Source organism: Clostridium sp. C8 (assembly GCF_001010885.1).
Lineage (GTDB): Bacteria > Bacillota > Clostridia > Clostridiales > Clostridiaceae > Clostridium > Clostridium sartagoforme.
This window is the reverse complement of sequence record NZ_LBMX01000049.1, coordinates 57,672-115,342: the sequence shown is the minus strand read 5'-3', so window position 1 is coordinate 115,342 and position 57,671 is coordinate 57,672. Positions and strand designations below refer to the sequence as shown.

Here is a 57,671-nt window from a genome sequence, read left to right as displayed (position 1 = left end):
CATCAGCTTCTGCTGTTATTTTTATCTTAAAGGCTTCTGCTTCAGATTGCTTTTTAACCTTATAAGCTTCTGCTTCAGAAAGATTTTGTATTTTTTCAGCATCTTGCTTAGCCTTCATAAGCTCTGCTTTACCTTGATTTTCTTGAATTCTAATATTAATATCTGATTCTGTTAAAGTAGTTTGTTGTTTTGCAATAGCTTCTGCTTCTCTAAGTTCCTTTTCTTTTTCTGCTGCTTTTTGTTGAGTTTCATAAGTTTCAAGCTGTTCCTTTGCAATTTGTCTACTTCTTAACTGAGTTAATATTGTTTCAATATTTGTATCTGCCTTAGAGCTTCCAGGAGTTCCTATTAATACTTCTTCTAGTTCTAAATTGTAGTGGTCGAACTTTCCTTTCATTTCTAATGAACTTTGTGCTTGAATTTCGTTTCTTTGTTGTATTAATTCTATTAATGTTTTAGTTTGTCCTATATTCTTAAAATATGCAGATACCATAGGATCTAATGTTTGATCCACTAGCATCTTTATATCTCCGAATCTTTGAATTACAAGAGGTGCTTTTCTATAATCTATATGAAATACTACTGATAGTGGTAATGTTGGTTCAAAAGCATCTTTAGTAATTAAATTTACTTCTTTAAGATTTTCATCATATTTATGACTACCATTTTGATTACTAATCCATTTCAATATTACATTAGTGGTTGGAACTTTAATTATATTACCTGCATAAGTGTTAAATGCATATTTACCTGGCATTAAGGCTTCATTCCAAACTCCTCTATAACCCTTTTTAACTAATTCCCCATGCTTGTAGTCAGTTCCTGAGAAATCTTCTCCCTTTGATCCTGTATATGAAACTACAACCCCTACAAATCCAACTGGGATAATAATTTTAGGAATATATTCTACTGTTGCAAATAATCTATTTATAAAGTAAGTACCATCAGCTAAAACTTGATATTGCCTACCCCTATATCCACCAGCTTTTAAAAATGCATCAATATTTTGAAAATTATTATGATAATTTTCATCGTTATGATTATCTCCAACTATAGGACATATTATATTTTCTGATCCTAATGATTGTCCATCATGTACTGTCACTATTCCTACTAAATCACTATTACCCTCAATTATGATAGGCTCAAATCCTCTTCTTTCAGAAATTAATCTAGACATAGTTAAAATAGTATCTAGCTCATGTTTATTTCCCATCTTTAAATAATAAGTTTTATTTTCTGTAATAATTACAAATTGCGCAAGATTAAATGCATAGGTACCTTCTCTTATTATTCCCCTTTGTGGGCCTTTTTGTCCTCCATTTTCTAAGAAGCTTCTTACATCTTGAAAGTTATTTCCCTCTCTGACTACTTTTCCTAAAGTTTGTGTTGCTTCTAAAGGTTTTCCATCTCTTGCAAAAACATAGGCAATTTTCCCTTGGGGTATTGTAACTAGAGGAACTATATGAACTTTATAAATAAATGGTGTTCTAAAATGAATTCCTCCTCTTAGTAATGCAGGTTGATATCCTGCTTCACCCTTCAATGCAATTATTTGTTCATTCAAAGACCCTTTAGTAGACCACCATTTTTCAACAATCCCTACCTTATCATTTGGAATTATTCTAAATCCTATAATCCATAATAATATTATTACTCCAAGGACTATAGATACTACTTTAATTCCAAGTAAAATCATTTCATTCATACTGCACCTCCAATATTTAATAATGTAATTATACCAAATATTGGTTAATAAATAGATATTCATTTTGGACAAAAAAGCTTGTATTTTCTTCGAAAAAAAGCAAAAGAAATAAACATTTCTGTATATTTCTTTTACTATCTATTTATTACATTAGTTTTTTAAATTCATCTTTCCTAAAAGATCTGCAAAAGGATTATTATTAAAGTCCTCTGCCTCTTTTTTCATTTTCTTCATCATATTATTTACTTCTCTTTTATCTACTTTGCCCTTTTTATCAAATCTCTTTTCAAATTGTGAAGCCTTTTCCCTAAAGTTACAGTTTGCACCTGTACAAACATATATCTTTCCGTCTCCTTGACCTCTAACTTCTAACTTTTTCTTACATTCTGGGCATCTAGCATTAGTAGTTCTACTTACACTTTCTCTATATCCACATTCTCTATCTTGGCATACATTCATAACTCCATTTTTACCTTTTACTTCTAAAAGATATTTTCCGCAATTAGGACATTTTTTGCCTGTTTTATTATCGTGAACAAATTTGCTATTATCAGTTTTAACAGCTTCTACTAAGGCTATTGCATAATTTCTCATTTCTTTAATAAAAGCATCTGGATTATCTTTTCCCTTACTAATTCCATCAAGTCTACTTTCCCACTTCGCAGTTAATAATGGAGATTTAAGTTCATTAGGTACTAAATCTATTAATTGCCTTCCTTTAGAAGTTGGAACTATTTCTTTTCCCTTTTTCTCAATAACAAAGGAATTAAATAATTTTTCAATTATATCTGCTCTTGTAGCAACTGTTCCAAGTCCACCTGTTTCATTTAATGTCTTCGCTGCTTCCTTATTTACATTTACATACTTTTGAGGATTTTCCATAGCTGATAAAAGTGTTCCCTCATTAAATCTTGCTGGCGGCTTGGTTTGGCCTTTATTTAAATCCACTGAATTTATTTTTAATAAATCTCCCTTGTTAAGCTCTGGAAGTACTTGGTTCTTTAAATCATCTTCATTTGAACTATCATCTATTATTTCTTTATCATACAAAGATTTCCATCCTTTTGATTTTATAACCTGCCCCTTTGCAATAAAACTTTCTCCATTTATATCAGCCTTTATATTTGTTTGGATATATTCAAATGGTGGCATTAAAATGCTTAAAAATCTTTTAACTACAAGATCATATATATGTTTTTCTTCTGAACTTAAATTGCTTAAGTTTGGCTTTTGTTCAGTAGGTATAATTGCATGGTGATCACTAACCTTGCTATTATCTACAAAGCTCTTATTTCCACTTATTTTACCTTTTAGTATTTCAGAAGCTGCCATTCTGTATTCACCAATAGATATTGCCTTCAACCTATCTGGAATGGTTGAAACAACATCTGTAGATATATATCTTGAATCAGTTCTTGGATATGTTAAGATCTTATGATTTTCATAAAGCCTCTGCATTATTGATAAAGTTTGCTTTGCTGAATATCCCCATATTTTATTGGCATCTCTTTGAAGCTCTGTTAAATCATATAAAGCTGGAGAAAATTTCTTTTTAGGAATTTCTGTTATTGATGTTATTTTAGCATCATGTCCTTTTGAATTATTTAAAATCTTATTTGCACATTCTTCATTAAAAATTCTTGTATTATTATCATTATTAATCCATTGAAGTACTATTCCATTTGCTTTTGCAGATATAGTATAAAAATCCTTTGGTTTAAAATTCTTTATTTCATCTTCTCTATCAACTATCATAGCTAAAGTTGGAGATTGTACTCTTCCTGCTGAAAGCTGTGCATTATATTTACATGTTAAGGCCCTGGTTGCATTAAGTCCAACTATCCAGTCAGCCTCAGCTCTACATACTGCTGCTTTATATAAGTTTTCATACTGACTTCCAGGCTTTAAGCTTTTAAAACCATCTAAAATTGCTTTATCAGTTTGAGATGATATCCAAAGCCTTTTTATAGGCTTCTTAGCTCCAGCTTTTTCTATAGTCCATCTTGCAACTAATTCTCCTTCTCTACCAGCATCAGTAGCTATTACTATTTCTTCAATATCACTTCTATTTAAAAGCTTTTTTACTTCATAAAATTGTTTAGATGTCTTTTTTAAAACTGTAAGCTTCATATACTTAGGCAGCATTGGAAGAGTTTCCATGCTCCAGGTTTTATATTTTTCATCATATCCTTCTGGATCTTGTAGTCCAACTAAATGACCTAATGCCCAAGTTATAACATACTTACTGCCTTCAATATATGCTCCTTTATTTTGATTACATTTTAAAACCCTTGCTATATCTCTACCAACAGAAGGTTTTTCTGCTAGTACTAATACTTTTCCCATATTTTAAGTCCTTTCTCTTTTAAGAGCTATAATTCTTACCTCTTAAACTATATATATTATTTTAACTAATTAAACTATATCTAATTTATAATATTCTGTAAACCTTCTTTAAATAAACAACTGAATAAATTGTTTAACAATTTATATCATTCCTCCATCGACTTTTATAATTTGTCCTGTTAAGTAACTACAGCTATCGTTGCATAAAAAGGCTACTAATTTCCCAATTTCAGTGGCTTCTCCAAATCTCCCCATTGGTATTTCTTCTTTTAACTCATTCTTTTCATCTTCACATAAAAATGAATTCATTTCTGTATTAATTACACCTGGAGCAACTGCATTAACTCTTACTCCCATTGGCGCAACTTCTTTTGCAAGGGATTTAGTGAATAAGTTTATTCCTCCTTTTGAAGTAGAGTATATTACTTCACAAGAAGCACCAACATCACCCCATATAGAAGAAATATTAATTATATTTCCAGTACCTTTAGATATCATATGTGGAAGTGCATGTTTACTTAAATACATAGCTCCACGAATATTTACTCCCATAACATTATCTATATCTTCTTTTGAGGAATCCATAAATAATCCTATAGTAGATATTCCTGCGTTATTTATTAGTATATCTATTTTTCCAAAGTATTCTATAACATAGTCTATCATTTTCTTACAGGTATTATAATCTGATATATTTCCCTTGTATAACTTAGCATAACTACCTAATGCAATTATTTCTGCTAATGTAGTTTCTGCTCCATCATCATCTTTAGAATAATTTATAATTACAGAAGCTCCTTCTTTCGCTAATTCAATTGCTATAGCTTTTCCAATACCACGTGATGCACCTGTAACTAAAGCTATTTTTCCTTGTAAGTTTTCCATACTTTTCTCCTAATTTCATTTATATTATAAGCATTCTTTTACTACTCTTTTTACATTTTTAAAGAATATCTTATCAATTTCTGAACTTATAAATTTTTCTTTTATTAGAGCATCTCTAAGCTTCTCTATTTCTCCAATATTTCTAATTTCCACTTCATTTTCTATACCATCAAAATCTGTTCCTAATGCAAGTACATCTATTCCTCCAATATTTTTTATATGTTTAATATGTGCTATCATAGATTCAATTGTAGGAATTCTTTCATTTCCTAAAAATGGTGCGCAAAAATTTAATCCCATAACTCCACCTTTATTAGCTAATTTAACTATCATATCATCAGTTAAATTTCTTGAATGATTAGTTATTTCTCTAGCATTAGAGTGTGTTGCAATAAAAGGCTTTTTACATATATCAACTAAATCATAAAAACCTCTATCTGATAAATGAGAGCAATCTGGTATTATTTTAAATTTTTCCATTTCACTTACTATTTCTTTTCCCTTATCTGTTAATCCATTATTCTTATATCTATATCCTACATTTGGATATCCTATACTATTTGGGAAATTCCAAGTTAATGTTATAAATCTTATTCCCATATCATAGACTTCTTTTACTCTTTCTATTTTTCCTTCTAATACTTCCCCTTCTTCTATTGATAAAAAAGCTCCGATTTTACCTTTATTATTAACTTCTTCTAATTCTTTTAAATTTGTTGCTATTTCAATATCATTATAATTTTCTTTTAATTCCTTCATTAAAACATCATTCATTTTTTTAAATTCTAAATATGGGTTATCTATTATATTTAATTCTATAAAGTGTGCAAAAACTTGTGCTAATGCTTTTGATTCTTTTAATTTCTTTATATCAACTTTACAAATACTTTCCTTAAGTTTTAAATTTTCATATAATAACCTGCTTGCTGTATCACAATGTAAATCTATTGAATTCATTAGAAAATCTCCTTTACTTTTTTGGTTTAATTTTTTGTTTTTTAGATTATTCTATAATTCTTATTCTTTTATCTCGCGCAAATAATAGATAATCTTTTATACTATTTGGTCCAACTATAACCTTCCTTCTTATCCAAAGTACTCCTGATTCTTGGGATTCAACACTCCATTTCACAAGCGATATACTTCCACTTTCAATTTCTATTGCGGTCATGGCATAAGGTAGAATACAACACCCATCATTAAAATATGGAGGATCAAATTTAGCAGGCATTCTACTATTATGAGTATGTCCACAAATTAGCATCTTACCATTAATTTCAGACCATTTTTCAAGTTTTCTGTCTACCTTACTTCCTTTCTTATTATTCTTAGCAGGACTTATAGGATCTTTAAAGCCTGCAAGACCATTTAAAAATTTCCATACATATCGCACTAAAAATCTTGATAATAGCCAGTAATCTGAATTTATTAAATCTACTTGATGACCATGAGTAACTAAAAACTTTTCATTAACTGGTGTAAATTTAAAATTTATTCCTTCATAGAATTCTATATCTTTGATAAAATCCAAAAAATTTTTGCCATAATCTGTTCCTATTTTTCTTAAAGCTCTGTATTGTATATGATAAAAACTTTCTCTGTTTTTTATTATATCATGATTTCCATAAATCATATAAATTCTATTTTCTTCTTTAAATTTATTAAACAATTTAAATATATCATTATAGCAATATGAAATATTATCATAATTTCTATTTTTCCAAAGCTCATCTCCATCTCCTACTTCTACATAAATAAACTCTCTTCTATAATAATAAGATAAAGCAGTTTTATAAATATTTATATTTGGAAGCATAGAGTCATAAAATGTTCCGTCACCTCTATGAACATCTGAAATAAAAACTATGTTAGTACCTTCATCAAATTTAATCTCCATAGAATTATCATAAAGATAATCTAACCTTTTCATTAATTTCTCCCTAATAATTTATAACATTTTATTATATGATTTATGTTACTTTTTTGCTAAAAACATCCACATAAAATGATTAAATGTTATATATAAATTTAACTATTTTTGTACAAACTACTTATATATTTTAAAGAAAAGAGGCGAAATTTGTGAAATTTAAACATAAATTTATTATCTTAGTTTTAATTGTTATATATGTTTTTAATATACTACCCTTTTCTATCTCCTTTGCTGAAGAATTTTATGAAGATAAAGAAACTTTAAACTTTTTAAATAATGAATCTTCTTTATCAGAAGAAATGAAGAAGGAATTTAAAGATTTACTTGAAAATTTATTTTCTCAAAGAAATGATGCTATAGTTTCTGGTGATTGTGATTTATTGAAAGGTTTTTATGATCTAAATATAAAAGTAAGTTTATGGGCATACGAAAGTGAAGCAAAAAAGACTCAATATTTAATTAATTGGTCTGAAAAACAAGCTGTAAAATTTAGGGATTTAAAATCTATAGTTAGAATAAGGAAAGTTGCGGAAAAAGAACCTGGGCTTTATGGTGTTATTTGTGATGTAGCAACAGATTTCAATTATTATTATATAGATTCTCCTGATATTATTAATCATTTTAGACTTGGAACAAATCATTATCTTAATTTGAAAAAAGAAAATGATAAATATATTATTACAAAAGAATGGTACACAGATCCTTTTGCAGATTCTTTAGATATTAAAAATATAAAATCTGAAGAAATCAGTAAGTATATATTAGAACATCAACCTCCTGAATTTATTCCAAATGAAAGACAATTAAAAGCAATAGAATATGCACATACCTATTGCGGAATATCTGAAGATGATAATTTTATTTTTAAATATAATTCAAAATATAAAAATCATAATCCAGATGGTGGAGACTGTGCAAATTTTGCCTCTCAAATTTTACATGAAGGTGGTGGTTTTAAAAAGAATCAATTATGGAATTACTCTGGAAAAGAAGGCACAAAAGCCTGGTTAAATGCGCAAGGTTTTAAAAATTACATGGTTGGAAGTGGTAGAGCATCTTATATAGCTAAAGGTACTTACCAACAAACTTATAAAGCTGCTTTTAATATGAAACCAGGAGATTTTGTAGCTTATGAGAAAAAGGGAAGAATAACCCATATATCAACTGTTACTGGATTTGATTCAAAAGGATATCCATTAGTTACTTGTCATAATACTGATAGACTTCTAGTTCCTTATGATTTAGGTTGGAGCAACGATAATATAAGATTCCATTTAATTCATGTGCACTATTAAAACTCAAAATTATATATTATTTTAAACTTTAAAAATTAGCCATATAAAAAGATTTACTATACTTATTTATATGGCTGTATTTTTTATTCTTTTCTTTTAATTATTTTTGCTATAAAGAATCCTTCCATATTTTCATTTGGAATTATTCTTATTGCTTTTGTTACTTCTGGATTATACATTCTTTCTTTATACTGTTTTATACCACTAATAACATTAGATAGTTGTAAATTTATTTTTTCTAATTTTAAATCTTCATATTTATTTAACGCATAATCTAATACTTCTTCATTTTCAAAGGGATTTAATGTACATGTAGAATATACCATAATCCCTCCTGGTTTTAATGCATTATATGCACTGTCAAATAATCTTTTTTGTAGTTTTGAGCATAAAGCAACTTTTTTTTCATTCCATATTTTATATGCTTTATTATTTTTTAAATGAATAGTACCTTCTCCTGAACAAGGTACATCTAATAAAATTCTATCGAAATACTTATTTAACCTTTTTCCTATGCTACATCCATCTGCACCTAAAACAATAATAGAATTTGCTCCTTGTTTTTCTATATTATAATTTAATCTTTCTCGTCTTATTTCATTAACATCATTAGCTAAAATAGTCGCTTTGTTGTTGATCAAGTCTGCCATATAAAGACTCTTTCCTCCTGGAGCTGCACACATATCTAATACAATTAATTCTTCTTTTAAATCTAAAAATAAGGGAGGCAACATTGAAGATAAGTTTTGTAGATATATTTCCCCATTTTTATAAACATCTAATCTTCTTAAACTGCTCTCCTTAACCCCCTTAACTATAAATGCATTCTTTAGAAGTGGATGGTTTACAGCTTTAATTCTATTTTTATTAAACTCATCCATCACCTCTTTTATATTTCCTTTTAAAGTATTAATTCTAAATGTTGTATTTCTTCCTCTATAAAAACTTTTATAAATTAGATCTAGTTGACCAGCTGTATATATACTTTCTAAAATTTCTATAAGTTCGTTTGGTAAGCTATTTTTAACTTCCTTAATTGACACTACATCACCCCTATAGTTTAGCTATAATATATATTTACTTTTCAATAATCTAATTTATGCTTTTAATTAATATAAAAATAGAAGCTGCCATAATGACAACTTCCTTTTTCTAAATATTAATTTTAATTTCAACTGGACAATGATCTGAGCCTAAGACCTCTGAGTGAATTTTAGCATCTTCTAACTTATCTTTAATTGAATCTGATACTAAGAAATAGTCAATTCTCCATCCTGCATTTTTAGCTCTTGCATTAAATCTATATGACCACCATGAATATGCTCCTACTTCATCAGGATAAAAATATCTAAATGTATCTACAAATCCTGAATTTAGTAATTCAGTAAATTTACTTCTTTCTTCTTCTGTAAATCCTGCATTCCTTAAATTAGTTTTTGGATTCTTTAAATCTATTTCTTTATGAGCAACATTTAAATCTCCACAAACTATGACTGGTTTCTTTTCATCTAATACCTTTAAATACTCCTTAAATGCATCTTCCCAAACCATTCTATAATCTAATCTTGCAAGTTCATTTTTTGAATTTGGAGTGTAAACTGTTATCATATAGAAATTTTCAAATTCTAATGTTATAACTCTTCCTTCTTTATCATGTTCCTCTATTCCTAAACCATAAGTTACATTTAATGGTTTTTCTTTTGTAAAAATAGCTGTACCCGAATATCCCTTCTTTTCGGCATAATTCCAATATTGATAGTATCCTTCTAATTCTAAATTTATTTGTCCTTCTTGTAATTTACTTTCTTGAATACAAAAAATATCTGCATCCATCTCATTAAAATATTCTAAAAAGCCTTTTGTAACACAAGCTCTTATTCCATTAACATTCCATGATATAAGTTTCATTGATATAGTTCTCCTTTTCTTAATATATCTATATTATAACACTTCTTTATTTAATATAATTCTGTGTATAAATATATTAGTGCTCTTTGATAATTTAAATAGTTCATATATTATTTCAGTTTATATAAAAAATAATAGAAATATACAATAAAATAAACTTTTGTACATTTCTATTATATTATAATTTTCTAACACCTATTTTTTACTAGATATTTTATCTATGTAATACTACATTAATTATATAGAGGATGCTTTTCACACAAAGATTTTACTCTGCTTCTTAGCAAATCTAAATTAGGATCTTTTTCAGAAATTGCATCATTAATAATAGATGCTACTTCCTTCATATCTTCTTCATTAAATCCCCTTGTTGTAACTGCTGGTGTACCTATTCTTATTCCAGATGTTATAAATGGACTTTTAGTTTCATTAGGTACAGTATTTTTATTTACTGTAATTCCAATACTATCTAAAAGTATTTCAGCATCTTTTCCTGTAACTTCCTTATTTGTTAAATCTACAAGTATTAAGTGATTGTCTGTTCCTCCTGAAACAATCTTAAAACCATAGTTTATTAACTCATTGGATAATACATTACAATTATTAATTACATTTTTTATATAATCTTTATAACTTGGATCTAATGCTTCTTTAAAACATACTGCTTTTGCTGCTATAGTATGTATAAGTGGTCCTCCTTGTATTCCTGGGAATATAGTCTTATCTAATTGCTTTGCATATTTTTCTTTACAAAGAATCAAGCCACCTCTTGGTCCTCTTAAAGTCTTATGTGTTGTTGATGTTACAAAATCAGCATATGGAACTGGTGATGGATGCTCTCCTGCTGCAACAAGTCCTGCAATATGAGCCATATCAACCATAAATAATGCCCCAACTTCATCACATATTTCTTTAAAAGCCTTAAAATCTATTGTTCTTGCATAGGCGCTTGCTCCTGCAACTATAAGCTTTGGCTTATTTTTAATAGCCATTTCTCTAACTATATCATAATCAATAGTTTCACTTTCAGCATCTACTCCATAAGAAACAAAATTGAATAACTTTCCTGAGAAATTCACTGGTGAACCATGTGTTAAATGGCCTCCATGACTTAAATTCATACCTAGAACAGTATCACCATGCTCAAGAACTGCTAAATATACTGCCATATTTGCTTGTGAACCTGAATGAGGTTGAACATTTGCATGTTCTGCACCAAATAGCTCTTTAGCTCTTTCTATAGCTATAGCTTCAATTTCATCTACTACATGGCAACCACCATAATATCTTTTGTTTGGATATCCTTCGGCATATTTATTAGTAAGGAATGATCCCATAGCTTCCATAACTGCTTTTGAAGCAAAATTTTCTGATGCAATTAATTCTATTCCATCCTGTTGTCTTTTTAATTCTTTTTCGATTAAATTATAAATTACTTTATCTTCTTTTGAAATATTTTCAAAATTCATATTTTCACCCCAAATCCTTTTTAATAAATTATAAATATATTTTATACAATAATCAATTAATATTTCTAAATTATTCTTATTTTTTTGTAAATCAATGAAATTCTCAATTAATAAATTTAGTTAGGAGTAGTATATTATTAATTCTGTAAAGTAGTATATACTATAATTAATATATTTATGTTATAATACTTATATTTTAAATAACTTTAGATTTAAGGAGATTTAGTTATGGATATGAATGAAATACTTCATGTTGCTACTTTTGCCGGCAAAATTATGCTTGAATGTGGCGGTGAAACTTATAGGGCTGAAGAAATTATTTGGAGAATTTGCAAAATCTATGGTATAGAAGAAGCTGAAAGCTTTGTTACTACAACAGGTATTATGGTTTCTGTGTGTAGTGATGGTAAGACTTATTCTTTAATAAGAAGAGTTTCGACTAGAACTATAGATTTAGATAAAGTAGATAAAGTAAATGACTTATCTAGAAATATTATAAGTAAGGGACTTTCAGTATCTGAACTTAAATCTCAACTTCAAATCATTAATAATGGAGAAAGATACAGTAATAAAACTGCTATATTAATTTCTGCCTTGGGTGCTTTTTGCTTTGTATTCCTCTTTGGTGGAAAATTAAGAGAAGCTATTGCTGCCTTTTTTATTGGCCTTATTATAAAATCACTATCTATAAAATTTTCTAACCTAGAGATAAATCAATTTTTCATTAATAGTATTCTGGCTGGAATTACTGCTATAATTGCTATACTTTTCTTAAATATAGGACTTATAAATGATATAGATAAAACCATAATTGGTTCAATAATGTTGTTAGTTCCTGGGCTTGCTATAACTAATGCAATTAGAGATACTATATCAGGCGATTTATTGGCTGGTCTTACAAGAGCTGCCGAGGCATTTTTAGTAGCTATATCAATTGCTATAGGTACTGGTGCAGTACTCAGCTTTTGGATTTCTACTTTTGGAGGGCTATAGTATGATGGTACAATCACTATTTGCATTTTTTTCAACCCTTGGATTTGGAATACTATTCAATATAAAAGGCAAAAAATTATTTTATGCTGCTTTAGGTGGAGGATTAAGTTGGTACATAAGTATATTTTGTGAAAATTTAGGTTTAACTACTACTTCGTCATTTTTTATTTCATCCATTATTTTTAGTATATATTCTGAAATTCTCGCGAGAATATTAAAAACTCCTGTTACCACCTTAATAATATGTGCATTAATTCCATTAGTTCCTGGGGGAGGCATGTACTATACAATGTACGAAGCAATAAATGGTAATATAATAAAATCTCTTGAACTTGGACTTAATACTCTTGCTAATGCTGGTTCTCTTTCCCTCGGGGTTATATTTGTATCAACAGTTACTAGACTTTTAATGTCTGCTAGAAAGAAGAAAGAATTTAAAGAACTAGAAAAACGTGCAAAAAGAAAATTTGCAAAATAAAGCCATACACATTGTGTGTATGGCTTTAAATATTATTCTTCTATTGAAATTGCACTTACTGGGCAACCTTCACAAGCTTCTCTTGTAGCATCTTCTAATTCATTTTCAATAATACCTTCTTTAGCAACTGAAACTCCTGTTTCTAAAGAAAATATTTCCGGACAGACTCCTTCACAAAGTCCACAAGATATACATGTATTTTCATCCACAAAGGCTTTCATATAATTTCCTCCTAATTATTTTACATTTAAACTTTATATTCAATAAAATTTAATGTGTCTTTACAATATATAATATAATTATATATTTAAATTTTTATTTGTCAATATTGTTAGGAGATAATTATTTGCATTTAATATTAATTATTCTTTATTATAGTAAGTTTATATTATATTCTCTACATATTTTTAAGTTCTTTTCATCCCAAACTGTTGCTTGAACTTCTCCTATATGAGCTTTATTTAAAAAATACATACAAATTCTAGACTGTCCTATTCCTCCACCTACTGTATATGGTAACTCTCCATTTAATAACATTCTATGAAAGTCTAATTTTCTTCTATAATCATTTCCTGAAACTTTAAGCTGATAATCAAGTGCTTTTTCATCTACTCTTATACCCATGGATGATAATTCTATTGCTCTATCTAAAAGAGGATACCAGAATAATATATCCCCATTTAAACTCCAATCATCATAATCGGGGCTTCTTCCATCATGTTTTTCTCCTGATTTAAGTAATCCTCCAATTTTCATTATAAATACTGCTTTATACTCCTTACATATTGCATCTTCTCTTTCTTTAGAAGTATATTTTGGGTACATATCTTCTAATTCTTGAGAGGTTATGAAGAATATATCTTCCGGTAATTTCTCCTCTCCCGATACTAAATTTTTGTGAACATATTTCTCAGTTTCCTTGAATACTTTATAAATATTTCTTACTATATCCTTTAATTTTTCTTCAGTCCTATCACTTTTATCTATGACTTTTTCCCAATCCCACTGATCTACATAAACAGAATGAAGATTATCTAATTCTTCGTCTCTTCTTATAGCATTCATATCAGTATATAGTCCTTCTGATACTTTAAATCCATATCTGTGAAGAGCTAATCTTTTCCATTTAGCTAGTGAATGAACTATTTCTACATCTTTTCCTGTTGCTAAAATATCAAATTTAACAGGTCTTTCTATACCATTTAAACTGTCATTTACTCCACTTTCTCCTTCTACAAATAGCGGTGCTGAGACTCTTGTTAAATTTAAGCTTTCTGCTAATGCTTTCTCAAAAAAATCTTTGATTCTTTTTATATGAACCTCTGTTTCTATTAATGTTGTGTTACTTTTGTAACCTTCTGGTATAATTATTCCTTCTACTTTCATTTTTAAGCTCCCCTTTTTAATAATATTAAATAATTAAATCTCCACTATTTTAACAATTTTATTGCATAAAAAAAGCTCTCATCCCTATATAAATATATAAAAGGATGAAAGCTATACTTCACGTTGCCACCTTAATTCTCTATTATCTCACAATAATAGACTCTTCAAGTACATAAGTAAATAAAATACTTAGATACTCTAGCACTATAACGGGCGCAACCCGGTTACTGCCTACTAGTTGTTATCTTTCGGAGTACGGCTCAGAGATGTTATTCAAATTAACTTTCTTATTCTACTTACAGCAAGTGTAGAACTCTCTGAAAAGATATGTTAAATCTACTTCTTCTCTTCATAGCCTCTAGTTCAATTATTTATGAGAAAATATTATCACTTTATAGATATTTTGTAAAGTAATATTTTTAATTTTTTACTTTACAAAGGTATTTATCGTCTTTATAAGCTGTTTCAAAGTCTCTTGCTCTGATGACCCTTCTTCAACTCCTAAGCAATTATTTGCATAATATTCTATTGTTAATCCACCAACTCTATTTATAGCTGATCTAATAGCTGATATTTGAACTAAAATATCAGGACAACATACGTTTTTTTCCATCATTCCTTGTATTCCTTTTACTTGCCCTTCAATTCTTTTTAGTCTATTTATTATATCTTTTCTTAACTTTTCATTTTCTTCTTCCATATCTTAATCCTCCATGTTACTATACCTCTATAGGGTATATTTATATTTTATCATTTATTTTAATATTTATATATACTTATTCAATTTTATTTTAAAATCTCTTACTTTTCTTTTGTAGTGTTATAATAAAATTAACCATAAAAAAAAATTATGTGCTGATAATATATACTATTTATGTTAGTTTGTAATTCAATTATACTGGAGGAATATTATGAAAGATATTTTAGATACATTTAATAACCAAAAAGAGCTTTTTTATTCAGCTAAAACAAAGGATATAAATTTCCGAATAAATAATTTAAAAAAGCTGAAAAAAGTTATAAAAGAAAATGAAGATAAAATATTAGATGCTTTATATAAAGATTTAAGAAAATCTAATTTTGAAGGATTTGCTACAGAAATAGGAATAATTTATAGCGAATTAAATCTTCATATTAAAAATTTAAGAAAATGGTCAAAGACAGAAAAAGTTAAAAACTCTATAATTAATTTTCCTTCTAAAAGTTATGTATATAAAGATCCTTATGGAGTTGTATTAATAATTGGTCCTTTTAATTATCCTTTTCAATTAGTTATCTCCCCTTTGATTGGGGCGATATCTGCTGGGAATTGTGCAATTATAAAACCTTCTGAAAATACTAAAAACACAGCATTATTACTTGAAAAGATAATTAATGAAAATTTTAATAAAAATTTTATAAAAGTTGTTAATCCTTTAGGTGGAAAAGATGTTGTTTCTTATTTATTAAATTTAAATTTTGATTATATATTCTTTACTGGAAGTGTAAAAGTAGGAAAAATAGTTATGGAAAAAGCATCAAAAAACCTTATTCCTCTAACTTTAGAGCTTGGTGGAAAAAGCCCTTGTATAATAGATAATTCTGCTAAGTTAACTCTAGCTGCTAAAAGAATTGTTTGGGGAAAATTTTTAAATGCTGGTCAAACTTGTGTTGCTCCAGACTATATATTTGTTCAAAAAGATATTAAAGATAAATTATTGGAAGAGTTAAAGAAAGAAATACTTATTCAATTTGGAAATAATTTAAAATCAAGTCCTGATTTTCCTAGAATAGTTAATCTTCAGTCTTTTTCAAGATTAAAAAATTATTTAAAAGATGGAGATATCTACTTTGGTGGAAATTCAGATGAAAATGATTTATATTTAGATCCAACACTTTTGATAAATATCAAACAAAATAGTTTGATTATGGAAGAAGAAATCTTCGGACCTATTCTTCCAATTTTAGAATACTCAAATTTAGATGAAGTTATTTCTTATGTTACAAAAAAAGATAAACCCCTTGCTTTATATTACTTTTCTGAAAATTCTTCTTCTATAGAAAGAATTCTAAATTTAACAACTTCTGGTGGAGTTACAATAAATGATACTATAATACATGTTGCTTCTTCATATTTGCCTTTTGGCGGTGTTGGCTCAAGTGGTATGGGATCATATCATGGTAAAGCTAGTTTTGATATATTTACACATAAGAAATCTGTTATTAAACGTGGTACTTTTGCAGAGTTTCCTCTTAGATTTGCACCATATAATAATAAAATAAACTTATTAAAAAAGATTATGAAATAATAACTCTATTTTCTATTTATTGAAATACTTCTATTATTGAAGTATTATATATTTATATTATAAAATATAAGGAGGGCCTTTATGAGAAACTTTAATTTTAAAAATGGGACTGAGATTATCTTTGGAAAAGATTCTGAATCACAAGTTGGGACTTTAATAAAGAAATATACAAATAAAATTTTACTTCATTATGGTGGAGGAAGTATAAAGAAAACTGGATTGTATGATAAAGTTATTAAATCTTTAAAAGATTCAAATATAGAATTTATTGAACTTTCAGGAGTTAAACCAAATCCTAGAGTTTCCCTAGTTCGTGAGGGAATTAAAATTTGTAGAGATAATAATATTGACTTTATTCTAGCTGTAGGTGGCGGGAGTGTTATAGATTCTTCTAAAGCTATTGCTGCTGGAGTTAATTATAACGGAGATGTTTGGGATTTATTTATAGATACACCTATTAATCATAAATGTATACAACTTGCAACTATTTTAACAATTCCTGCTGCTGGTAGTGAAACAAGTTCTGGCTGTGTTATAACTAACGAAGATGGATTATATAAAAGAAGTACAGGACATCCAACTTTAAGACCTGTGTTTTCAATAATGAATCCTGAACTTACTTATACTTTACCTAAATATCAAACTTCTTGTGGAATTGCTGATATGTTTGCTCATATACTTGAAAGATATTTTACAAATGAGCCTAATGTAGATTTAACAGATAGGTTGTGTGAAGGAACAATGAAAGCAATAATAGATAATGCATTGAGACTTAACATAAATCCTAATGATTATAATGCTAGAGCAGAGATTATGCTATCAGGTATGGTTGCTCATAATGGATCTTTAGATATGGGTAGACTTGGGGATTGGGCTAGTCATGATATTGAACATGAACTTAGTGGTGTATACGATATTGCTCATGGAGCTGGATTAGCTATTATATTCCCTGCTTGGATGAAATTTGTTTATAAACATGATATTAATAGATTTGCTCAATTTGCAAATAGAGTATTCGATATAGATATAAATTTAAATAACCTTGAAGAAACAGCTTTAAAAGGAATCAAAGCTTTAGAAGATTTCTTTACAGCTATAGAACTACCAACTCGTTTAAGTCATGTGGATATTGATGATTCTAATTTAGAAGAAATGTCTAATAAGCTAGTTGCTCACACAGATCATGTTGGAAATTTTGTGCAAATAAGAGCAAAAGAAGCATTAGAAATATTAAAATTAGCACTTTAAAAAAATTATAAAGTACTTTTGTTACTCTTTATCATCTTACTTCACCAAATATAATAATTATAAATTTAAATTACATTATTCCTAATTATTGCTTCTATTACTAATATTTAAAGCTAGAAGATTAGATTACTCTAATCTTCTAGCTATTTTTATTATTTCTCTCATTGTATATCCAATATTATAATCTATTCTTTTATTTGTTTTTTCATTATATACTTTTAAAAATTGACTATATAAGCTTAAATATAATTTATTTGCCGAGAAATTTATGATAAACTATAAAAAGTATATTCAAAACATTAATTAGGAGGAGATATTATGAAAAACTTAATGAAAAAATGGAATAAAATAAGTTTAGTTAAAAGAATTATCTTAGGTTTATCTATTGGAATTATTTTAGCATTAACTATTCCAGAAAAAGCAAAGTCAATTGTAATTTTAGGTTCCTTATTTGTAGGTGCTTTAAAAGCAATTGCTCCTATGCTTGTATTTTTTCTTGTTACATCTGCAATATGTCAACATAAAAGCGGACAAAAAACTAATATGAAGTCTATAATTATTCTTTATTTACTTGGAACTTTCACAGGTGGATTTGTTGGAGTTTTAACAAGTTTTATTTTTCCAGTAAAATTAACTCTGGTAGCAGGAGTAGAAAATCTTTCGCCTCCTGGTGGAATTACTGAAGTCTTAAGATCACTTTTAATGAATATTGTAGATAATCCAGTAAATGCATTAGTTACTGCCAATTATATAGGTATATTATCATGGGCTGTAATTCTTGGATTTGCCTTAAAAGGAGCAAATGATTCAACTAAAACAATGCTAGCTAATATTTCTGATGCTTTATCTAAAATGGTTGGATGGATAATTAATTTTGCACCAATTGGAATTATGGGACTTGTCTTTGATGCAATTGCAACTAATGGAATTCAAACATTTATAAGCTATGGAAAACTACTTTTAGTTTTAGTTGGATGTATGCTATTTGTAGCACTTATCGCCAATCCAATTATAGTATTTATAAATATTCGTCAAAATCCATATCCTCTTGTTCTAAAATGTTTAAAAGAAAGTGGTATTACAGCATTTTTTACTCGTAGTTCAGCTGCCAATATTCCTGTAAATATGGATTTATGTAAAAGATTAGGTTTAGATAAAGATACTTATTCAGTATCTATTCCTTTAGGTGCAACTGTAAATATGTCTGGTGCTTCTGTTACGATTTCTGTTTTAACATTAGCAGCTGCACATACTTTAAATATTCCTGTTGATATTCCGACTGCACTTATACTTAGTATACTAGCAACTATAAGTGCTTGTGGAACATCAGGTGTATCTGGAGGCTCTTTACTATTAATACCTTTAGCTTGTAGCTTATTTGGAATACCGACCGATGTTTCTATGCAAGTAGTTGGAGTTGGATTTATTATAGGTGTAATACAAGATTCTTGTGAAACAGCACTTAACTCATCATCTGACGTTTTATTTACAGCAACTGCAGAGTTTTATAAGAGACGTAAAGAAGGTAATTTAAATCTCTATCTAAAGAAATAGCTTAATAGATTTATATTAAGTAATATTTACACATTAAAATGATAATTGTTTTTATTTTCTAATTAGGTATTTTACGTTTTACATAAAAAAGGGGCTATCTATGACAGCCCCTTTTTGTTTATTATTTTATATTCCCTCTTTTCCAGAATCACTTATATCAAGTAATTCTTCTGGGTATGCAGACCATATAGTTTGATTCAAAAGATATTCTTCATTATATTTTATAGCATAAGTTTTTAAAATATTTAAAGGTACATCCATGTGAATCTTATCTTCCTTATATTTATTAAATATATCTAATACAAATTCCTTTTCATCCTTTGAAAGATAATCTGAAAAGTATCCAAATATATGCATAAATGTATTTATGTAATTACCTTTTCTAGGAATTTTAGAAAATGCTAAACCTAAATGATGCTCATAGTCATTTATAATTTCATTAAAATGTTTTTTTTCATCATTAGCAACTATTTGCCCTAAATGCTTTAACTGACTTCTATTATATGCCATAAGAAGATATTTATTATTTGAATGAAATTTAATTAACTCTTTAATAGAATTAGATTTTTCTACTTCCTTAAATTTAAAAAATATATACACCTTAATTAAAAAATGCTCTCTTATGGCATGATTAGTAAGACGTCCTTCTTCCTCAATAGGAAGATATGGATAGTTTTTAATAGCATAAGAAGCAAATAATCCTATACTCTTTTTTGATCCTATTGTCTTTTCTTTACCTAAATATAACTTTACATTTTTGGTTCCACAAGATGGTGACCTTCCCTTTAATATAAATCCATGCACTTCTTCTAAAGATTTAAAAAATTCATTTGAATATTCATCCATTTCCCTTGTATATACATTTCCACTATGCGGCTCATAAAGTTCTATTTTTTCTTTTTCTAATATTAATCTTATAGGCTTTCTAGGTGTCTCTAAACCGATATCTACCTCCGGACAAACAGTTATATAATTGACATACTTTTTTAATTTTTCAACAAACTTATCTGATATCATATCTCCATTATATCTACAATTACAAAATCCTAAACATCTGCTTACTACAATTGTGGGCTTCTTATCTTCTTTCAATTAATACCCTCCTTGAATACTTTACATTTAGCACTTAATAAACTTTTTCTTTTGATATAAATATTTTACATGTTTATTATTTTTTATAATACTCTTTCCCTAAAAGATATTATTATCTAATCAATTATTTTAAATACATCAGATTTAAATTTTTCTATACCTATTCTATCTATAAAAAATCCTAATTTTTCACCAGCTTCTGCATTTTCTTTGTAGTATTCAAAAATTATATCAACTAAATTTTCTGCAGCCTTTTCAGTCAAATCAATTGCAATAATATCTGACATTCTTGGATTATAGCCTCCTGATCCTCCTACGGTTACCATAAATCCAGTTTTATCAGCTATTATACCTACATCCTTACTATAAACACTCCCACATGCATTTCTACATCCAGCAACACCTATTTTGGTTCTACATGGCATTTCTGCCCAATGGTACCTTTTTGAAAGTCTCATTCCTATTCCAATAGTATTATGTTTTGCTCTCTTACAAAAACCTGCTGGACACATCTCTACATTTTTAACAGAATTTTGTGTTTTGACAGCTGGCATCATTCCAAGTTCTTCCCAAATTAATGGTAAATCACTTTCCTCCAAATTAGTAATTAATATTCTTTGTCCTGAAGTAATTTTTATAACTCCATTATATCTTTTTGCTACTATAGCTATTTTTTCAAGGTTCTCTGGTGTTATAAAACCTCCAGGTATATGAGGTGTTATCCCAAACTTTCTCTTGCCATCTATAACCTTTTGTAAATTACCGTAATTACTCATTTCATTCTCCTTATTCTCTATTTTTGTACTTCTTATATATTTTACAAAGCAATTTATAACACTAGTTAACTTTAATTATCATTTATCAATTTCTTATTTTTTAAAAATATTTCTTCTATTATTACTGCTCTTATAGCCTCATATTTTATATCACTTCTAAGAGTCTTTTTAATTTCTCCAATTTTTCTGTAGTCTTTAGACCTTACTTCTCTAAGAATCTCTTCTCTATCTTCTTTTAAATAATATTTTGATATATCAAACTTAATTTCTATATTCTCATTATTTTCAAGGGCTGTTGTCAAATATCCTAAAATTGTAGATATAGATATTTCTAATTTATCTGATAATTCTTCTGGAACCTCTCCTTTTTTTAATTCATCAATAGTTATTTCTTCATCTGTCCTAACGTCTCCATCTAAAGCAATTTTTCTTTTTTCCTTCTTTATGAAATTAACTTTAATATCTTTGTTATTAATATAATCGTTAACTATAATAATTATATCTTTTCCTATAATTTCTACTTTCTTTTTTCCAACTAAAGTTATATCCATTAATTCATCTAAGTTTTTAGGATATCTTCCACTTATTTCTTTCAAGCTTCTTAAAGATATTACTTTTGGTGGATACATACCTTCTTTTCTTGAAATTTCTTCTCTTCTATTCTTTAGTAATTCTAGTAATTCTTCATCTACTTTTATATCAATATAAGAATTTTCTTCATTATCCTCAATTATATGATTTACAATAATATTATTTTCTTCAATATAACTTTTAATTAAATTAATAAATCTTTCACCATATTTATTAAATTTAATTTCTCCTACTCCACTAATTAATCTCATATTTTCCTTAATTAATGGCATTTTGCTACTCATTTCTTTTAATGTAACATCACCAAAAATTATATAAGGAGGAACTCTTTCTTCCAGTGCTATTTCTCTTCTCAAATCTTTTAGTAATTCTAATAATTTATTATCTACATTTTCAATAGTATTAATATTATTTTCTTTAAATAGTACTTTATGCTCACCTTTTATTATTTCTATTGATTTCTTATTTAGACTTACTACAGGATAAGTTCCTTCAATATAATCTAAATATCCATGAGCTATTAACGTATTTATAAAACTTTTCAGATCTTCCGCCTTATAATCTTTCATAATTCCATAAGTAGATAAATTATTGAATCCTAAATTTACTAGTCTAATGTTTTTAGATCCCCTTAGAACATCTACTATCATTGAAATACCAAAGTTTTTTTTCATTCTATATACACATGATAATACTTTTTGAGCATCAATAGTTTTATCTACTACTTCTCCTTCATTTAAACAGTTACTACAATTATTACAGTTTTCTAAATTAGATTCACCAAAGTAATTTAGTATATATTTTCTATAACAATCATTATTATAAATAAAATCAGTCATTTGTTTTAGCTTCAAATATTGACTTTGTTTTCTATTTAAATTTTCTGAACTAGATTCTATTAAGAACTTTTGAGTTTGAATATCTCCTGGTGAAAATAATAATATGCACTCACTTTTTCCTCCATCTCTTCCTGCTCTACCAATTTCTTGATAATAACTTTCAATGTTCTGAGGCATATTAAAGTGAATTACATATCTTATATTAGGCTTATCAATTCCCATTCCAAAAGCATTTGTAGCTATCATTATGTTAACTTTATCCTTTATAAAATCTTCTTGATTTTCTTTTCTTATATCATCCCTAAGCCCTGCATGATATTTAGATACCTTATATTTTTTTTCACATAAGACCTCATATAATTTGTCTACTTCTTTTCTAGTAGCAGCATAAACTATTCCTGAAGCATCTTTATTAGCTTCTATATATTTAATTACATAGTCTTTTTTATTACTTCCTTTTACAATATTAATAAATAAATTTTCTCTATCAAAACCTGTTACATATACCTTAGGATTTTTAAGTCCAAGAAGGCTTATAATATCTCTTTTTACTTCTTCTGTTGCTGTTGCTGTAAAAGCTGTAATTATAGGTCGTTCTTTCAATATATCTATAAATGATTTTATTTTTCTGTAACTTACCCTAAAATCATGCCCCCACTGAGATACACAATGTGCTTCATCGATAGCAATTTGACTTATACTACATCTTGACATTTCCATTATGAAGTCATACGACTCAAGTCTTTCTGGCGCAACATAAACTATTTTATATTTGTTATTCTTTAGATTATTTATAGCTTCATTAAATTCACTAGTACTTAATGAACTATTTATATATGCGGCTTCAATCCCCATAGATCTTATATTATCAACTTGATCCTTCATTAAGGATATTAATGGTGAAATTACTATAGTTAAGCCATCTAAAATTAATGCTGGTATTTGATAACATAAAGATTTACCTCCGCCGGTTGGCATTATTGCTAGAATATCTTCTTTACTTAAAATATTTTTAATTATATCTTCTTGGCCCTTTCTAAAGCTTTTATATCCATAATATTTCTCTAAAACTTCTAAACTTATATCTTGCAAATTAAACACTCCTAAAATTATCTTTCTATTTACTTATTAAGATTATCAACACAAACATGCATTCTTAACACACTAAAATAATAGCTTTCCTCAAATAATATAAAATTCATTGATAATTAGTTAAGTTTAGAATGTTTATTATAACTTATGTAAATTGTCTTATAAACAATTATTGCAATAAGGGTAAATATTATTACCACTAATGCATACAACTTAAAAACTTCTTCTGGTAACACATTTATAATAGGATCTGTTTTTGAATCAAAAATCCAATATTCATTATTAAAAAATATTTTATGAAAAATTATAAAAGCTTTTGAGAAATCTATAAAAATTGATGTTAATAAAACTGTAATTATACTTATAAGAGCATTTGCTCCATAATTAAGTGATTTAATTAGCTTTATTTTTTTGTTGTTATATTTTTTTATTAGATATATAACAATAAATATCAATACAAAAATTAAAACTATTAAATATATGCTTAAAAATATCTTCTTAACTTCATAAAAATGAAATTCTCCGTTGCTACTCATTATAAAATTATTAAACTTCAACTTTTTTGCAAATGGATTTTGTAAATAATTTAATAATATATTATAATCTTCCATTAATTTTTCCTTTGAAAGTTGTCCTATTTTATCCAAGTCATACTTTTGAATTGAATACTTATATATACTTCTCAAATTTAAAGATGCAATAACACTTATACCAATAGTAAATAAAGCTATACTTATTCCTTGTAAAACTTTAAATATGCAATTAATCCATTTCTTCATTTTCTACCTCTTTCTAATATTTAGCATTTTATATAATCCTTATATACTAAATTGATTTAAAGACTATTACTACTTATATTTTTAATTAAATTTTAAACTCTTATAATAACTTATATATATAATAACATAATAGTCCTTATTTTGAATATAAAAAGAAGGGTTTACCCCCCCTTAACTTCTTAACTAACCTACTATCAAATCAATATTATCCTTATACTGAGAATATTGTTTGTTTTTATATAATATTGCATTTTTAGGACAACAACTCATGCATCTACAGCACAATATACAATTATCCCTAAACTTTATATAATCTCCTATATTCTCTATATTTCTAGTTGGACAAATTTTAACACATAAATTGCACTTATCACATTGCGAGCTTACTGAAAATTTATATGAATTTTTATATAAATCTTTTGTTCTGAATTTGTATAGTTTTTTCATAATTATTGATTTAAAATTATTAATTTCTTTTTTATTATAATTTTCAATCAAAAAATTTGCTATTTCATTTTTTATTTTTTGTAAGGATTTATTATATACTTCTTCTAAATCTATATTTTTAGTATCTAAATATTCTCTACTTAATATATTGCTATTTGGCATTTTAAAATTTGTAGTTAATATGACTTTAAAATTTTTTTCTATTAATATTTTCTCTAATTCATCAAAGTAAGTTTGAAGTTTATCTTTTCCTGTTGAAAATATCATTGTTTTTATTTCGCTTTCAGAATAATGTAGATTATCTTCTATAAATTCCATAAATATTTGAGGGATATATTCAAAATACTTAGGAAATCCAAGAATTAAATAATCAAATGATATCTTTTCTATATTAAATTCTTCTTCTATCGAATGTATTTCTATTTCACATTCATTTTTTATAAATTCTTCTCCCATCTTATTGGCAATAAATTTTGTATTTCCAGTGCCACTGAAGTATAAAATTAAACCTTTCATATAATCTCCCCCAATTAATATATATTTACATAATAAAATTACATATGTAAGAATATGTTAATAATTATACATCATTTGTAATTTTTTAGAAACGATTTTAATCTTTCAAATTTCCTTACTCTTTTTATATTTTCTACAAAATAAAAAAAGATAGAAATTTTTTCTATCTTTTTTTACTATAATTATATTTTTTGCTTATTGTATTTCCAAAACAGTACTGATGATACTAATATTATTCCACATATTATGATATATACAAAAAATAATGGATTTTTAATACTTCCAAATAAAATAATTAAAGATCCTAAGCTTGCAAAAATAGGATTAATTTTTCCCCTCCATAAGCCCTTAATTTCATTGTTTAAACCCATTTTAAATACTTTAAAGTACAACATTATATATAATAAATAATTAACAGTTATTGATATTTCTGATATATCACTATTAGGTAAATAATTATATCTTTGTGTTATATAATGTATAACTAAACAAATAGATGATATACAAAAAGCTACAACTGAAGATCTAATAGGCATCCCTACGCTTTCATTGACGACTTTTATTTTCTTAGAATTGGGAAACATTCCCCTTATTGCTAGAGAATATGGCATTCTAGTGTGGCCTATTATCAATCCATTTACAGTTCCTAATATAGATATAACAACAAATGTTAATATTATTTTAGCTCCCCAAGGTCCAAATAGTCTAGTAGCTGCTAAATTAACATGTTCATCTCCCATATTCATTATTGTTTCTGGTCCAACATACATACTTATTCCAATAAAATATAATACATATATTGCTAATATAAATAATGGAGCAACTACCAAAGCTCTTGGTAAATTTCTTTTAGAGTTTTTTATTTCATGACCTATAGATGTTGATATTATCCAACCATCAAAAGAAAATGCTATAGGTGCTATTGCTGCTATCCATGTAGCAGGTTCCATATGTACAATATCACTTATTATTATTTCAGTAGGATTTCCGAAAAAAAGTCCTGCTATTGCTATTACTAATAAAGGAATAATTTTAATTATCGTTGATGCATTTTGAAAGTATCCGCCTAATTTAGCAGACAATACATTCATAAAGTAAAATAAAATCATTATTATAAATCCTATCGTTGTTTGAGTAGTTAATCCACCATCTATTCCAAATAACATACATATATATATACCAGATACCCACGAAATTACAGCTACAAGTGTAGGATAATATAAGAATGTATGAAACCATCCAAAAGCACAAGCAACTGATTCATTATATGAATATTCAGCATATGTTATTATTCCCCCTGCTTTTGAATCTCTTGATGCTAATTCTGAAATAGTTAGGCTTCCAAAAATAATTCCCATTGCAGCAATACTAAATACAAGAACGCCTAAACTTATACTTCCATTAGTGGCTACTAATATATTATCACTTTTAAAAAATATTCCTGATCCTATTACAATTCCTACTATCATTCCTATGGCAGTAAATAAACCATATTCATTTTTTTTCATTATTTCACCTCTTTGTACAATATTTTATTAATAATTATAATTTCTCTGTCCAATATATCATATAAAGGTACAAATAAAAATATTAAATTTAATAATTCTCTAATAAAAATCAACTTTTATATACTGTTAATAAAATCATTTTTAATACTTACCGTACATTTATTTTAATATTTAAATATTCCAACAAAATATATTAAATAGCTATATTGTATTTTTTAACCCAATTTATTAATATACTTTTAAATTATTTCAATATAAAATATAATTTTAATAATTTTATCAGTTCTTTATTAATATTTTATTATTAATATTTTTTCAGAAAAATGGGGGTATTTATGAATAAAAAACTTTTTTGGTGTTATTTCATTAACATTAGGTTTATCACTTTTAAGCGGCTGCTCTAGTAATGCAGAAGATAATCAAGAAGATCATATATCTTCAATATAAGCCTTTAATAAACTTGTTGATAATGATAAAGTTGTTGCTATACTTGGTCTTGTAACTTCTGGAGCTACAACAGCAGCTATTTTATACATGCTGGCTAGGATTATTCAAATGGTATATCTGAGACATAAAAAAAGACTTTAAATCTAAAGGTGGACAGGTAACTGAATGTTTAAGTTATAATGATGGCGATACTGATTTTAATGCACAACTTACAAAGATAAAATCAACTAATCCCAATGTATTAGTTCTTCCTTATTATTATAATTTAGTTTTCATTATTGCTAACCAAGCCCGAGCAACAGGAATAACTTCTTAATTCTTAGGTGGAGATGGATGAAGATCTGAAGAACTTTATTCTAATGTAATTTTTACAACAACTTATAAATGGTTTAGACTTAGGTAGTGTTTATGCTCTTAAATGATTAATTGGATTAAAGATGAATTTCAAATTTCTGTTTTACTTACAGAACATGATATGAAACTAGTAATGGGAATTTGCGAAAAAATAATAGTATTAGATTATTGTAAAAAATAGCTGAAGGGACTCCTGATTAAATAAGAAATAACCCTAAAGCTATTGAAACATGCCCCGGAGAATGGTCTTAAACTATGCTTAAAATAGATAACATTGACTTATATTATGATGAGCCTTTAATAGTACTGGCCCCTATAGTTGTTAAAGAAATCTTTAATACTATAGTAGAAATAAACAAAGCAGTAACCACAATTTTATTAGTAGAATAAAATATAAATATTGCTTTATCTATAGCTCATAGAGCTTATGTTTTAAAAACCGCTAGAATCGTGTTAACTGGTGATTCTAGGACTCTTCTTAATGATTCTATAATTAAAAGCGCTTATCTAGGTAAATAAAAAATAGAGGAACATTTAATCCTCTATTTTTTCTTTTATTTCCCAATTAGACTATATAACTTTAGTGCAAAAATCCAAAATTGTTGTTTTATTAGTATTTCTATTGAATAGTTTTTCCTTTAAATGTAATATATGTATATAAATGCAATCGTTTGCTTTTATTTCATTAAAATATATTTATGGAGGGGTTAAGAATGAAAAAAATTTTAGCAACTGTTTTGACTGCATCATTATTGGCTGGAGTGTTTGTTGGATGTTCTTCTAATAATACTAATGGAAGTTCAGGTAAAAATACTGAAAATAAGGTAGTAAAAGTATTTCAATTAAAAGTTGAAATAAATGACGCTTTGCAACAACTTGCAAAAAAATATGAAGAGGAAACTGGAGTTAAAGTTGAAGTTACCTCAGTTGGTGGTGGGGCTGACTATGGTGCTGCTTTAAAAGCTGAATTTCAGAAAGGTACTGAGCCTGATATTTTTATGATTCAAGGTGCTGGTGACTTAGAAGTTTGGTCTCACAAGGTTGATGACTTATCATCTGAAAAATGGGTTTCTAATGCTGTTAAAGGTACTTTAGATACAGTAACTAAAGATAGTAAAATCTATGGTATGCCAGTTGCAACTGAAGGCTATGGACTAATATATAATAAAGAAATATTAGACAAGGCATCTATAGATCCAAAGTCAATCGACACTTTTGATAAATTAAAATCTGCTGTTGAAAAATTAGATTCTGAAAAAGCTGCCCTAGGATTAGATAACGTTATATCATATACAACAAAAGAATTTTGGGTAACTGGAAATCATACTTTTAATATTGGATTAGCCTCTCAAGAAAATCCTACACAATTTACTAAGGATTATATTGATGGTAAAGCTGATATTGTAAATAATCAAGAATTCAAAGATTGGATGAATCTTGTTGACTTACTTTGTAAATATGGTGGAGGTGCTGCTTTAGATACTATAGATTATAGTACTCAAGTTGGAAACTTTGCTTTAGAAAAAACTGCTTTCTTACATCAAGGTAACTGGGTTGCTGGCGATTTAGCTGGATTAGGTGCAAATTTTGATATGGGCTTTATTCCACTAGCAATTAATAACGATGATAAAATAAGTGGAAGTATTCCTGTTGGAGTTCCAATGTATTGGACAGTTAATAAAGATTCAGCTGTAAATGCTGAAGCTAAAGAATTCCTTGACTGGATTGTTACTAGTGAAACTGGTCAAAAGTCCTTAATAGAAGATATGAAGATGATACCTGCTTTTACTAACTTTAAAGTTGAAACTGATGATAAGTTAGCTAAATCAATAATTGAATATAATAATGCTGGAAAAACACTTCCTTGGGCATTTACTAATCTTCCTGATGGATTCAACAAGGAAAAATTAGCACCTATTTTCTCTAAATATGCAAAAGGTGAAATAGATCAAACTAAGATGCTTGAAGAAATCCAAGCAGCAACCAAGAAGTAAACCATAATATTTTCTTATATCCGCAGGGGATTATAGTCCCTTGTGGATACTTATATTATGGCCAAATTTTATAGGAGATGATAATATGAAGAAAAAACGTAAATCTAATAAGGGATTTTGGCTTTTTGTTGGTCCCTCTTTATTTGCACTAACTATGGTAGTAATAATTCCATTTTTGATAGGAATATATTATACCCTTACTAATTGGAATGGTGCCAATCCTAATTATGATTTTGTAGGTTTCTCTAACTATAGTAACCTTTTTAAGGATACTCAGTTTATTTATTCCTTCAAAATTACAATAGTTTATACTATTGCAAGTGTTATCTCTATAAATTTAATAGGATTTGGATTAGCTTATTTTGTTACTAGAAACTTAAAGACAAAAAATTTTCTTAGAACTGGCTTCTTTATGCCAAATTTAATTGGTGGACTTATTTTAGGATTCATATGGCAATTCTTATTTAACTCAGTTTTTACCTCTATAGGTACTAAATTAGGACCAGATTTTCTGGCAACCTCTCTTCTTCAAGAAAGAAATACTGCTATTTTAGCCATGCTTATAGTTTCAGCTTGGCAATATGCTGGCTATATAATGGTTATTTATGTAGCTGCCCTTGAAAACGTTCCTACTGATTTAATTGAAGCAAGTCATATTGATGGTGCTAATGGTTTGCAATCCTTTAAGCATATAACGCTTCCAATGGTAGCTCCATCAATAACAATATGTTTATTTTTAACACTTGCTAATTCTTTTAAGTTATTTGATTTAAATTTTTCTTTAACTCCTTTAAAAACTACTGAAATGCTATCTTTAAATATATATAACGAAGCATTTTCTTCTAATAATATGGGACTTGGGCAAGCTAAAGCAATAATATTCTTTATATTTGTTACAGCAATTTCTTTAACTCAAGTTTATTTTACAAAGAAAAGGGAGGTTGAATTGTAATGAGAATAAAAAAACATAGTAAATTAAAAACATTAAATAGTTATAATCATAAATTAAAATTTTTAGAATTTTCAGGTTGGATACTCCTTATTATTTATATGATTCCTTTTTATCTTATGTTTATAAATTCCTTTAAAACTAGAAGAGAAATATTTGCAAACACTATGGGATTCCCCCATGAATGGAATTTTAGTAATTATACTTCTGCAATTGAAAGAATGAATATGGGTAGTGCATTTATTAATTCACTAATAATAACTACTATAAGTATAATACTAATAGTTTTATTTTCTTCAATGGCTTCTTGGACTTTAGCTAGAAGCAAAACTAGAGCTAGTAAAGTTATATTTTATTTATTTGTTTCTGCAATGATAATTCCATTCCAAGCTGTAATGCTACCGTTAGTTAAATGGATGGGTATAATAAGTATAGATTCCATTAATTTCAATATGCTTGGAACACATTATGGACTTATTTTTATGTATCTAGGATTTGGGTCAAGTATGAGCATATTTTTATATCATGGCTTTATAAATAACATCCCTTTAGAAGTTGAAGAGGCTGCTATAATAGATGGCTGTAATAGATGGCAATTATATCATAAGATAGTATTCCCTCTTTTAAAGCCAATTACAGTAACTGTTATGGTTCTAAATGGTATATGGATATGGAATGATTTTTTGCTACCATTTCTTACTATAAACGGAAAAATAAATACTATTCCTCTTGCCATGAACAATTTCTTTGGTGCTTTTTCTAAACAATGGGAACTTGCTATGGCAGCTTTAATTTTAGCAGTAATTCCAATTATTATTTTCTACTTCTTTGTTCAAAAATATATAATTAAAGGAATAGTACAAGGATCAATTAAATAACTAAATTTTATTCCTATAGCAGATATTATAGTTTATAATCAAGTGTGTACTATAAAAACTGTAAAGGAGATTTTATGAAAGACGTTTTTACTTATTATATTATTTTTATTAATTTAATTTCTTTTTTAACCATTTATATTGATAAGAAAAAAGCAATAAAGAAAAAATGGCGAATAAAAGAATCCACATTAATTTTTCTTTCAATAATTGGCGGAAGTTTAGGTACTTATATAAGTATGTATACTTTCAAACATAAAATTAGACATTTAAAATTTAATCTAGGTATCCCTATAATAATACTCTTTCAACTTTCCATATACTTCTTATTAAAAAAATAGAATGGTACTTCTTACTATCCATTCTATTTTTTAAATTATATTAATTTATTTTTAATTTAATCAATTCTTAAATTTATAAAGTATTTAAATATATATTTAAAATCACTTATTTGAATATCCCAATTTTTAAAGTTTATAATATCACTACTTAAATTATTTATTTTTTTTATGATAAAATAATTTATAGGTGTACTATTTTCAAAGCCTAATTCTTCTAGTATTATATGTTCTCTGTTATAAACTGAACAACAAATATTTATAGATTTTATATTTTCCTCAGCAACATCTTTAAATATTTTACATAATAATATCTTATTATATTGTTTATCTACTGAATTTAATTCTACTATTTCTATCTTATCATTATATTTAGTCATTATAAGTGAAGCTAAGACAACTTTATTTCGGCTTATAACATAATTTTTGTATTCATATATTTTATTTTTCTTAAACATCCATTTTAAATAATTTAAATCTTTATAAACTTTTATTTTGCTATCCTTTTTATTTATTAATAGCGAATAGTCAAAAGTAAAATCATTATCTATATCTATTTTTTGAATATCACACCTATTTATATGATATATATCTTTATCCTTCACCACTAACTTTAAAGTTGGTATTTCATATATATTTTCAAATCCAAACTTCTTAACTAAATTATGATGATTTACTTCATCAGGAAACCCCAATATAAAATCATATTTTTTTCTTTTCAACTCCTCATAGACTTTTATTCCAATTTTAGTAGATAACCCTTTATTTTTAAACTCTGATTTAATAAGTAAAGGCATAGATATTCCTGATCTTATAATTTCATTATTTATCACTATATTTATAGGTATCACTGAATAGCACCCAATAATTTTATCATCTTCTGTTGCTAAGCAAAAAATGAAATCATCTATAGGATTATTTAAATATATCCACGAAAAATATTCTTCACTTATTTCTTTGTTAAAACAAACTTTATATAAGTCTTTTAACTCCTTAATTATTTTATTAAAATTTTGCTTATTTATAAACTCTAATTTCATTATTACACCTACTAATTTCCTTTTACTAAAATATATGAGTTAAAAATTAGTTAGGTTCTATTAAAAATCTAGCATATGAAACTTTTCTTATTTTATTAAATATCTTTTTTATCATATATATTTGAAGTAATAAAATATGATGCTAAAATTAATGTAAATATACAAAGGACAACTAATACTTTTACTACCAATATATCAAAATCTATATTAGGTAAATATTTCATTAATTCTGTTGAAAACACCATTGGAAAAACTGCTAAAAATACAATTGCTATTCTACCCTTCTCAAATCCTAGTATTAATTCGAATGGAATCAATATAGCCATCATGAAAACACCTATACCCATCATTATATAAACCAATGTCCTTAATGGCCCAATTTCATTTATTGTAACTATATTTAAGGAAATTAAGCCTGTGTATAGAACTGATGATATTATGGTAGCTATCATTGTATTAATAGCTACAAATATATATCTTGATAATATATACTCTTTTGGCTTTACTGGTAAAGAATATATTAAATAATTCACTTTACTTTTTTCCTCATAAAATGCAGTACTATAACATGTAGCCATTATAAAAAGCGCACCACTAAAAGTTATCATTTGGGGATTTACAGCACCTAAAAATATTCCCATAAAAATTATTAAAGCCATATATTTCTTTAGTGACAATACTGTTTGAAATTGCAAAAATAATAAATTTAATATTTTTCTCATTTTAGTCCCTCCTAGTATAATAAAGCATAATATCTTCTAAAGTTGGTTTTTCATAAATAACTTCATTTCCAAATATCTCAAAAGCTTCTTTTTTGTTTGATGTTAAACCTTCAAATCCAAACCCATTAGCTTTAATAGAAATAAGATATTTTCTTGTTTCATTATCTAAAAGTTCTTTCTTTCCTTTTATTATGGAGTGCTTTTCTAAAATTTCATCTTTTTCTCCATATAATATAACTTTTCCTTTGTATATAAATACAATATAATCTGCACATTTCTCTAAATCACTAGTTACATGGGTTGAATAAAATATTGTAAGATTCTCCTTCTCCATCTCTTCTTGTAATAACTCTAAAAATTCACTTCTTACAATTGGATCTAAACTAGCCGTAGGCTCATCCATCATTATAATTTTAGGTTTTATAGATAATGCCATTGCTAATTCAAATTGTTTCTTTTGTCCTTTAGATAGTTTTCCATAAACTAAAGTTTCGTTTATATTGAATTTATTGATTAATCTGTTATATAAATTTTCATCCCAATTAGTATAAAATTTAGATACAGAAGTCTTTATATTTCTTAATTTACTTTCTTCTAAAAACCCACATACATCACCAACGAAACCTATTGATTCTTTTAATTTAGGATTATCAGAAATATTTTCTCCTAAAACTAATATTTCTCCTTCATCATATTTAATCATATTCATTATAGCTTTTATAGTAGTCGTCTTACCTGAACCATTTGGACCAATAAAGCCTGTTATAAAACCTTCTCTTACTTTTAACTCTTCTATATTCAATTTGAAATTCTTATATTCTTTTTTTAAATTTTTAATTTCAATTGCTTCCACCATTATACCTCCTCATATAAATTCTTAAATATCTCTAATGCTTCTTCTAATGTTAATCCAATAGCTTTTGCAGAAATTATTGCTTCTTCTAATTTGTTCTCAATTTCAAACATAGCTACTTCTTTAAGTCGTTCATTATTTGCCTCTGCTACAAAAGTACCTTTTCCTACAGCAGTTTTAATAAATCCTTCTTTTTCAAGTTCTTCATAAGCTCTTTTAGTAGTAATTATACTTACTTTTAATTCCTTAGCTAATGTTCTTATTGAAGGTAGTGCTTCTCCAGGCTTTAAAGTTAAGTTAATAATTTGAGTCTTTATTTGACTTTCAATTTGTTCATATAAAGGAACTTGTGAGGAATTGCTAATTAATATATTCAAATTCTCACCTCCAAGTGTACATGCAGTGTGTATATAATCTATATACATATAATATCTCATATACACTTTGATGTCAATATCTTCTAAAAATTTAAAATAAAAAACTGATTTGCTTAGCAAATCAGTTTTTTATTCTTCCATATTCTTATGACCTTTAATTACTTTTATTTTATATTTATTGAAATACCTAGCTCTTGTAATTGCTTTTCATCTGCTATGTTAGGTGCTTCACTTAAATAACAATAAGCATTTTGATTTTTAGGGAATGCAATAACATCTTTTATATTTTCTGTTCCAGCTAAGAACATTACCATTCTATCAAGTCCAAAAGCTAAACCTCCATGTGGTGGTGGGCCAAATTTAAATGCATCTATTAAGAAACCGAATCTTTCTTGCGCTGATTCTTCTGTAAATCCTAATGCTTTGAACATTTTTTGTTGAAGCTTTGAATCATGTATTCTTATAGATCCTCCACCTAATTCTTCACCATTTAAAACTAAATCATATGCCTTTGATCTTACTTCTCCTGGATTTGTTTCTAACATATTTAAATCCTCATCCATAGGTGATGTAAATGGATGATGCGCTGCATGATATCTTTCTTCTTCTTCATCATATTCAAATAATGGGAATTCTGTAATCCAAGTAAAATTAAATTCATTCTTATCTTTTATTAAGTCAAATTGCTTAGCAAGCTCTAATCTTAATGCTCCTAAACTTTGGAATACCACTGAATTCTTATCAGCAACTATAAATATAGCATCTCCAACTTCTGCTCCCATAGTTTTAACTATTGAGTTTGTAACATCGTCAGTTAAGAACTTAGAAATAGAAGACTTAACTCCATCTTCTTTTAATTGGATCCACGCAAGACCTTTAGCCTTATATGTCTTAACAAATTCACTTAACTTATCTATTGGCTTTCTTCCAAGCTCTGCTCCACCTTTTAAGCAAAGTGCTCTTACTGATCCGCCAACTTCTATTGCTGATTTAAACACTACAAAATCCATATCCTTTACATCTTCTGTAATATCAGTAATTTCCATTCCAAATCTTAAATCTGGTTTATCTGAACCGTATTTTTCCATAGCATCTTTAAATGTCATTCTTTTTATTGGTAACTTAACATCAACTCCTGCTACTTCCTTAAATACATGAGCTATTAAACCTTCATTCATTTTAATAACATCTTCTTGTTCAACAAAACTCATTTCTAAATCAATCTGAGTAAATTCTGGCTGTCTATTTGCTCTTAAATCTTCATCTCTAAAACATTTAACTATTTGATAATATCTATCAAATCCAGAAACCATTAATAGTTGTTTAAAAATTTGTGGTGATTGTGGAAGGGCATAGAACATTCCAGGATAATTTCTAGAAGGTACAAGATAATCTCTAGCTCCTTCTGGAGTACTCTTTGTAAGCATTGGAGTTTCTACTTCTAAGAAGTTGTTTTCATCCAAGTAGTCACGAACTGATTTAGAAATTCTATTTCTAATCATAAATATTCTTTGCATATCTGGTCTTCTAAGATCTAAATATCTATATTTTAATCTTATACTTTCAGCAGCATCTAGTCCTTCTTTTATATATATTGGAGGTGTATCTGACTCTGAAAGAATTTTTAGACTCTCACATTTAAGCTCTACTAATCCTGTTGGCATATTATGATTAGGAGCTTCTCTTAAAACTACTTCACCAGTAACTGCTATACAATATTCAGGTCTAACATCTTTAGCTTTTTCAAAAGCCTCAGCATTTATTGCTTCACCAAATACTATTTGCATTATTCCTGTTCTATCTCTAAGGTCAATAAATTGTAGACCTCCTAATTTTCTATTTCTTTGCACCCAACCCATTAATGTGATTTTTTGTGATACGTTATTTTCTCTAACTTCTCCACACATTAGGGTTCTTTTTAAGCCACCTAAAGCTTCACCCATTTTTTCTTCCTCCTAACTATTTTACAAGTTTTGCTATTTCTTCTATATTATCTAAACTCACTTCAAATTGCTCACCATCACTCATTCTTTTAAGCTTTAGTGTCTTATTTTGAAGCTCGTCATCACCTAAAATTGTAGTAAAGGCTGAACCTATCTTATTTGCATATTTCATTTCTGCCTTTATACTTCTTCCCATATGATTTATTTCTGTCTTTATACCAATAGCTCTAAGTTTATTAGCTAATACAAAAGCACTTGTCTTAGCTGCTTCCCCTCTAGCACCTATATAAAGATCAACTAATCCTTCATTTGGAATTTCTATACCTTCTTTTTCTAAAGTCATTATAAGTCTTTCTAAACCTAATCCAAATCCTACAGCTGGCATTTCTGGTCCACCAATTTCTTCTATAAGCTTATCGTATCTTCCGCCGCCACAAACTGTAAAATCATCATTTAATATTTCAAATATAGTCTTTGTATAATAATCTAATCCTCTAACTATACCTGGATCTACTTTATATTGTATTTTTAAAGCATCTAAATAATTTTTAACTTCAGTAAAGTGAGAATCACACTCTTCACATATATAATCTAATATAATTGGAGCATGCTTAGTTATTTCATTACAACTTTTTTCTTTGCAATCAAGAATTCTCATTGGATTTTTTTCAAATCTAGTTTTACAAATTCCACAAAGATTATCATAATTTTCTTCAAGATATCTTTTAAGTGCTTCATTATATTTAGGTCTACATTTAGGACATCCTAAGTTGTTTATATTTAAACTTAAACTTTTAAGCCCTAATTTTTTTAATGATTCCATAGCTAATGAAATTACTTCAGCATCAATTGAAGCTTCTTTTGAACCAAAAACTTCAACTCCATATTGATGGAATTGTCTAAGTCTTCCTTTTTGAACATTTTCATATCTGAAACAAGGTATTATGTAGTATAACTTTGTTGGCTGAGCTTCATTAAATAATCTATTTTCTATGAAAGCTCTTACTGTTGGTGCTGTACCTTCTGGTTTTAAAGTAATACTTCTATCACCTTTATCATTGAAAGTATACATTTCTTTTTGCACTATATCAGTTGTTTCTCCAACACCTCTTAAAAATAATTCTGTATGTTCAAACATTGGAGTTCTTATTTCTCTTACCCCATATGATTTTGAAACATCTCTTAAAACCCCCTCTACATAATGCCATTTATATGCATCTTGAGGTAGCATATCCTTCGTACCCTTAGGTGCTTGGATTTCCATAAAATATCTCCTCCTATTTAAGGTAAAGTTCATCTAAAAGTTTTATCTTTTCCTCTACCATTTCCTTAATTCTACTTGTGTACTCTCTAATATCTTTAACATTTCCAAATCTTTCAATTCTATTTTCTTCTAGAAAGACTACTTTTGATACGGCATCTGCCCCTAAAGCTATTATAGTTTGCTTATCTTCTATCATTTGTATGTTATATAAGCATTCTTTGCCTTCTTTAGAATAGCCCAAATTCTCCATATTGCCAACCATATTTTTTTGTCTATACATATAATACGGCTCTATATTTAAACTTTTAGCTAAATTTCTACTTATTTCATACATTGATGAAAGTTCATCTTGCTTCTTTATTTGTATACCTTTCTTTAAAATGAAATTTTCATAAAGAATAGATGCTCTTTTTAAAGATAATCCATGGACAGTTAAACTATCTGGTCTTAGTTTTAAGATTTCATTTGCAGTATATTCTGCTTCTTTTATCCCTTCACCAGGTAATCCTATTATCATATCCATATTTATATCATCAAAGCCTAAATTTCTAGCTAAATTAAATTTATCTATAACATCTTTTGATGTATGTCCTCTACCAATCATTTTTAATGTGTCATCATTCATTGTTTGAGGATTAATACTTATTCTAGTAGTATTATATTTTTTCATAGTTTGAAGCTTTTCTAAAGTTATACTATCTGGTCTTCCACATTCTACAGTAAACTCAAGTATGTCTTTATCTAATACGAAAGCATTATAAATTTCTTTCATAATATCTTCAAACTCTTCATTATTTACTGCTGTTGGAGTCCCCCCGCCAAAATAAACACTTTCTATTTTTAGATTTCTCTCATTAACATACTTTTTCATTTCTCTTATTTCGTATGCTAACGCTTCTAAATAAGGATTAACTAATTTTTTATTACTACCTATAGGATTAGCTGTAAATGAACAATAAAAACATCTTGTTGGACAAAATGCCATTCCAATATAAATTGCAATACTCTTTTCATCTTTATTCACAAGCTCCTGTTCCTTTTTAGCTACTTTTATGCAAAGCTTAGCTTTTTCTTCAGAAGCTAAATGTTTCTTTGCAAATAAATCTATTATTTCGTCTTCACTTTTTCCTTCTTCTAAATACTTTAAAGCTATTTTGGAAGGTCTTATTCCTACAAGTATTCCCCACGGATAATAATCGCACGTTATTTCTTTTAATGAAGAGAAAATTAATCTCTTAATATCTTCTTTTATATTTTCTGAAACTTTACATTCTCTATAAAATTCATTAAATGAAAATGATATTTTATCTTCTTCTATATTTATTATATAGTTACCATCTTCTTCAAACTTAATTTCGTCAAGTGCATAATATATATTAAACATTTGATATATGTCATATCTATACTTTAAATTATTTAACTTAATCTTTAATTCCATTTATTCTCCTCTTATGCTAGGAAGGGATTTCTCATCCTTTCAAATATAATAGTAGATTTTGGTCCATGTCCTGGGTAAACTTCTACGTCATTATCAAGTACCATAAGCTTAGTTTCTATACTTTCTATAAGCTCATTATAACTGCCACCTAAGAAGTCTGTTCTACCTATTGAACCATTGAATAAAGTGTCTCCAGTAAATACTTTATTCTCTACTAAGTAGCAAGTTCCACCTTTTGTGTGTCCTGGTGTGAATAGTACTTTAAATGCTAATTCTCCAACTTTTATTTCATCACCTTCATTTATATATTTATATATCTTTGGTAATCTACCAAAAATCCCTGAAGAATCCATCTCCATATACTCTTCGTCTGCTTTATTAAGATAAACATCTACTTTATATTTATCTTTTAGTTCTTCTACAGCTCCATTGTGATCAAAATGACAATGAGTTAAAAGAATAACTCCTATTTCAACTCCTAAAGTTTCAATTTCTTTAATTAAATAACTTGCTTCTGCACCTGGGTCTATTACGGCTGCTTTATTTGTTTTTTCATCTATAACTAAATAACAATTTGTTTGCAATGATCCAAGCGGATATGTTTTTACTATCATAGTTATCCTCCTTTTAAAAGTTCTTCTTGCTATCTAACATCAAAGTCACAGGTCCATCATTTTGAATATCTACTTTCATATGGGCACCAAATTCACCAGTTTCAACTTTCAAATTTGATTCTCTTAATAATTCAACAAACCTTTTATATAAAACTTTTGCTTTTTCTCCACCTTCTGCTTCCATGAAATTGGGTCTTCTACCTTTTCTACAATCCCCATAAAGGGTAAATTGAGAAATTACTAAAATTTCACCTTTTACATCCAAAAGTGATAAGTTCATTTTATCAGCTTCATCTTCAAATATTCTTAAGTTAATTACTTTTTCTTTAATATATAGTAAATCCTCTTCAGTATCTTCCTTGGATATACCTATTAGTATATTAAGTCCCTTATTAATTGACCCAATTATCTTTTCATCAACTATAACTTTAGATGATGCTACTCTCTGAACTACTGCTCTCATATACTTACCTCTCTAGTTATTCATTCTATATACATCCATTACACCTTTTAGTCTTCTTATTTTTCTCATAAGCTCTTTTAGCTGCTCAATAGAATCTATTTTTACCTTTATATTTATTACAGCTATATTCCCTTTTGATGATTTTGCATTTAATGCATTAAGAGGTAATTTAGCTTCAGTTATTATTGTCATTATATCTGATAATATACCTATTCTATCTTCTGCTCTAACTTGCATTTCAGCTACATATGCAGTTCCTTTTGAAGCTCCCCATGAAACTTCTACAACTTTTCCATCATCATAGTCTATTAATGCTTTTAAGTTACTACAATCAGTTCTATGAACTGAAATACCTCTTCCTTTTGTTATATATCCAAGTATCTCATCTCCTGGAACAGGGTTACAGCACTTTGCAAATCTAACCATAAGGTTATTTACACCCTTAACTGTTACTCCATAATCATTTGAAGTTGATTTTCTGTTATTGTTTGATTTCTCAGCCTTAGTTATATGATCATCAATTGATTTATTTACAGTTTCTATACTTTGCTTTTCAACTATATTTTCTTCTTTTAATTTAGATATATAAGATGATGCTGCGATTTGACCTACTCCTATTGCAGCATATAAGTCTTCCATGCTATGAATATTATATCTTTTAACTAATTTATCATATGCTTCTCCTTTTGCAATTTCCGAATAAATTACTCCTTGTTTCTTTAGTTCTTTTTCAAAGATTTCTTTTCCTTTATCTATATTTTCTTCCTTTTTAATTTTCTTAAACCATTGTCTTATTTTACTTTTAGCCTGATTACTCTTTGCCATGCTTAACCAATCCATATTAGGACCTTTAGCATTTTTAGATGTTAATACTTCTACAATTTCACCAGTTTTTAAGCTATAATCAAGTGGTACTATTTTTCCGTTGACTTTTGCCCCAACACATCTATTTCCTATATCTGTATGTATTCTATAAGCAAAATCTATTGGAGTTGCTTTACTTGGTAGATTTATTACAACTCCCTTAGGGGTAAATACAAATATTTCATCTGTAAATAAATCTATCTTAAATCCTTCTATAAATTCTTCAGCATCGGAAGTTTCTTTTTGCCATTCAAGCATATCTCTAAGCCAAGCAAGTTTATTTTCAAAGGACTTTTCTTTATCTTCCTGCGTATCCCCTTCCTTGTATTTCCAATGCGCTGCTATACCATATTCCGCAGTTTTATGCATCTCAAAGGTTCTAATTTGTATTTCAAAAGTTTTACCTTGAGGTCCTATCACGGTAGTATGTAGTGATTGATACATATTAGGTTTAGGCATGGCTATATAGTCTTTAAACCTTCCTGGAATAGGTTTATATATTGTATGAACTATCCCAAGTACTCCATAACAATCTTTAACTGTGTTTACTAAAATTCTTATTGCTGTTAAATCAAATATTTGTTCTATACTTTTATTTTTATTAACCATTTTTTTATATATACTATAAAAATGTTTTGGCCTTCCGTCTATATCAGAATCTATTTCAGATTCCTCTAATTTATTATGTAAATCTTCTATTATTTCCGAAATATAAGTTTCTCTTTCTACTCTTTTTTCTGCTATTTGCTTTACTAAATCATAATATTCTTCTTCATGTAGATATCTAAAAGCTAAATCTTCAAGTTCCCACTTAATCTTGGATATACCTAACCTATGAGCAAGTGGAGCGTAAATATCTAAAGTTTCTTTTGCCTTTTGTTTTTGTTTTTCCTTTGGCATGTATTTTAAAGTTCTAAGGTTATGTAGTCTGTCAGCTAGCTTTATAATTATTACCCTAATATCTTTTGCCATAGCTAAAAGCATTTTTCTAACATTATCAGCTTGCTGCTCTTCTTTTGTCTTATATTCTATTTTACCAAGCTTTGTAACTCCTTGAACCAAGTATGCAATTTCTTCATTAAAAATATTTTTTATATCATCATATGTATAATCCGTATCTTCTATAACGTCATGCAAGAGCCCTGCTACTATTGTACTTGTGTCCATACCCATCTCAGCTAATATTTCAGCTACATCTATAGGATGAGTTATATACGGCTCACCTGATTCTCTTTTTTGGTTTTTATGAGCATCACATGCTAAATCATGTGCTTTTTTTACTATGTCTGTATCTATGTTATTACAATTTTCATTTATTTTTTGTAATAGGCTTTCATACATATGGGTAATCTCCTTCGATTAAGTCTAAAATAATTGGCTGGTTTTAACAACCAGCCATTTTCTTTTATTATATAATATTTAATTTCATATTTCAACAATATTAGAACTCATAATCAACTAATGACATAACTTCATATTTTTCAAGTTTATCTCTTCCTCTTAAACCTGTAAGTTCAATAGCAAAATCTAAACATATTACTTCTCCACCAGCCATTTCTACAAGTTTTGCTACTGCATCAATAGTACCACCTGTAGCTAACAAATCATCAACTATAGCAACTCTTTGTCCTTTTTTTATAGCATCTTTGTGTATTTGTAATGTATCACTACCATATTCTAAATCATAAGTTATTGATACTGTTTCTCCTGGTAATTTCCCTGGTTTTCTTACTGGAACAAATCCTATCCCCATAGCATATGCAACAGGTACTCCATAAATAAATCCTCTTGCTTCTGGTCCAACTATTAAATCGATATTCTTATCTTTTAAATGCTCCACCATTTTATCAATTGAGTACTTTAATGCCTCGCCATCTCCAATAACAGTTGTTATATCTTTAAAGCTTATTCCTTCCTTTGGGAAATTTTCAATTACTCTTATTCTTTCTTTTAGATCCATGATAAATCCTCCATTACTAAAATTATAAACTATACAAATATTATACTACAGTATTTATTAAATTAATTATATAGTTATCCTAGATTTATTTAAATATTTAGTTATTTGTTCTGCTCTATCTTTTTTATTGGTGGTTAAAAGTTCTATAATTATACGTGCATTATCCATCATTCTAACTACATTTATTGTAGGAGTAATAACTTCTATTATTTTTAATATGCACTCCTCATCCATTTCCACTATATTATAGTGATCCATAACCGCTCTTAATCCATAATTATTAGTATTAATTAAAAATTTTCTACCTTCTTTTAAAATCACACCATTTTCACCTTTTAAGGGTACTTCTGCCCATTGTTCGCCTATAAGTATTAAATCTAAATACTTATTTATACTTTTTATGTTATAGTATATTGCAATTGCTTGCATCAATTTAAAGGTCAAACCACTAATAGATAAATTTTTATACCTATACTGGCAACCTTTTTGATTTGGATTTATGTATATGTAATTTCTTTCAACGTTAACTTCTTTATTTTCCAAAACTATCAAATCTATCCCAAGATCCCTACAAAGCTTTTCTTCCTTTTCTGAGCTTAAATCTATACCTAATGTTATTAAAAGCTGCCCTCCTAGAAAACTGACATTATCAATTATATCTTCTGAGGTAATTCCTAAACTAGAATCTTCGTCATGAATTATATATTCTATATCTGCATTTAAATATTTTAATACTAAACTTAAAGATGCTATAGCACATAATCCATCTACATTAGGTATTCCATAAATAACTATCTTCTTTCTATTATTTATAGCCTCTACCATATGCTCAATAGCTTTATTCATATTTTTAAGTATAAAGGGATTATATCCAGTAATATAATTTGGACTATAAATACTCTCCCAAAACTTACGCATTATAAACTCCTCCATAAAACTTAAGAAAACACATATATTATAATGTAAAATCTCCAATATTACAAATGTTTTCTAAGAAAAAAATAATAAACCTCCAAAATATTTCGGAGGTTTAACTTTTTGTTATCTTTATAAAGATTAAGCTATTTCCGCTTTACTTTTTTTAACTTTCTTGTCTTTTAACATAACCCATACTGGTGAAGCTATAAATATAGAAGAATAGGCGCCTGCAGCTATTCCTATAATTAATGGGAATGAAAATTCTCTAACTGTTGGTACAAAAATATTTACAGCTATTATTGTTATTAAAGTAGTCAATGTTGTATTTATTGATCTAGACATAGTTTGAGTTATACTTTTATTAGCTACTTCTGTAGATGACACCCTTCTCATATTCTTTAAGTTTTCTCTAATTCTATCAAATATTACTATAGTATCATTTATAGAATATCCTACAATCGTTAATATTGCTGCAATAAATGGTGTATTAACTGGTATATCAAATATAGCATAAACACTAATTGTTATTAATACATCATGTAACAATGCTATTACTGAAGCTATTCCATAATTCATTTCAAATCTAAATGCTATGTACACAAGCATAGCCACACAAGCAACCAGTAAAGCAACTATAGAATTTTTAGTAAGCTCTTTTCCTACAGAAGCTCCTATTTCATCTTGTGATATTAAGGCACTATCTTCTAAAGTATATTTTTCTTGCAGTGCTTTAAAAACTTCTGAGACTTTAGTACTATCTAAATCTTTTGCCTTTATTTCATATTGTGTATTATCAATTTCATTAGTTACTGCATCTGGAACTATATCTTTAACTATTTCATCTGCTTCTGGCTTATTAAAATTTTCTCCTAATTCAACTACAACATTAGTTCCGCCTCTAAAATCTATACCAAAGTTAAGCCCTCTTACAATAATAAATCCTAATCCTACAACTATAATTATTGTAGATAAGGTGAACCAAAGCTTAGTTTTTTCTATAACTTTAAGCATTTTCAGCCCCCCTCTTTACTCTAAATTGTCCTAGACTTTTTAAAAGCCCCATATCAACAGCTAAATTTATTAATATTTTTGTTACTATTAGCGCTGTAAATAAACTTAAAATTATTCCTATCATAAGTGTTACAGCAAACCCTTTTACTGCTCCTGAGCCTATAAAATATAATATAAGTGCTGCAATAAATGTTGTTGAATTTGAGTCTACAATTGATGACATTGCATTTTCAAAACCTTTTTTTATTGCACTTTTAATTGGAATACCAATTGAAAGTTCTTCTCTAATTCTTTCAAAAATTAGTACATTAGCATCTACAGCCATTCCTATAGTTAATAAAAATGCTGCAATTCCTGGCAACGTCAATGCCGCCTTCATTTCCACAAATACTATAAGTACTAAAGTTATATATAACGTTAATGCTATACTTGCAAATAATCCAGGTAATCTATAATATAAAATCATAAAAATAAACACTAAGGATATTCCTATTACTCCAGCCTTAACCGCATTAGGAAGCGCTTCTGCTCCTAACTGTGCACCTACATTTTTAACTGATACAGCCTTAACTGTAACTGGTAAAGCTCCTGAGCTTATTATCCCTGATAGCTTAGTTGCTTCTTCCATTGATGACATACCATTAATCACAGCTTTTCCATCTGTAATTGCATTTTGAACTACTGGTTGTGAAACTACTTCATCATCCATTGATATACTTATAGTTTTTCCTATATTATTAGCCGTTGCTTCCGCAAACTTTGTTTGCCCTTCCTCATTAAGCTCTAATGATACTACTGGACTTGATGTACTATCTAGTACAGCTGTTGCTTCCTTAACGTCTTTTCCTGTTAAAACAATATTTCCTTCGGAGTCTTTAAATTCTAAGTTACCAGTTTTACTTAATCCATCAACTATTTCACTTGAATTATATGCTCCTGGTATATCCACCCTTATTCTTTTTTCTCCTTCTTCTGTAACAACTGTTTCTGATACTCCAATTTTATTAACTCTTAATTCTAATAATTGCTTAGTTCTTTGACGAACATCTGATGGCACATCGTCTTCTTGTATTTCCATCAGGACTGAAACTCCACCTTGAAGATCTAAACCTTTAGTTATAGCTTCACCAATGGACTTAATCTCCCACCCTGCTATTTTAAACCCTTTAAAACCTGTAAATGCTAATGAGAAAATAGCAATGACACAGAGTATAAACAATATTGAACTTTTACTCTTACTTTTGCTTCTCGCTTTCATGTTCTTCCCCCTCTGGTACGTTTTCATTTAAATTATATTACTTATGTTAAGTAATATCAACTACTTTTTAAGAATCTTGTATATTATTACCAATACAAGACCTTGTTTTTATAATATTTTTAATTTTAACTTATTTTATGATTAATTAAATTCATTATACATAAATTACAAGTGGCTTTATTCAATTAATAATTAAGTTTTATTAGTTTTATATTAGTAAATCTTATTAAAAATTAATAAAGAAAAATGAAAAAATAAAAGAATTAAAAAACATCAACTCTTTCACTTTTTCACTTTTCATTACTTTGATTCATAAAATCTCATTTATAGATTTACTCCAAGCATTCCTGACAGTAATCCTATAAAAACACATAAAGTAAATTTAATAAAGTCATACATTCCTAATGTTGGTTCTGCACCGAATATAATTCCTATTATATATAGAGCTATGTAAAAAATACATCCTACTGCTAAACCAACTACCCATCCTTTATTCCCATGGGCTTTTACTGCAACTATAGAACCTACTACTAAAGCTAAGCACGATATGACTACATAAATTACATTAAATATACCTTCTCTTAATGTAATTCTATTCATAAATAGAGAAAATATAGCTGTTACCAAGAATGTAATCATAAGTGCCCAAATAACTCCCTTTAGCACATTTTTAAAATAATTTGTCCAATCCATAAAAATTTCACCCCCTACTACTCATTTTATGAGGTATTAGGGGGCTTTATTCTTATTCTGTTTCTTTATTTATTTTTGTTGCTATACCATTTTTTGTTACTTTTAATTTAGTTCTTTCAGCACTAGTTTCTAAAATAACATAGTTTTCTTCAACTATTATTATTTTTCCCATAATTCCACCTCTAGTTACTATTTCATCATTTTTCTCTAGAGATGATATCATTTCATTATATTTTTTATTTCTCTTTTTCTCTGGCAATATTAATAAAAAATACATAATACCAAACATTAATGCGAAAGGCAATACAATTGATAATATTTGCATACAGTCCTCATTCCCTTCATAAAATAACTATTAATTCATAATAAAAACTATATATCATTTATATTCTACTGTCAATTATGTTAACATACATTTAATTATTTATGCTTTTCCATTCCATTCTTTTAATTTTTCATCTTTAAATTCCTTAAAGTATCCTCCATCAATTGCAGATCTAATATCTTCCATAAGTTTATTATAGAAATAAAGATTATGTAGAACACAAAGTCGCATAGCAAGCATTTCTTTAGCCTTAAATAGATGTCTTATATAAGCCCTCGTATAACTTCTACAAGCAGGACATTGACAGCCTTCATCTATTGGTCTTGTATCTAATTCAAATTTTGCGTTCATTAAGTTTATTTTACCTTCTTTTGTAAAAACATGACCATGTCTACCATTTCTTGCCGGAAGAACACAATCAAAGAAATCTACGCCTCTGTCGACAGCTTCTAATATATTACTTGGAGTTCCAACTCCCATTAAGTATATAGGCTTATCCTCTGGTAAGTATGGTACAACAGCATCTATTATTCTATACATTTCTTCATGTGTTTCTCCAACAGCCAAACCGCCTATTGCATATCCATCTAAATCCATTTTTGTTATAGTCTTTGCATGTTCAATTCTTATATCCTCGTAACATCCACCTTGATTGATTCCAAATAACATCTGTTCTTTGTTTATAGTTTCCGGAAGTGAATTTAATCTATCCATTTCCTTTTTACATCTTTCAAGCCATCTTGTTGTTCTTGCTACTGATTTTTCTACATAGTCTCTTGTAGATGGGTTTGGAATACACTCATCAAAAGCCATAGCTATAGTTGAAGCTAAATTACTTTGAATTTGCATTGATTCTTCTGGTCCCATAAATATCTTTTTACCATCTATATGTGATGAGAAATACACTCCTTCTTCTTTTATCTTTCTCATTCCTGATAGTGAAAAGACTTGAAAACCACCTGAATCTGTAAGTATTGGTCTATCCCAATTCATAAAATTATGTAATCCTCCAAGACTTGCTACAACCTTATCAGATGGTCTTAAATGTAAATGATATGTATTAGATAGCTCTACTTGACATCCTATTTCTTTTAAATCCATTGTTGATACAGCACCTTTTATAACCGCTAAAGTACCAACGTTCATAAATACAGGAGTCTCTATAGTTCCATGAGGAGTTTCAAATCTTCCTCTTCTTGCTTCCCCATCCTTTTTTAGTAAAGTATATCTTTTCTTACTCAAAATTTCACTTCCTCTTTTCGTTTACTCTTTTATTAACATAGAATCTCCAAAGGAGAAAAATCTATAATTTTCTTTAACAGCCTCATTATATGCATTCATAACATTTTCCTTACCTGCTAAAGCTGAAACTAACATTATTAAAGTAGATTCAGGTAAATGAAAATTAGTTATTAACTCATCAATAACTTTATATTTATATCCCGGATAGATAAAAATATCTGTCCAGCCACTTTGCTCTCTTACAAAACCATTTTCATCTCCAATTGTTTCTAAGGTTCTTGTAGAAGTAGTTCCTACAGCTATTATCTTATTCCCATTTTTTTTAGTTTTGTTTATAATATCTGCATTTTCTCTATCTAACACGTAGTATTCTGAATGCATTATATGTTCATTTATATCTTCTACTTTTACAGGTCTAAATGTTCCAAGTCCAACATGAAGAGTTAAGTAAGCAATATTAACCCCTTTAGCTCTAATTTGTTGTAATAATTCTTCTGTAAAATGTAATCCTGCTGTTGGTGCTGCTGCTGATCCTTTTTCTTTTGAATATACTGTTTGATATCTTTCTTTGTCTTGAAGTTTTTCTGTAATATATGGTGGTAATGGCATTTCTCCTAATTCGTCAAGCACTTGTTCAAAAATACCGTCATAAGAAAATTCTATTATTCTATTTCCTTCCTCCACAATATCAATTACAGTACAAGTTAATTTACCTTCACCAAAAGTAAATTTTTGACCAATTTTTGCTCTTTTACCGGGCTTAGCTAAGCATTCCCATTTATCTCCTTGAATTCTTTTTAGCAATAAAAACTCTATCTTGCCACCAGTTTCTTCTTTTTCACCTATCAATCTTGCAGGCATAACTCTTGTATTATTTAAAACTAAAGTATCGCCTTCATTTAAATACTCTATTACATCATGAAAATATTTGTGCTTTATAACTCCAGTCTTTTTATCTAAAATCATTAACCTAGAAGAATCTCTCTTTTCTAATGGATGTTGTGCAATTAATTCTTCTGGTAAATAAAAATCAAAATCACTTACCTTCATTTTTCTTCTCCCAATCTATTTTATCTATGAATTAAATTATCTTTAAAATAACTTTTGTTGTTCTCCAGTTACTTTTCTTATCTTCTTGCTTCTTCCTAAATGCTCGTATGCTTTTTCTGTCGCAACTCTACCTCTTGAAGTTCTTACTATGAACCCTGTTTGCAATAAATATGGTTCATAAACATCTTCTATAGTTCCAAGCTCTTCTCCTATAAAATACGAAAGTGTTTCTATACCTACAGGACCTCCATTAAAATTATCTATTATTGCTTCTAAAATTTTATTATCAACTCTATCAAAGCCCTTATCATCTACTTCTAACAGTTCAAGCGCTGCCTTTGCTTCTTTATAACTTATAAGAGAATCTGAATAGACCTCTGCATAATCCCTGACTCTTTTTAATAATCTATTGGCTATTCTTGGAGTTCCTCTAGACCTTCTGGCAAGCTCATATGCTCCTTCTTCTGTTATATCACATTTCAATACGAAAGCAGATCTAATTATAATTTCTCTAAGTTGTTCTTCTGTATAGTATTGCATATCACATAGAACCCCAAATCTATCTCTTAGTGGAGCTGTTAACATACCTATTCTTGTAGTTGCTCCTATTAAAGTAAATTTAGGCAAATCTAATCTTATAGATTTTGCTGCCGCTCCTTTTCCTATGACAATATCAAGAACATAATCCTCCATAGCCGGATAAAGTATTTCTTCTACATTTCTATTTAATCTATGAATTTCATCTATAAATAAAACATCATTATCCTTAAGAGTAGTTAATATTGCAGCTAAATCTCCGGCTCTTTCTATCGCTGGACCTGAAGTTATCTTAAGTTCTCCATTCATTTCTTTTGCTATTATATTAGCTAGTGTAGTTTTCCCAAGTCCTGGTGGACCATAAAGCAATACATGATCTAAAGCTTCACTTCTATTTTGGGCTGCTTTTATGAATATACTTAACCTTTCCTTTACTTTATCTTGACCTATATACTCATCTAAACTTTGAGGTCTTAAACTTAAAGCATTACCATCTTCAAAGATTTCTTGTGGTGTTATTATTCTTTCCATAGCTCACCTCTATCCCATAAGAACCTTTAAACAATTTTTTATTATGTTTTCTAATGTATCTGTTCTGTCAACTTTTTTAATCGAAGCTTCTGCTTCTTTTTCTGAATAACCAAGAGCTAAAAGCGCTCCTAATGCCTCTGCTATATTACTTGCATTGGTTGGAACTAAATCTTCAAACTCTCCTGAATCTTGAATTCCACTAATCATTTCTTCTTTCTTTATTTTATCTTTAAGCTCTAGTATAATTCTTGCCGCCGTCTTCTTCCCGATTCCAGGTGCTCTACAAAGATGCTTTTCATCTCCCATCATTATTGCATATTTCAAGTTGTTTATTCTACTGATAGATAATAATGATAACGCTGCTTTTGAACCAACTCCATTTATAGAAAGAAGTAACTTAAACATTTCAAGTTCTTCCCTAGAATTAAATCCATATAATCCAATAAAATCTTCTCTTACTATTTGCTCAATATAAAGTTTAGCTTCATCGTCAACTTTAGGCATAGATGACATAGTTGCTCCTGATGTAAATATTTTGTATCCGATTCCATTATTTTCAATAATAATATAATCTTTATATATCCCTTTATATATCCCTACTATGTATTCATACATACAACCAACCCCTCCAATGCCATTTTTCTTAAAGTGTAATAATTATATTTTAACCTATATTACACTTTAACATTATCTAAAAAATAATTCAACTTATTCAATTTATTGATTAAAGTAATTAACAATATAAAATATAAGTAATACTAATTTTATCAGATATATAAAAGAGTTATCTAAAATGAATTTTAGATAACTCTTAAAATATATTAATCTTTTTAAATACTAATGAATAATACCAATAAATTTATTAATTTTTATATATTTATTTTATTACCTACTCTCTCCAATAAAAAATAATGCAATTGTCCCAGGCCCTGAATGTGAACCTACTGCTGGACCTACATTATTTATAATAACTTCTTTAACCTGTACTTCATCTAAAATTAAATCCTTTAAATGTTCAGCTTCACTTAAACAATCTCCATGGCTTATAAATATTGTTTGTTCTTCTGGCTTTATAATTCGCTCTTTCAAACTTTCTTGCAAACCCTTAATTGATTTTTTCCTTCCCTTTACTTTAGATACAGGTATTAATCTTCCTTCATCATCTACATGTAATATAGGCTTTATATTTAACATAGTTCCTACTATAGCAGCAGTACTAGATACCCTTCCACCTCTTTTTAAATGATTTAAATCATCTACTGTGAACCAATGGTTAACTTTTAATTTATTATCTTCTATCCAAGCTACTACCTCGTCTTTACTTGCTCCATTTTTAAGCATACTAGCTGCATAGTAAACTACCAGCCCTAACCCCATAGATGCACATTTTGTATCTATTATAGTTATATCCGCTGAAGAAATTTCTCCTTCAACATTTTCTTTCGCTATTCTTGCACTATTTACACATCCACTTAATGCTGATGAAAAACCTATATAAATTATTGAATAGCCTTGGTTAGAATATTTCTCAAAAACCTCTGTAAATTCATATGCATTAACCTGCGATGTTGAAGGCATTTCTCCTTCTCTTATCATATCATAAAACGCTTTATACTCTATACTCTGCCCCAAATCATCTTTAATTTCCTTACCTTTTATGTTAACTCTAAGTGGCATTACTTCTATATTGTTTTCTTTCACAAAATCTATAGGTAAATCACAACAAGAATCTGTTAAAATAACTGTCTTCATAGTCATCTCCTCCAAACATATTTTATAGTTTTTAATATGCGTCTATTATACATCTATATATAAATTTTTTCCATTAACTTAATAAAGATTTAAAAATATATAAACTTATATAATAAATATATACATTATTTATCAATTTAATTCCTCTTCTTTACCTTGTCTTGAAATATTTAATAATATTCCAATTGCTGATAAATTAAAAACTAAGGATGTTCCACCATAACTTATAAGTGGCATTGGAACACCTGTTACAGGCATAGATCCAGTTACAACTGCAATATTTATTATAGCTTGTATAGAAATTACTGAAATTATTCCAATAGCAAGTAGATACCCATAATTGTCTCTTGCTTTAACTGCTATAGATGTCCCCTTTATTGCTATAAATATAAAAAGACAAATTATAAATATACATCCAATAAGCCCCAATTCTTCACCTATAATAGCAAATATAAAGTCATTATGTGGTTCAGGCATAAAAAGAGCTTTCTGCCTTGAATTTCCAAGTCCTACACCAAATAATCCACCTGAACCAAGAGCATAAAGAGATTGTATAAGTTGATAGCTATCTCCTGATGTATCTGCCCATGGATTTAAAAAGCTTGTAAGTCTTTTTAGCCTATAGCTTTCTATAAAAATCAATCCCATTCCTGCTGCTAATCCCATTGGAATAAGTGAAAGTAAATGACTTATTTTAGCTCCACCTGCTAATATCATAACAAATGCAACCATCATAACTATAGCAGTTATACTTAAGTTTTTTTCAAGTAATATTAGTAATGCAAAAACTCCTGCTATAGCTAAATAAAATATTGTTCCTTCTGCAAATTTCTTGATTTTTCCTTTTCTTTGATCTATTAATAATGCTAAATAAAGAACAACTACATATTTTGCTAGCTCAGATGGTTGAAAAGATAATGGTCCAAGTCTTATCCATCTAACAGCTCCATTTATATCTGCACCAGCAAATAAAACCACTACTAATAATCCTAATGTAATTAATACTATCCAAGGTGTCCATCTCTTATATATGTGATAATCTATGGACATTGTAACAAGCATTCCTATTATACCTACTACAGACCATGTTATTTCTTTAAAAAAATAAAAATCTGAATTATATACATCTTTTTGGTATAAAGCATAGTATGAACTTGATGAATATACCATAATTATTCCTATAACTAGCAAGACTAATATAGCACATAACAAACTATAATCAATATTTTTCATTTTTATTTTTTTTCTTCTTGAAGTTGACCGGCTTCTACTTCTCCCTTTTATACTTAACGCTCTTACTTTATCCATCTTATCTCCTACTATCTTATTATTTCAAATCTAATTTTACTTTTGTTCCTTTTTCAATTAGTTTTCCAGCAATAACATCTTGACTTTCTACTACTCCACTTCCATTGGTTTTATATGTTATTTCCAAACTATTTAAAATATTAGTTGCTTCTTCCAAAGTTTTACCTTTTAAATCTGGCATTATAAGCTTATCAATATCATTTTTATAATCATCTACATTCAAACTTATAACAGCATTTTCTTCAACTAATGAGCCTGGATATGGTTCCATATTAGTTACTTTTGAAGTATCTTTACCTATATCAATATTTAATTTACTATTTTCTAATATCTTTTTAGCTTCATTAACTGATTTCCCTCTTAGTTCAGGTACTACTACTTTATTCTTATATGAATATCTTTCAGTATAAACTTGAGAATCCATATAAGTAAATATTTCAGATAATAATGATTTTAATATTGGAGTTGTTACTGGGCCACCATAATAATTTCCTGCACTTGGATCTTCAACTTTTATAAATATAGTTACTTGTGGATTTTCCACAGGATATAGAGCAACTACAGAGGCTATATATTTATCTGCTGAGTATCCTCCTAATATAGGATCAACTTTTTGAGCTGTTCCTGTCTTTCCTCCAACTCTTCTATCTTTTCCCATAAAGGCCCCTATTTCCTGACCTTGATTTATAGTTCTTTCTAAATAATCTCTTAATGTTGCTGTTGTTGCTTCTGAAATTATACTTTTTTCTATAATTGGATTAAATTGTTCATCTATAACTTTTGTTCCATTGCTAGCTTCATGAGATATCTCTTTCATCATATGAGGTTGAATTAAGGTTCCTCCATTTGCTATTGCATTAAATGCTCTCATAAGTTGAATGCTGCTTACAGTATTAGTTTGTCCAAAAGATATAGTTGCTAAATCCATTTCACTCATATCACTTACTGATTTTATTATTCCCTCTGATTCCCCTGGAAGATCAATTTTAGTTAATTTACCAAATTCAAATTTATCTATATACTCTCTTAGTTTTGCACTACCTAATCTAGATCCTAATTCCATAAATCCTACATTACAAGAATTCTGTAATATTTGAGGAAGAGTTTGAGTCCCGTGTCCAGCTGTATTCCAGCATTTTATAGTTGTTGAACCAAACTTCACCCCTCCATCACAATAAAATGTATCATTTTCATGTGCAACTCCTTCTTCTATTGCAGCTGCCATAGTAATATTTTTAAATGTTGATCCTGGTTCAAAATTATTGCTTATAGCACTATTTCTAAACATATTTTGAAGTTTTTCAAAATCATTTTCTCCATCAAACTTTTCATATTCTTCATATGGATTATTAGGATTAAAATCTGGCTTATTTACCATAGCTAAAATTTCACCATTATTTGGATTCATAACTATTATTGAAACTTCTTTAGCTTTATTATCTTCAAATCCCTTTTCAGCAGCTTTTTCTGCCATTAATTGGATATTTTCATCTATAGTCAATGTAACATCATTACCGTTAACAGGGCTCGCATATTTTATAGTCTGGAACGGTAATTCTTTTAGCGAACCATCTACTTCTGCTATTTTATATCCTGCTAAACCTTTTAGCTGAGCGTTATACTCAAGCTCTACTCCATTTAACCCAACATTATCAGAATTTACACCACCTAATACATGGGCTAAGAAGTTATTATTTGGATAGTATCTTTTGGGATTTATTGAAATAATAACCCCATATATATCTAAAGCCTTAATTTTATCAGCAACTTCTTTTTCAATTCCAGTAATAAGAGTACTAGTTTTTACTTCAATGCCTTCTTCATTAATTGGATTTAACTTTTTATTTACCTCATCTATCGTTAATCCTGAAGCAGTAGCTAGACTTTCCACAACTTTATCTTTTGCAATTTCTTCATCAGTTATATATGTATCTATTGCTTTTAAATCTAAATCTACTCTATATACATCTATTGAAGTTGCTAGTATTGACCCACTTCTATCTTTTATATCTCCCCTATCTGCTTCTACAGTTACTTGAGAGTTCCATTGACCTTGAGCCATATGCTTATATTCTTTATTTTTATATATCATAATATAAGTTAACCGTCCTATTAAAGCTAAAAATATTATACAAATAATTATGCTGCTATATAATGCTCTTTCTCTTGAATAAATACCTTTAGTTTTACTATTTCTTCTTTTAGTAGTTTTGTCTCTATTGCTCATCTTCTTCTCCCATACAACTATTTAAATATTTTATTGATAGGTTGTCCCTTAATTATAACAAAAATAAATTCATTATGTAAATTATTCCCTTTATTTTAATTTAAATAAAAAGTAAAAGTGGATACCACCTTTACTATTTATTTTCAAACAAATCTAAATATTTTTCGTAGCCCTTTTCTTTCATTTGATTTCTAGGTATAAATTTTAATGCTGCAGAATTAATACAATATCTAAGTCCACCTAATTCTTTTGGTCCATCACAAAACACATGCCCTAAATGAGAATCTGAATTTTTACTTCTTACTTCTGTTCTCACCATACCATGGCTTTTATCTACTTTTTCTTCAATTAATTTTCTATCTATTGGTTTTGAAAAAGCTGGCCATCCGCAACCAGAATTAAATTTATCCGTTGAAATAAATAATGGTTCTAAAGAAACTATATCTACATAAATTCCTTCTTTAAAATTATCATTATATTCATTTATGAAAGGTGGCTCTGTAGAGTTTTCCTGTGTAACTTTATATTGAATTTCTGTTAATTTACTTTTTAATTCTTCTTTTTTTATATTTGTCATACTACACCCTCCATTTATATTATAAAGCCATTTGAATAAAATTTCTATTTATTCTTAGTAATAAATATTCTTTTAATAACTGTTTGTGGGGGTTCTGACTTAGTCATAGCTTCATTTACTCTTGCATATACTAAATCTCCCTTGTCAATAACTATATCTTCTTTTTTATCATTTGTTGAATTCATAACTTTTGTTTCATTATCTATTATCCCAACTACAGTTATTTTACTAACTTCCTTTCCCTTTATATAACCCTGTATAGTAACTCTTGTATTTCCATCTTCTGATTTTTGTACTTCTAATACTTCTCCTATTACAACTGGACTTTTAGCTGATATTCCTTTCTCTGGTTTTGCTCCAACTAAAATTCCTGAAAAAATAGTCAATAAACAAATTACTATTAATAATTTTTTTAACTTCATTTTAATTTCCTCCTTAGTTTATAATCACTAATAGTTTTTTTCCTCTTTAAAATAAATATTCATTCCATTTGTATTTATTTTTTTGAAACATATGGGTTATCTTTAATATAAAATCTCCACTTAAAATCCTTAGCTTCTTCTGCATAATCTATCCCTACTCTGGTGGTTTTAACTATTTCAATATTTTTGCTTTC

At 27.9% G+C, this 57,671-nt stretch carries 53 protein-coding genes, 2 pseudogenes and 1 other annotated feature (2 of these 56 cut by a window edge); of the genes and pseudogenes, 12 read left to right on the top strand and 43 right to left on the bottom strand.

What is annotated here, in order from left to right; genetic code table 11:
- The 5 genes from AAT22_RS08160 to AAT22_RS08140 all read right to left on the bottom strand — a co-directional run.
- A protein-coding gene (locus AAT22_RS08160) for an SPFH domain-containing protein (protein ID WP_047000851.1) crosses the window boundary here: on the bottom strand, window positions 1–1,708 show its 5' portion. It extends 353 nt beyond the left edge of the window; the window shows 1,708 of its 2,061 coding nt (coding positions 1–1,708); the start codon lies at window positions 1,706–1,708; the stop codon falls past the left edge of the window.
- Between the two features lie 150 nt (window positions 1,709–1,858).
- The gene (locus AAT22_RS08155) at window positions 1,859–4,054 is read right to left on the bottom strand and encodes a DNA topoisomerase III (protein WP_047000850.1); all 2,196 of its coding nucleotides are present in this window, start codon (window positions 4,052–4,054) and stop codon (window positions 1,859–1,861) included.
- A 141-nt stretch (window positions 4,055–4,195) separates the two neighbouring features.
- On the bottom strand, window positions 4,196–4,939 hold the full coding sequence (locus AAT22_RS08150; RefSeq protein ID WP_047000849.1) for an SDR family oxidoreductase: 744 nt from the start codon (window positions 4,937–4,939) through the stop codon (window positions 4,196–4,198).
- 24 nt (window positions 4,940–4,963) lie between these two features.
- Window positions 4,964–5,896, bottom strand: a complete 933-nt coding sequence (locus AAT22_RS08145; RefSeq protein ID WP_047000848.1) for a dipeptidase — start codon at window positions 5,894–5,896, stop codon at window positions 4,964–4,966.
- A 46-nt stretch (window positions 5,897–5,942) separates the two neighbouring features.
- Entirely contained in the window at window positions 5,943–6,869 is a 927-nt protein-coding gene (locus AAT22_RS08140) for a metallophosphoesterase (RefSeq protein ID WP_047000847.1), read from the bottom strand.
- A 152-nt stretch (window positions 6,870–7,021) separates the two neighbouring features.
- On the opposite strand from AAT22_RS08140, the gene AAT22_RS08135 reads away from it, so the two are divergent.
- Entirely contained in the window at window positions 7,022–8,167 is a 1,146-nt protein-coding gene (locus tag AAT22_RS08135; RefSeq protein ID WP_016206721.1) for an amidase domain-containing protein, read from the top strand.
- Window positions 8,168–8,250: 83 nt separating this feature from the next.
- Here AAT22_RS08135 and AAT22_RS08130 read toward each other — a convergent pair whose 3' ends face one another.
- The 3 genes from AAT22_RS08130 to glyA all read right to left on the bottom strand — a co-directional run bounded on the left by AAT22_RS08130 (window position 8,251) and on the right by glyA (window position 11,544).
- Window positions 8,251–9,210, bottom strand: a complete 960-nt coding sequence (locus tag AAT22_RS08130) for an RsmB/NOP family class I SAM-dependent RNA methyltransferase (protein ID WP_047000846.1) — start codon at window positions 9,208–9,210, stop codon at window positions 8,251–8,253.
- Between the two features lie 109 nt (window positions 9,211–9,319).
- Complete coding sequence (locus tag AAT22_RS08125; protein WP_047000845.1) at window positions 9,320–10,075, bottom strand: exodeoxyribonuclease III; 756 nt, start codon at window positions 10,073–10,075, stop codon at window positions 9,320–9,322.
- Between the two features lie 233 nt (window positions 10,076–10,308).
- On the bottom strand, window positions 10,309–11,544 hold the full coding sequence (glyA, locus tag AAT22_RS08120) for a serine hydroxymethyltransferase (RefSeq protein WP_016206718.1): 1,236 nt from the start codon (window positions 11,542–11,544) through the stop codon (window positions 10,309–10,311).
- Between the two features lie 228 nt (window positions 11,545–11,772).
- On the opposite strand from glyA, the gene AAT22_RS08115 reads away from it, so the two are divergent.
- A complete protein-coding gene (locus AAT22_RS08115) occupies window positions 11,773–12,537 on the top strand; it encodes a threonine/serine exporter family protein (RefSeq protein ID WP_016206717.1) in 765 nt (254 codons plus the stop codon).
- Between the two features lies 1 nt (window position 12,538).
- Complete coding sequence (locus AAT22_RS08110; RefSeq protein ID WP_016206716.1) at window positions 12,539–13,015, top strand: threonine/serine exporter family protein; 477 nt, start codon at window positions 12,539–12,541, stop codon at window positions 13,013–13,015.
- A gap of 32 nt (window positions 13,016–13,047) precedes the next feature.
- On the opposite strand, the gene AAT22_RS08105 is transcribed toward AAT22_RS08110, so the two are convergent.
- From AAT22_RS08105 to AAT22_RS08095, 3 genes are all read right to left on the bottom strand, one after another.
- The gene (locus AAT22_RS08105) at window positions 13,048–13,236 is read right to left on the bottom strand and encodes a ferredoxin (protein ID WP_016206715.1); all 189 of its coding nucleotides are present in this window, start codon (window positions 13,234–13,236) and stop codon (window positions 13,048–13,050) included.
- A gap of 151 nt (window positions 13,237–13,387) precedes the next feature.
- Complete coding sequence (gene asnA / locus AAT22_RS08100) at window positions 13,388–14,401, bottom strand: aspartate--ammonia ligase (RefSeq protein WP_016206714.1); 1,014 nt, start codon at window positions 14,399–14,401, stop codon at window positions 13,388–13,390.
- A gap of 97 nt (window positions 14,402–14,498) precedes the next feature.
- Window positions 14,499–14,763, bottom strand: a binding site (T-box leader).
- A gap of 65 nt (window positions 14,764–14,828) precedes the next feature.
- The gene (locus AAT22_RS08095; RefSeq protein WP_016206713.1) at window positions 14,829–15,101 is read right to left on the bottom strand and encodes a metal-sensitive transcriptional regulator; all 273 of its coding nucleotides are present in this window, start codon (window positions 15,099–15,101) and stop codon (window positions 14,829–14,831) included.
- A 211-nt stretch (window positions 15,102–15,312) separates the two neighbouring features.
- Here AAT22_RS08095 and AAT22_RS08090 point away from each other — a divergent pair, with 211 nt between their 5' ends.
- From AAT22_RS08090 to sstT, 3 genes are all read left to right on the top strand, one after another.
- Window positions 15,313–16,689 carry an aldehyde dehydrogenase gene (locus tag AAT22_RS08090; RefSeq protein WP_047000844.1) on the top strand — a complete coding sequence of 459 codons (1,377 nt, stop codon included), beginning with the start codon at window positions 15,313–15,315 and terminating at the stop codon, window positions 16,687–16,689.
- 81 nt (window positions 16,690–16,770) lie between these two features.
- Window positions 16,771–17,937 carry an iron-containing alcohol dehydrogenase gene (locus AAT22_RS08085; protein ID WP_047000843.1) on the top strand — a complete coding sequence of 389 codons (1,167 nt, stop codon included), beginning with the start codon at window positions 16,771–16,773 and terminating at the stop codon, window positions 17,935–17,937.
- Between the two features lie 318 nt (window positions 17,938–18,255).
- A complete protein-coding gene (gene sstT, locus AAT22_RS08080) occupies window positions 18,256–19,491 on the top strand; it encodes a serine/threonine transporter SstT (protein ID WP_047000842.1) in 1,236 nt (411 codons plus the stop codon).
- Between the two features lie 126 nt (window positions 19,492–19,617).
- On the opposite strand, the gene AAT22_RS08075 is transcribed toward sstT, so the two are convergent.
- From AAT22_RS08075 to AAT22_RS08050, 6 genes are all read right to left on the bottom strand, one after another.
- A complete protein-coding gene (locus tag AAT22_RS08075) occupies window positions 19,618–20,583 on the bottom strand; it encodes a DUF523 and DUF1722 domain-containing protein (protein WP_047000841.1) in 966 nt (321 codons plus the stop codon).
- 116 nt (window positions 20,584–20,699) lie between these two features.
- A complete protein-coding gene (locus tag AAT22_RS08070; RefSeq protein WP_016207541.1) occupies window positions 20,700–21,359 on the bottom strand; it encodes a nitrate/sulfite reductase in 660 nt (219 codons plus the stop codon).
- A 71-nt stretch (window positions 21,360–21,430) separates the two neighbouring features.
- Window positions 21,431–23,881, bottom strand: a complete 2,451-nt coding sequence (gene recQ / locus AAT22_RS08065) for a DNA helicase RecQ (RefSeq protein ID WP_047000840.1) — start codon at window positions 23,879–23,881, stop codon at window positions 21,431–21,433.
- A gap of 116 nt (window positions 23,882–23,997) precedes the next feature.
- Complete coding sequence (locus tag AAT22_RS08060) at window positions 23,998–24,660, bottom strand: TIGR01906 family membrane protein (RefSeq protein ID WP_047000839.1); 663 nt, start codon at window positions 24,658–24,660, stop codon at window positions 23,998–24,000.
- 183 nt (window positions 24,661–24,843) lie between these two features.
- Window positions 24,844–25,623: an EFR1 family ferrodoxin gene (locus AAT22_RS08055; RefSeq protein ID WP_047000838.1), complete on the bottom strand. Its 780-nt coding sequence runs from the start codon at window positions 25,621–25,623 to the stop codon at window positions 24,844–24,846.
- A gap of 182 nt (window positions 25,624–25,805) precedes the next feature.
- Window positions 25,806–27,131: an APC family permease gene (locus AAT22_RS08050; protein ID WP_047000837.1), complete on the bottom strand. Its 1,326-nt coding sequence runs from the start codon at window positions 27,129–27,131 to the stop codon at window positions 25,806–25,808.
- 865 nt (window positions 27,132–27,996) lie between these two features.
- Here AAT22_RS08050 and livG point away from each other — a divergent pair.
- The 6 genes and pseudogenes from livG to AAT22_RS08030 form a co-directional block, all read left to right on the top strand.
- Window positions 27,997–28,133 (top strand): annotated as a pseudogene (livG, locus tag AAT22_RS18775) (high-affinity branched-chain amino acid ABC transporter ATP-binding protein LivG); the annotation flags it as partial.
- Window positions 28,134–28,220: 87 nt separating this feature from the next.
- A pseudogene (locus AAT22_RS19595) lies at window positions 28,221–28,451 on the top strand (ABC transporter ATP-binding protein); the annotation flags it as partial.
- A gap of 194 nt (window positions 28,452–28,645) precedes the next feature.
- Window positions 28,646–29,926: an ABC transporter substrate-binding protein gene (locus AAT22_RS08045; protein ID WP_242849801.1), complete on the top strand. Its 1,281-nt coding sequence runs from the start codon at window positions 28,646–28,648 to the stop codon at window positions 29,924–29,926.
- 85 nt (window positions 29,927–30,011) lie between these two features.
- Window positions 30,012–30,878 carry a sugar ABC transporter permease gene (locus AAT22_RS08040; protein ID WP_047000860.1) on the top strand — a complete coding sequence of 289 codons (867 nt, stop codon included), beginning with the start codon at window positions 30,012–30,014 and terminating at the stop codon, window positions 30,876–30,878.
- Entirely contained in the window at window positions 30,878–31,753 is an 876-nt protein-coding gene (locus tag AAT22_RS08035) for a carbohydrate ABC transporter permease (protein WP_047000835.1), read from the top strand. Before AAT22_RS08040 ends, AAT22_RS08035 begins: the two co-directional genes overlap by 1 nt.
- Window positions 31,754–31,827: 74 nt before the next feature.
- On the top strand, window positions 31,828–32,091 hold the full coding sequence (locus AAT22_RS08030; protein WP_047000834.1) for a DUF1294 domain-containing protein: 264 nt from the start codon (window positions 31,828–31,830) through the stop codon (window positions 32,089–32,091).
- 56 nt (window positions 32,092–32,147) lie between these two features.
- Here AAT22_RS08030 and AAT22_RS08025 read toward each other — a convergent pair whose 3' ends face one another.
- The 26 genes from AAT22_RS08025 to AAT22_RS07900 all read right to left on the bottom strand — a co-directional run.
- Window positions 32,148–33,128 (bottom strand): GNAT family N-acetyltransferase, encoded by a 981-nt coding sequence (locus tag AAT22_RS08025; RefSeq protein WP_047000833.1) that lies wholly within the window; start codon window positions 33,126–33,128, stop codon window positions 32,148–32,150.
- Between the two features lie 95 nt (window positions 33,129–33,223).
- Window positions 33,224–33,850, bottom strand: coding sequence for an ABC-2 transporter permease (locus AAT22_RS08020; protein ID WP_047000832.1), 627 nt, complete (start codon window positions 33,848–33,850; stop codon window positions 33,224–33,226).
- A 1-nt stretch (window position 33,851) separates the two neighbouring features.
- On the bottom strand, window positions 33,852–34,703 hold the full coding sequence (locus tag AAT22_RS08015; RefSeq protein ID WP_084820738.1) for an ABC transporter ATP-binding protein: 852 nt from the start codon (window positions 34,701–34,703) through the stop codon (window positions 33,852–33,854).
- 2 nt (window positions 34,704–34,705) lie between these two features.
- Window positions 34,706–35,080 carry a GntR family transcriptional regulator gene (locus AAT22_RS08010; RefSeq protein ID WP_016208393.1) on the bottom strand — a complete coding sequence of 125 codons (375 nt, stop codon included), beginning with the start codon at window positions 35,078–35,080 and terminating at the stop codon, window positions 34,706–34,708.
- Window positions 35,081–35,244: 164 nt separating this feature from the next.
- Complete coding sequence (aspS, locus tag AAT22_RS08005) at window positions 35,245–37,023, bottom strand: aspartate--tRNA ligase (protein WP_047000830.1); 1,779 nt, start codon at window positions 37,021–37,023, stop codon at window positions 35,245–35,247.
- Window positions 37,024–37,039: 16 nt separating this feature from the next.
- The gene (gene hisS / locus AAT22_RS08000; protein WP_047000829.1) at window positions 37,040–38,287 is read right to left on the bottom strand and encodes a histidine--tRNA ligase; all 1,248 of its coding nucleotides are present in this window, start codon (window positions 38,285–38,287) and stop codon (window positions 37,040–37,042) included.
- A 13-nt stretch (window positions 38,288–38,300) separates the two neighbouring features.
- Window positions 38,301–39,725, bottom strand: coding sequence for a coproporphyrinogen III oxidase (locus AAT22_RS07995; protein ID WP_047000828.1), 1,425 nt, complete (start codon window positions 39,723–39,725; stop codon window positions 38,301–38,303).
- Window positions 39,726–39,736: 11 nt separating this feature from the next.
- Entirely contained in the window at window positions 39,737–40,339 is a 603-nt protein-coding gene (locus AAT22_RS07990) for an MBL fold metallo-hydrolase (protein ID WP_047000827.1), read from the bottom strand.
- A 13-nt stretch (window positions 40,340–40,352) separates the two neighbouring features.
- Window positions 40,353–40,802 (bottom strand): D-aminoacyl-tRNA deacylase, encoded by a 450-nt coding sequence (gene dtd, locus AAT22_RS07985; RefSeq protein ID WP_016208398.1) that lies wholly within the window; start codon window positions 40,800–40,802, stop codon window positions 40,353–40,355.
- 12 nt (window positions 40,803–40,814) lie between these two features.
- Window positions 40,815–43,007: a bifunctional (p)ppGpp synthetase/guanosine-3',5'-bis(diphosphate) 3'-pyrophosphohydrolase gene (locus tag AAT22_RS07980; protein ID WP_016208399.1), complete on the bottom strand. Its 2,193-nt coding sequence runs from the start codon at window positions 43,005–43,007 to the stop codon at window positions 40,815–40,817.
- Between the two features lie 100 nt (window positions 43,008–43,107).
- Window positions 43,108–43,626: an adenine phosphoribosyltransferase gene (locus AAT22_RS07975; RefSeq protein ID WP_016208400.1), complete on the bottom strand. Its 519-nt coding sequence runs from the start codon at window positions 43,624–43,626 to the stop codon at window positions 43,108–43,110.
- A gap of 66 nt (window positions 43,627–43,692) precedes the next feature.
- Window positions 43,693–44,544 (bottom strand): DHH family phosphoesterase, encoded by an 852-nt coding sequence (locus AAT22_RS07970; protein ID WP_016208401.1) that lies wholly within the window; start codon window positions 44,542–44,544, stop codon window positions 43,693–43,695.
- A gap of 138 nt (window positions 44,545–44,682) precedes the next feature.
- Window positions 44,683–45,555, bottom strand: coding sequence for a protein translocase subunit SecF (gene secF / locus AAT22_RS07965; RefSeq protein WP_016208402.1), 873 nt, complete (start codon window positions 45,553–45,555; stop codon window positions 44,683–44,685).
- Window positions 45,548–46,813 (bottom strand): protein translocase subunit SecD, encoded by a 1,266-nt coding sequence (gene secD, locus AAT22_RS07960; RefSeq protein WP_047000826.1) that lies wholly within the window; start codon window positions 46,811–46,813, stop codon window positions 45,548–45,550. Before secD ends, secF begins: the two co-directional genes overlap by 8 nt.
- Before the next feature lie 324 nt (window positions 46,814–47,137).
- Window positions 47,138–47,506 (bottom strand): TIGR04086 family membrane protein, encoded by a 369-nt coding sequence (locus AAT22_RS07955; RefSeq protein ID WP_047000825.1) that lies wholly within the window; start codon window positions 47,504–47,506, stop codon window positions 47,138–47,140.
- Window positions 47,507–47,558: 52 nt separating this feature from the next.
- Complete coding sequence (gene yajC / locus AAT22_RS07950) at window positions 47,559–47,831, bottom strand: preprotein translocase subunit YajC (protein WP_047000824.1); 273 nt, start codon at window positions 47,829–47,831, stop codon at window positions 47,559–47,561.
- Window positions 47,832–47,930: 99 nt separating this feature from the next.
- Window positions 47,931–49,073 carry a tRNA guanosine(34) transglycosylase Tgt gene (tgt, locus tag AAT22_RS07945; RefSeq protein WP_047000823.1) on the bottom strand — a complete coding sequence of 381 codons (1,143 nt, stop codon included), beginning with the start codon at window positions 49,071–49,073 and terminating at the stop codon, window positions 47,931–47,933.
- 21 nt (window positions 49,074–49,094) lie between these two features.
- On the bottom strand, window positions 49,095–50,123 hold the full coding sequence (gene queA, locus AAT22_RS07940; RefSeq protein WP_047000822.1) for a tRNA preQ1(34) S-adenosylmethionine ribosyltransferase-isomerase QueA: 1,029 nt from the start codon (window positions 50,121–50,123) through the stop codon (window positions 49,095–49,097).
- A gap of 42 nt (window positions 50,124–50,165) precedes the next feature.
- Window positions 50,166–51,191, bottom strand: a complete 1,026-nt coding sequence (gene ruvB / locus AAT22_RS07935) for a Holliday junction branch migration DNA helicase RuvB (RefSeq protein WP_047000821.1) — start codon at window positions 51,189–51,191, stop codon at window positions 50,166–50,168.
- A 9-nt stretch (window positions 51,192–51,200) separates the two neighbouring features.
- On the bottom strand, window positions 51,201–51,806 hold the full coding sequence (ruvA, locus tag AAT22_RS07930; RefSeq protein WP_047000820.1) for a Holliday junction branch migration protein RuvA: 606 nt from the start codon (window positions 51,804–51,806) through the stop codon (window positions 51,201–51,203).
- 270 nt (window positions 51,807–52,076) lie between these two features.
- A complete protein-coding gene (locus tag AAT22_RS07925) occupies window positions 52,077–52,943 on the bottom strand; it encodes a DegV family protein (protein ID WP_047000819.1) in 867 nt (288 codons plus the stop codon).
- Between the two features lie 132 nt (window positions 52,944–53,075).
- Entirely contained in the window at window positions 53,076–54,251 is a 1,176-nt protein-coding gene (spoVE, locus tag AAT22_RS07920; protein WP_016208411.1) for a stage V sporulation protein E, read from the bottom strand.
- Between the two features lie 19 nt (window positions 54,252–54,270).
- The gene (locus tag AAT22_RS07915; RefSeq protein ID WP_016208412.1) at window positions 54,271–56,478 is read right to left on the bottom strand and encodes a stage V sporulation protein D; all 2,208 of its coding nucleotides are present in this window, start codon (window positions 56,476–56,478) and stop codon (window positions 54,271–54,273) included.
- 133 nt (window positions 56,479–56,611) lie between these two features.
- A complete protein-coding gene (gene msrB, locus AAT22_RS07910; RefSeq protein WP_016208413.1) occupies window positions 56,612–57,055 on the bottom strand; it encodes a peptide-methionine (R)-S-oxide reductase MsrB in 444 nt (147 codons plus the stop codon).
- A 44-nt stretch (window positions 57,056–57,099) separates the two neighbouring features.
- Window positions 57,100–57,477: a hypothetical protein gene (locus tag AAT22_RS07905; RefSeq protein ID WP_016208414.1), complete on the bottom strand. Its 378-nt coding sequence runs from the start codon at window positions 57,475–57,477 to the stop codon at window positions 57,100–57,102.
- 74 nt (window positions 57,478–57,551) lie between these two features.
- Window positions 57,552–57,671, bottom strand: partial view of a DNA-3-methyladenine glycosylase gene (locus AAT22_RS07900; protein ID WP_047000818.1) — the end only. The gene runs 492 nt beyond the window's last position; 120 of the gene's 612 nt are visible here — the last part of the coding sequence; its start codon lies off the right edge, out of view; the stop codon is at window positions 57,552–57,554.

What these genes read in the sequence shown, in the direction of transcription:
- AAT22_RS08040 (WP_047000860.1), top strand. Translation starts at nt 30,012, where the DNA reads ATGAAGAAAAAACGTAAATCTAATAAGGGATTTTGGCTTTTTGTTGGT.
- msrB (WP_016208413.1), bottom strand. Translation starts at nt 57,055, where the DNA reads ATGACAAATATAAAAAAAGAAGAATTAAAAAGTAAATTAACAGAAATT.
- spoVE (WP_016208411.1), bottom strand. Translation starts at nt 54,251, where the DNA reads ATGGATAAAGTAAGAGCGTTAAGTATAAAAGGGAGAAGTAGAAGCCGG.
- AAT22_RS07980 (WP_016208399.1), bottom strand. Translation starts at nt 43,007, where the DNA reads ATGTATGAAAGCCTATTACAAAAAATAAATGAAAATTGTAATAACATA.
- secD (WP_047000826.1), bottom strand. Translation starts at nt 46,813, where the DNA reads ATGAAAGCGAGAAGCAAAAGTAAGAGTAAAAGTTCAATATTGTTTATA.
- AAT22_RS08025 (WP_047000833.1), bottom strand. Translation starts at nt 33,128, where the DNA reads ATGAAATTAGAGTTTATAAATAAGCAAAATTTTAATAAAATAATTAAG.
- queA (WP_047000822.1), bottom strand. Translation starts at nt 50,123, where the DNA reads ATGAAGGTAAGTGATTTTGATTTTTATTTACCAGAAGAATTAATTGCA.
- glyA (WP_016206718.1), bottom strand. Translation starts at nt 11,544, where the DNA reads ATGAATTTTGAAAATATTTCAAAAGAAGATAAAGTAATTTATAATTTA.
- AAT22_RS07970 (WP_016208401.1), bottom strand. Translation starts at nt 44,544, where the DNA reads ATGCGTAAGTTTTGGGAGAGTATTTATAGTCCAAATTATATTACTGGA.
- AAT22_RS08035 (WP_047000835.1), top strand. Translation starts at nt 30,878, where the DNA reads ATGAGAATAAAAAAACATAGTAAATTAAAAACATTAAATAGTTATAAT.
- hisS (WP_047000829.1), bottom strand. Translation starts at nt 38,287, where the DNA reads ATGGAAATCCAAGCACCTAAGGGTACGAAGGATATGCTACCTCAAGAT.
- yajC (WP_047000824.1), bottom strand. Translation starts at nt 47,831, where the DNA reads ATGCAAATATTATCAATTGTATTGCCTTTCGCATTAATGTTTGGTATT.
- AAT22_RS08150 (WP_047000849.1), bottom strand. Translation starts at nt 4,939, where the DNA reads ATGGAAAACTTACAAGGAAAAATAGCTTTAGTTACAGGTGCATCACGT.
- AAT22_RS08055 (WP_047000838.1), bottom strand. Translation starts at nt 25,623, where the DNA reads ATGAAAGGTTTAATTTTATACTTCAGTGGCACTGGAAATACAAAATTT.
- AAT22_RS07905 (WP_016208414.1), bottom strand. Translation starts at nt 57,477, where the DNA reads ATGAAGTTAAAAAAATTATTAATAGTAATTTGTTTATTGACTATTTTT.
- AAT22_RS08140 (WP_047000847.1), bottom strand. Translation starts at nt 6,869, where the DNA reads ATGAAAAGGTTAGATTATCTTTATGATAATTCTATGGAGATTAAATTT.
- aspS (WP_047000830.1), bottom strand. Translation starts at nt 37,023, where the DNA reads ATGGGTGAAGCTTTAGGTGGCTTAAAAAGAACCCTAATGTGTGGAGAA.
- AAT22_RS08095 (WP_016206713.1), bottom strand. Translation starts at nt 15,101, where the DNA reads ATGGAAGAAGAAAATGAAAAGTTAAGAAAAGATATAATAAATAGACTA.
- AAT22_RS07995 (WP_047000828.1), bottom strand. Translation starts at nt 39,725, where the DNA reads ATGGAATTAAAGATTAAGTTAAATAATTTAAAGTATAGATATGACATA.
- ruvB (WP_047000821.1), bottom strand. Translation starts at nt 51,191, where the DNA reads ATGGAAAGAATAATAACACCACAAGAAATCTTTGAAGATGGTAATGCT.
- AAT22_RS08090 (WP_047000844.1), top strand. Translation starts at nt 15,313, where the DNA reads ATGAAAGATATTTTAGATACATTTAATAACCAAAAAGAGCTTTTTTAT.
- AAT22_RS08155 (WP_047000850.1), bottom strand. Translation starts at nt 4,054, where the DNA reads ATGGGAAAAGTATTAGTACTAGCAGAAAAACCTTCTGTTGGTAGAGAT.
- AAT22_RS07975 (WP_016208400.1), bottom strand. Translation starts at nt 43,626, where the DNA reads ATGGATCTAAAAGAAAGAATAAGAGTAATTGAAAATTTCCCAAAGGAA.
- AAT22_RS07955 (WP_047000825.1), bottom strand. Translation starts at nt 47,506, where the DNA reads ATGGATTGGACAAATTATTTTAAAAATGTGCTAAAGGGAGTTATTTGG.
- AAT22_RS08020 (WP_047000832.1), bottom strand. Translation starts at nt 33,850, where the DNA reads ATGAGAAAAATATTAAATTTATTATTTTTGCAATTTCAAACAGTATTG.
- AAT22_RS08115 (WP_016206717.1), top strand. Translation starts at nt 11,773, where the DNA reads ATGGATATGAATGAAATACTTCATGTTGCTACTTTTGCCGGCAAAATT.
- AAT22_RS08070 (WP_016207541.1), bottom strand. Translation starts at nt 21,359, where the DNA reads ATGAGTAATTACGGTAATTTACAAAAGGTTATAGATGGCAAGAGAAAG.
- AAT22_RS08030 (WP_047000834.1), top strand. Translation starts at nt 31,828, where the DNA reads ATGAAAGACGTTTTTACTTATTATATTATTTTTATTAATTTAATTTCT.
- AAT22_RS08145 (WP_047000848.1), bottom strand. Translation starts at nt 5,896, where the DNA reads ATGAATTCAATAGATTTACATTGTGATACAGCAAGCAGGTTATTATAT.
- dtd (WP_016208398.1), bottom strand. Translation starts at nt 40,802, where the DNA reads ATGAGAGCAGTAGTTCAGAGAGTAGCATCATCTAAAGTTATAGTTGAT.
- asnA (WP_016206714.1), bottom strand. Translation starts at nt 14,401, where the DNA reads ATGAAAGTAGAAGGAATAATTATACCAGAAGGTTACAAAAGTAACACA.
- AAT22_RS08050 (WP_047000837.1), bottom strand. Translation starts at nt 27,131, where the DNA reads ATGAAAAAAAATGAATATGGTTTATTTACTGCCATAGGAATGATAGTA.
- ruvA (WP_047000820.1), bottom strand. Translation starts at nt 51,806, where the DNA reads ATGTATGAATACATAGTAGGGATATATAAAGGGATATATAAAGATTAT.
- secF (WP_016208402.1), bottom strand. Translation starts at nt 45,555, where the DNA reads ATGCTTAAAGTTATAGAAAAAACTAAGCTTTGGTTCACCTTATCTACA.
- AAT22_RS07925 (WP_047000819.1), bottom strand. Translation starts at nt 52,943, where the DNA reads ATGAAGACAGTTATTTTAACAGATTCTTGTTGTGATTTACCTATAGAT.
- AAT22_RS08125 (WP_047000845.1), bottom strand. Translation starts at nt 10,075, where the DNA reads ATGAAACTTATATCATGGAATGTTAATGGAATAAGAGCTTGTGTTACA.
- AAT22_RS07990 (WP_047000827.1), bottom strand. Translation starts at nt 40,339, where the DNA reads ATGATAGTAAAAACATATCCGCTTGGATCATTGCAAACAAATTGTTAT.
- sstT (WP_047000842.1), top strand. Translation starts at nt 18,256, where the DNA reads ATGAAAAACTTAATGAAAAAATGGAATAAAATAAGTTTAGTTAAAAGA.
- AAT22_RS08060 (WP_047000839.1), bottom strand. Translation starts at nt 24,660, where the DNA reads ATGAAGAAATGGATTAATTGCATATTTAAAGTTTTACAAGGAATAAGT.
- AAT22_RS08085 (WP_047000843.1), top strand. Translation starts at nt 16,771, where the DNA reads ATGAGAAACTTTAATTTTAAAAATGGGACTGAGATTATCTTTGGAAAA.
- AAT22_RS08045 (WP_242849801.1), top strand. Translation starts at nt 28,646, where the DNA reads ATGAAAAAAATTTTAGCAACTGTTTTGACTGCATCATTATTGGCTGGA.
- AAT22_RS08110 (WP_016206716.1), top strand. Translation starts at nt 12,539, where the DNA reads ATGATGGTACAATCACTATTTGCATTTTTTTCAACCCTTGGATTTGGA.
- AAT22_RS08105 (WP_016206715.1), bottom strand. Translation starts at nt 13,236, where the DNA reads ATGAAAGCCTTTGTGGATGAAAATACATGTATATCTTGTGGACTTTGT.
- AAT22_RS07915 (WP_016208412.1), bottom strand. Translation starts at nt 56,478, where the DNA reads ATGAGCAATAGAGACAAAACTACTAAAAGAAGAAATAGTAAAACTAAA.